The organism is Vibrio minamisatsumaniensis, assembly GCF_050337445.1.
GTDB classification, from domain to species: domain Bacteria; phylum Pseudomonadota; class Gammaproteobacteria; order Enterobacterales; family Vibrionaceae; genus Vibrio; species Vibrio artabrorum.
This window is the reverse complement of sequence record NZ_JAKJSY010000020.1, coordinates 1-57,671: the sequence shown is the minus strand read 5'-3', so window position 1 is coordinate 57,671 and position 57,671 is coordinate 1. Positions and strand designations below refer to the sequence as shown.

Genomic DNA, 57,671 nt, shown 5'->3' with positions numbered 1-57,671 from the left:
TAATCACGTTCAAAGCAACCAGGGATGGTTGCTTTGTGTTTATCTCGCTCTAAATTCAAGCCCTTTCTCGCGGCCATTAACCACTAGTTCGTTAAGCGACGGCCTAACCCACTGACCCGCTCTGTTTTCACCTTAATCCCACGTTTCAACACGTTTGTATCGCTGAATATCATCAGTCGTTTCTTTGCGCGTGTAATACCGGTATAGATAAGCTCTCGCGTTAAAATAGGGCTGAAATCTGGCGGCAAGATCATTAAGGTCAGATCAAATTCACTACCTTGAGATTTGTGTATCGTCATCGCATAAGCCGTTTCATGATCAGGCACTCGGCTTGGTAGTACCGCTTTCACGCTGCCATCTGGCAACTCAAAATAGACCTTCAGTCGAGGCGTGGCATTCGCCTCATTTGACTCTAGATGCGTTGAGTCGGCTTCAAGCATACAAATGCCAATATCACCATTGTACAAACCTAAGCCATGATCATTGCGCGTCACCATGACTGGGCGCCCGTGATACCAAAGCTCATCGTTATGCGGATTCACTAAACGTCTTGCGGCAAGCGCCCTTTCAATTCTATGATTGAGACCTTTAACACCAAAGTCCCCTTCACGAATGGAGCACAACAATCGACACTGACTAAACAGGTCAAGAACCGATTTTGCGCGTGCTTCTTGGGTCTCTAGCTCTTCTAGCGGCACATTCATTCGGTTGAGATACACACCATACTCATTAACCAAGGTACGCAGCATCAAGTTATAGCTGTCACTCGACAGAGGGTGATTCTCGATGTCATCAAATCCTTTACCGAACACTTGATCGACCTGATTCGCAGAGCCGTTATTGATCGCTTTGGCCAGTTGACCAATACCGGAGCGTGCATCGAAACGATAACTCTTCTGCAGCATGCATAAACTGTCTGCAATCGCAGGTGGATTCACCAATCCACCTTTGACTTGCCTCGGTTTGGCTATCGCATCAAAGCCAGTCATCTCTGCAATTAAATTGCCTTGCGCTGTGCTGTACCCTGCAGAGTTGAACGAACAGATATCACCGAGCACAGCACCTGCCTCTACTGAAGCAAGTTGGTCTTTATCACCCAATAAGATGAGCCTTGCGTGCTCAGGAAGTGCATCCACCAGCTTATACATCATCGACAGATCGACCATTGAAGCTTCGTCCACCACCAAGATATCCAGATGAAGTGGATTGCGTCGGTTATGTCTGAATTCCGCTCGATTAGGAATCGCACCGAGTAATCGATGTAAAGTACTGGATTCTGTCGGTATGTTGGCCTTAACTTCAGGCGCTAAAGGCAGCTGCTCAATCGCTTTACCAATCGACTCTGTTAAACGTGCTGCCGCTTTACCCGTCGGAGCCACCAGCTTAATCGTCGGTGTTTTTCCTTGGCTGAGAGATTGCTCAACCATCGCCGACAGTAATTTGGTTACCGTGGTGGTTTTACCGGTACCCGGCCCACCGGAAATCACCGCAAAGCGACGACTCAGCGCTACCGCTGCGGCGACTTTTTGCCAGTTCAAACATGCCGATAACGGAACCAAGCCGTCCAGTACATCTAAGTCTGTCACTTGCTTAACGTGTACAATAGCTTGGTCGATTGCCCCCCAATCTAGAGCCTGTTCATCAACAATATCAAGATGGTCACACACCAACTGTTGGCGTAACACCTGCGAAGTTTGTTGGTTTTCTTCGGCCTTGGTTAAGGCGTTAAACAGAAAATGGTAACGGCGTGTGAACAACTGATTCAACGTTTCTGTCAGCGATTTTTTCTGCTCAGTATTGAACTCTACAGGCTTACTTAAACGGTTTAAGGTCTCAGCCAACACCACTTCGTAATTCCAATAACGTTGCAAGTAGACACGTTGCCCATCGAACATTAGCGGCTTAACACAATCCTTGGTCGTACCCACTAAGTTTGACGATTGCAGAACCGTCGCCCAATCAATACCTAACAATTTCTGGTTCAGTTGCAGTGCCGTCTCACCATACAAACCAAGTAACTGAGCAAGATCTGCCGTTAGTTCAGGGGCCGCCGTATGCTGTTGTATAAGCTGAGTACAAATGTGCCCCTTGCCTAATTCATGGCTTACAACGCCAGCCAGAAAGCCAATCTCTTGAGAATGACTCGTGGCTTGCTGCGCAATAAAACGGGCAAATTGATAATCCAATTGGCGAATCGAACCCTTATCTGCTAGGAAATTAAGTATATCCATAAGCTGATCAGGGATAAGTGAAACAGGCTTTACCGTGTTCGCATTTTGCATAGTCGTTGTCATTATAAAAGCCCCATCTGTCCACTTTCACCGTCATTCAATTGTACTGAGCGTCTGTCTATCACTTTACCTTCAATCAATTGATCCATTTCATCGAGCAAAGCCAATGTGGGTTTCGCCGAAAAAATACCTTGTTGTGATTGACCGTCCATTCCTCTTAAGAACAAGTAATAAACCCCACCAAAATGGAGTTCATAGCTGTAATCTGCAACGCGGCTGCGCAGGAAGCGGTGCAGTGCCAACGCATAAATTTGATATTGAAGATCGTAACGATGGTCGGCCATCGCCGATTTCAATGCTTCACCATGGTAGACGGCAACATCATCACCTAAATGATTCGATTTCCAGTCAAGAACATAGTATTTACCTTGATGTTCAAACACTAAATCGATGAAGCCTTTCAGCATGCCTTGCACGGTTTGGAAGCCTAAGTCGCCGGCTTTTGCTGATAGCGGATCATGATACTGAATGGTTTGATTCAATTCCGATGCGGCTAACACTTCGATCGGCAACAAAAATTCCATCTCGACTAAGCGTTGCGTTGAGTCTTTCTCGCTAAGTTTTAGATTTTTGCCATCCAACGCGGTGTTCAGCACCGTATCGACAAGCTGTTGAAGCACGGGTAACCACTCGAGTTCGTATTGTTCGGACTCTAATAAGTGAGTGATGACTTGCGTATTATGTTCGCTGGTTGCAGGCTCAGTAAATTCAACATCCTCAAATAGGGTGTGTAAGAAAGTGCCCGGACGAGCGCCGCGAGGGAATGTGAATATCGAACGTTCAGGCTCAATCAATTCCGACTCGTCTTGTTCATCCGCCGAGTCAATATCGAAACCAGACACCTCAATAGTCGCATCATGGCTCGCACCGTGACTGCCCTGTTTGACTAACCCTGAGTAACTGGTGATACGCCAAGCTCGGTCAATTGAAGTCTTGAGTTCATTGGCCTGTAAGTCGTCACTCACTTGCTCTGTTTGCACAAAAATTTGTTGGTGAGCGGTAGGTGTTTCAGACAGTAATACACTTGAATTCTTACCCTCAATTGCCGATAGAGCTTGATGCAACTCGGCAATACCTTGCTCTTGTCCGTTTTGAACCAAATAGCCCATAGCACTCAAGTGAACGCCAGTTGGCTCTTTGGTTGAACGCCCTTTACGTAGCGGTGCCATGCCAATGAAACAGCCATATACTGCACGAGTCAGCGCCACGTAAATCAAGCGTAAGTCTTCCGCCAATCGCTCTTTATCGGCTTGTGCTAAGGCACTATCGCTGCCAGTAATATCCAGTACTGTGGTATCTGAATCATGATCGTAGAACTTGCCTTCGCTCGCTTCACGGTAGCTCGCGACAAACGGCAAAAATACGAGGTCATATTCCAAGCCTTTTGATTTGTGAATGGTAACGATTTGAACCAAGTTTCTTTCTGATTCAAGGCGTTGAATGTCATCTTCACTGCCGCCTAAACCATTTTGAGCATCGGAAATCGCTTCTGCCAACCAACGCAACAAACCATAGTCACTGTCGAGCTCTTGCCTGGCTTGCTGTAGCAATTCGCCAATGTGCATCAAATCAGTAAGTGAGCGCTCACCATTTTCTTCTTCCAGTAAGCGTTCCGCGAGATGTCGTTTACTGATCACGCTGCGCAGCATGGGTAACACGCCACGCTGTAGCCACAACTTACGATATTCTCTAAACTCGTTAACGACGTTTTCCCATACCACTTCATCATTGTTGAGTTCGTCCAATGAGGCCGCATCCAGAGCAAACAATTCCGACGCTAAACTTGCGCGTAATGCTCGGTCGTTTTCAGGCGTCAGCACCGCCTGCAACAAACGCTGAATATCTTGTGCGACCAAACTGGTGAATACACTGTCTCGGTTCGACAAATACACACTCGCGATGCCTTGCTCCGATAGCGCGTTCTTGATCAGGCGACCTTCACTACCGGTTCGAACTAAGACAGCAATATCACCCGCATTCACGGCATGTTGTTTTTTGCCGTTATCAAAATAGGCTTGTTGATTTTGAGATGCAGTCAGAATGGTTTGAATTTGACTGGCGGTCGCCTCGGCCATGGCTTTGTGATATTCGCCTTTCGGCAATGGCTTATCTTCTGCATCCTGCAGCCAAAAGGTCAGTGCATGCTGAGTTTGACCATTCATCACCCATTGGCGTTTGTCGGCCGATGGACTGGCTGCGACGGGCAAAAATGGAATGTCTTGGTCGTAGATAAACGGGCTATCCGAATTCATAAACACTTGGTTTACCGCACTGACCATGTCAGCACTCGAACGCCAGTTAGTGCCTAACGTATAGTGAGCACTAACTTGGTTTCTCGCCTTGATATAGGTAAAGATGTCTGCGCCACGGAATCCGTAAATAGCCTGTTTCGGGTCACCGATCATAAACAGACCACACTGCGGATTATCGAGATAGATTCGGCTAAAAATACTGTACTGCAGCGGATCGGTATCTTGGAATTCATCGATCATCGCGACTGGGTATAAGGTGCGGATTCTCTCCACCAGCAGGGATTGCTCATCCACATCAATCGACGCGGATAACTGAGTCAGCAAATCATCAAATGATAACCACTGCTTCTGCTGCTTAGCCTTGGCTAACATAGTTCGACAATGGGTGATCGCATGTGCCAATAACGGGGCTTTCAGGTCTGCAGGAGAGTTTAAGAATTCCTCAATCGCCTCAAACACCGCGTGTTGAGGTGCGGTACCTTTTGGTGTTTTTTCGCTTAGAGTGGCTTGTGAGAACTTCTCTAATTTATCTGGGAACTGGTAATCATGGGTGTCGCTCTGCGCCCATGCTGTTACCGCTTCTAACCAAGTCGGCAAAGACTTCTTGGTGTAGCTGCGCTTATTCACATCCGATCCAGAGATCAAAGCCAAAAAGTCCGCTTCGGATTCGCACCATAACGCTTTAAGTTGCTTCACTTTGTCTAGGTTTTGATTGTGCAGAGTTTGCAGGTCGCCCGACATCGCATCGACTGTCAGCTTGAGCGGAGACCCCGTCAGATAACGATTTACGTCCGCTAATAACGCAGCAGGAGAACCCCAGATATTGCGAACCTCACCTGCCAGTTGAATAGGTAGCGGGTAGAACTGCTTACGCCAGTAATCGGCGACCACTTGCGCTTTCAGATGGCTTTCATCGGTTACAAATTCATTGTCAAAACGGCTTCCAGACTCGAAGGCATTTTGAGTCAACATCCGCTGACAGAAACCGTGAATGGTGTAGACCGCAGCCTCATCCATTTGTCTTTCTGCGTTAAGAAGAGTTTTCGCTGCGCCAGCATGATCATCAATGGCTTGTAACAAAGGCGCAATCACCGGGTCGTCACTCTGCCCACGAGCAAACGCAATCCGAGCATCATGGATTCGAGCGCGGATACGATCTCGCAGCTCTGCGGTTGCCGCTTCAGTAAAGGTCACCACCAGAATTTGGTCTACGGTGAGTGGCTCATGGTGTCGTGTGGCTTCCGTCAGATCACCTTGCGGCGCGGCCGTACCGTGTCCGAGCAGTAAGCGCAAGTACAAGCCAGCAATGGTGAATGTTTTCCCCGTACCGGCCGATGCTTCAATTAAACGCGCGCCATGAAGTGGAAACGTCATGGTATCGAGTGTTTTTGGAGCGATTACCTGAACACTGCTTGTGGTCGTCATGCCTTACTGCCTTCTGATAAATGTGTTGTTACAAATGTGACCTAGCATGGAAAACGTCATTCAATTAACGCCCACACAAATTGGTTAATGGTTAGTGCGATCTCACTCACGGACCCATTCCGATCGACTCGCTACTATGCGCCCACGAGTTCGGAAGCGCTTAAGAGTTTTATACTCATGCGTAACTTTGAACCACAGAATAATGGTCCCTCTGACCTGTGGCCGTACAGCAAACGCCCTACACTAATAATGATTTACTGGCGGCCACTTTATTTCCTGTACCCAGACTTCCTGCAATCCGTTTTCTATCGCTTTTATCGAGTCTACGCCCAACTTCCTCGAATCTTTTGATAAGCGCATCCCTTTACCGATCGTATCGTTGGCGATCTTACGGATCACCATGACTTACTCCTGATCGTCCAGATCGGCAGCGGCCAGTCTGGCCGCTTGCAACACAAGCGTCGAATACAGACGCGACTGAGCAGCCAGTTCATCATCCCACTTAGGCCAGATTCGAGAGATGTAAGTATCTCTGCCCTCCCCCGTAAAGGCGAAGCTGTCATTAAAGGTATCAGCCATTTTCTTGAGTGATTTTTCTTCATCATCGACCCATTGACCACGGCTAAAACCCGCTTCAACCCCAGCTAATGCCGTTTTCGGAAAGTAAGGCAATGGTGTGGTCATACCCTGATAAAACAATCGCACTAGCTCAGCCAGCAAACTCTTTGCCTGCTGCGCATCACCAATCGGTTGTAGCGTTTGATGAACCACACCTTCTTTTCTGTCGTAACCAATAATATGGGTGGTTTTTCCATGCCCCATCACCGTACAACACAAATGGTCAATCCAAGCCGCTAAGTAATCTTGAGCGCGGATTTTTCCGCTACGAAAACGCACTAAACCTGATTGATAGTTTTGAGTTAACCACCCCATCATACGAACAGGCTTACCTTCACCCAATACATCAAATTCGATATTCACTTCAAGATCTTGCTGTGGTGAACCGCTGACAAATCGAATCTCTTTGGCTAAGTCTTCTGCTTGCACACGGTTGGTTTCAAATTCGATATCACCGAAAGCGCCAATCGGTAATCGACCTTGCGCTTTTTGCTCAGAGACAAACTGTCGAACGGCTTCATCTGCACCTTCTGGGTGCTCCAGCAACACTTGTAATAGCGCATCTTTAAGTTGGAAACTCTCTAGGCCATTAAGTACAAACGGTTCATCGTCTTCCATTACAGGAAGTGGCGGTTCAAACACCGCTTTTAGGCGACGATTAAAGAAGTACTGCACCGGTAAACGCCAGAAACGCTGCAACTCAACCAAGTCGAGTTCTAACGGATACGTTGCCCCCAACAAATAATCATCCAATGCACGGTTGAATTCACCACTGCGTTCACCGGAACGGTTAGCCGCTGGAAGCCACTCTTTGGCGTAACTCAGCACATGGCTCGCATCACCTTGAGTAAACGCAGCTGGGCTGAACGGTGTCATGGTGTGTTCAAAGCTGATCGCTTGAGTCAGCTTAATACCTGAGTCATCACTTGGTAAGGCTCGGTCTTCGCTTAAACAGTAGTTCTGCTGGCAGTATTCCATCAACTCAGAAACCAGCACCGACGGCACTCGCTCAGTATTGTCTTGAATCGAACGGCCGACATAGCTGATGTACAGACACTCTTGCGCCGACAGTATCGCTTCTAAGAATAGGTAACGGTCATCATCACGACGAGAACGGTCACCCGGCCGAGAGCATCCGTTGATTAAATCAAAACCCTCAGGAGGCATTGAGCGAGGATAAACGCCATCATTCATACCTAACAAACAGACGGTTTTGAACGGAATGGAACGCATCGGCATCAGAGTGCAAAAGTTAACTTGCCCCGCTAAGAAGCGTTGGCTAATACGCGCACCCGACAGTTTATTATTCAAGTACTGGTAGATAATGCTTGGCGACAGTTCTTGCTCGTACAAGGCATCATCAAGCTGTTCGTTCAGTTGTGAAAGTGCATCACGAATCGACTTAAGTACTACCTCGCCTTCCAGCTCAACCGCAAAGAAATCATCCATCATTGTCAGCAAGGTTTCACGCCACATATCGATCGATTGAGTTTCAGTCAGGCGCTGGCGGTAATGAGCGATACGATCGATAAAGTGCGCTAACTTACCCGCAAGTTCGGCGTTAATGCCTTGAACTTCGTTATAAGCGGCAATCGGAGAGTGTTCGGTTTCAAATAAACCCGCAGAATCGGACATCGCATAGCCCAGTAACATGCGCTGGATACCAAACAACCACGTATTTTGCTCGGTTGCAGGTAGATCAAATTCCGTTGCGGTAGAAGAGTCGACACCCCAACGGATGCCCGCTTCTTCAACCCACTGCTTGGCTTGCTCGAATTGAAACTCATCAATCCCAAAACGCGCCATCATTGCTGGGATTTCTAACAACTCTAACAACTCAGACGCTAAACAACGCGTATTCGGTAGCGCGACCAACTGCATGAAGGCCGTCAGAATTGGGCTTTCTTGGTCGGCGGTTCTATCCGAGATCGAGTAAGGGATATAACGCTCACCTGGGGCATTACCAAATACCGCCTGAATCGCTGGGCTATAAGCATTAATGTCAGACACCATCACGATGATATCGCGTGGTTTCAGGGTCGGGTCGGCATCAAACATCGCCAACAGCTGATCATGAAGAACTTCAACCTCACGCATTGGGCTGTGACAAGCGTGCACGGTCAGCGAGCGGTCACCCAGTTCAACCACCTGTTTATGGTGGCTGGAATCTAAGATGTGGTCGTCTTGATGTTCTTCTAACTGGAGAATATCGGCTTGCAGCTGATGCAGTAGGCTGTCTCTCTCAACATCAATAAAGAATTCGTGCTCTTCGCTGTCTGATTGAGATAGCAAGAACAGGTTATCCCTGCCTAATTTACCCATAGACGCCAACAAGCTATTACCGACAGCTTGGCTGGTATGCAGTTCGTCTTCAATATTGGCTTCAATGCCATCTTTCAATGGTGAGGCTTCGCCTTCAAGCTGAGGTAGACCATCAACCAGAGCAAACTGCTTGCGGCGCTGCGCTTCGACTCTTGCCAAATATTTGCGATCACGGATATCGCCCCAGTAATGCTGACAGGGGTTGGTAAACATCAAATGAACATCAATCTGAGCACCGAGTGCTTTCAACGCGTCCATATAACGAGGCGGCAACGAAGAAATACCAAACACAAACAAGCGTTTAGGAAGGTGCTGCAGTTGACCTTGTTGATTGGCTAGCGCTTCAATAAAGTCGTGATACAAGTTGCCACGGTGGTATTTAGATTGGCCTTGGGACAGCGTTTGCTCATAGAGCGCTTGCCACAATATCGGTTGCCAAGGGTGCTCTTGCTGTCCCTCATCATCGATCAGTTCTGCAACGGGCTCTCCCGCTTCCCACATCGCCATCCATTCAGGTCGATACACTAAGTAGCCATCGAAAATATCGGCAATTTTTTCGGCCAATTGGTACAACTTAGAGCTGTCTTCGTCGTTTTCAAGATAGCGCTGTAGGGGTAAAAAATCAGGGTCGTCAAGCTTAGCGGGTAGCAAACTCATCAGCTTCCACGTCATCGCTTCTTTGTTAAAAGCACTGCGTTTCGGTACATCAGGAAGCACTTGGGTAAACATATCCCAAATGAAAGTCGCAGGAAGAGGAAAATCGATATTTGCTGCTACACCAAACTCTTTAGCGAGTTCCATCTTAAGCCATTGAGACATACCCGGGCTCTGCACCAAGATTTGCTCTTTTTCGAAAGGATTGGCTAAAGGCTCACTTTTGATTAAGTGAACGAGAAGAATTTTTAAAGTATCAACTTTATTGGAATGGTAAACAGTAAACAAAGTGCACTCACGCTAATCTTGCCACAATATAAAGCCAGATTAGCATAAGTGCTGAGTTTGGATTAGCAATATAAGCTGATGAAATACTGAAAACTTAAGGTCCGTTTATCTTTTGAACTAATGCAGATTACAATCTACCGGCTACCACGCTTAGAACACGATGAGGTTTGTAATTCATGTAATAACGAACGGCGACATAACCAACCACCCCAGTAGCAACGATGAGTTCAAGATACGCTAGGCTGAACACTTGGTTGATGTAATGTGCTTCAATCCCTTGCACTTGCATCCATGCTGCCAATTTTAACAAGGCCGTTGCACCAATCACCATGGGGAAGGTAAACGCCGCATAACCTGGGCTAAATGGTAAGCGTAGTAGTTTGAAAAATGCTACATAAATGATGAGCGTCATTAGCACTGCAATACCAAACAATAGACCGATGATAACCGGCGATGGATTCACAGAAACCGTTAGGTAGCCGGCTAAAGATAGACTGGCTGGCGCGGCCATGATCGCAATCGTTGGTTTTGCTCCATCAGGCACTTCGTCAGAGAAGATCAGACGATAAACCATGAGGGGCAACATAACAGCATAAGCCCACAAACCGAACATCAACACAGCATTCGCAACGGGCTCTAAGGTTGGATTACCTGAGAAAGACACATCTGCGACGATAATACCAATCGGAGGGACAAACCAACTTGGCACCATGTGGTGAATCTCAAACTGTTTTGCTCTGTGGTATAAGAAACTCACTAAGAACACGACATGTAAAGCAACCGAAACTAACCACAGCGCTTCTTGCAAGAATGGAGAGATTGGCGCTAACGAAGCCGACACGACCATACACCCCATCGCGAATGTTGGCACAACACTTCCAACAACGGGGTGAGCAAGATCTTCACGTAATAAGTGACCGTGAATCAGAAACTTCACAGCTAAAACAAGAAGTAACACTGCCGCAATAGCGGCACTGAACCACTGCACCAAGCCCGGAGTGGGTAAAATACCTTGTGTAGTTAAAACCCCATCCCAACACCAACCTAAGCTGGCAATGGCAAGAGCTAACCCAGCCATAGGTGTTGGAGCACCGGTTAATCGATATTTAATACGTTGAATCATGTCAGCCTCTCTTAAACTTAATCCACTAAACTTGTGAAATCATCAGCTTGTTGAAGCCATAATAAGCTTGCACTTCGTTAAATAATATCCAATTATATATAACAAGCGTTTAGAAAAACTAAACATAAATTTCTCCCCTCATGTAAAGCTAGGAAGCTGATGGCCAATATTTCAATCAAACAACTCAAAGTATTTGTCACTATTACCCAGCACTCGACATTGACGGCGGCCTCTGAGGCTCTGTTTCTATCTAAGGCCGCTGTCAGCATGGCGCTAAGCGAAATGGAAAAACAACTCGGCCACTCGCTATTTGACCGGGTCAACAACCGATTGATTCTCAACCAAGAGGGACATAAGTTACTCCCTTTAGCGGATGAGATATTACATCGTGCTGCTGGTATTGATGTTTTGTTCCGAGATGATCAACCCTTAAGCGGCAATCTAAAGGTTGGTGCGAGCGACACGATTGGTAATCAGGTTGCGCCGTTTATTTTGTCTGGTTTTCGTGAGCTCACTCAGCATCAAGATCAAAGTTTATTCATTTCAAACAGTGCCTTGATCTGCCAAAAGTTGGTGGATTACGAACTGGATATCGCGTTAATTGAAGGAAAAACGCTCCATCCAGAGCTGCTCTCTAGTCAGTTCAGTAGCGATGAAATGTGTATTATCGTGAGTAATCAACACCCTCTGGTGTCACAGAATAAAGTTTCATTACAAGATTTAGAAGGCAGTCACTGGATTCTGCGTGAATCAGGATCAGGGACTCGAGAGTTTTTCCTGCGTACCGTCGCGCCGCGTATCGAGCACTGGTATGAATCCTTTGAGCTCAACACCACAGAAGCGATTATCAATTCGGTATCTGCTGGGCTTGGGCTTGCCTGTTTATCACGATTAGCCGCACAACGAGCGATTGATTCCGGCCGAGTTAAAGTACTCGATGTCCCACTCGACATGAAACGCCGATTCTGGATACTGGTCCACAAAGACAAATATCAAAGCCCACTGCTGAAATCTTTCATGAGTTATTGTGAAGACTGGGCTACACATCAAGATTGAGGCCGCATAGTTCGGCCATCAACTGGACTTTTCACATCATAAACTGTATAAAAAGCCAGTAAAATTTATCAAACTTAGAGGATTAACCATGGCTGTTATCGTCAAGTACGTGGTGGAACGCAACGGAGAAGAGAAAATGACTTTTACCTCTAAAGCCGAAGCTGACGCATACGACAAAATGCTGGATATGGCTGATGAGCTTTTTGAACTGTTAAGCAAAAGCGATTTAGTTGAAGATGAAGGCAAGCAAGAAGAACTTGCTATGTATCTAGCGAAGAACAAAGAAGAAGTGCTTTACGCATTAGGTGCTAAGCGCAAACCCGCTCCGAAAAAAGCGAAGAAGCTTGAAGCTGTTGAAGATGCAGAAGAAGATGCAGCATAACTAGCTGATACCTTTCTCTAAAAAACGCCAATAACCTCTCCCATCAGAGTCCGTTATTGGCGTTTTTTTATACTTCATTGATATGATGAGCTCATGCTAACGACGACATTTGCGAATCTCAAAGCGCCGAACAACAAGCGGGAAATGCCAGAACCTACCGAAAAAAAACGTTAATCGATCCTAGCGGAAGACCAAAACGCTACGCCTATCACTAAAACCAAAGAGCCCGCCTTATGTTGGCTGTTTTTTATCCACTATTGCTCTACTATCTATGTCTAAAGATGATTTGTCACTAAGATTAAATACACAAGCCATCAGTATTTAACTGAATCTTTTCGAAGGAATAATATGAAAGAGCTCATCATTCATACCATTACCGTGTTCATGGGCTTCTTTGCTATTATGAACCCTGTCGCCAATACACCAATCTTTCTCGGATTAACCGGTGATAATGATAGAGAAACGGTAAAATCGATCGCTTTTCGCTCAGTATTACTCGCCTTTATCATCGTCAGTACTTTTGCCATTTCTGGCAAACTGATCTTCGACCTGTTTGGTATCACACTTTACGCACTTCGCATCACAGGCGGGATCCTAGTGTTCTTGATTGGCTTTCACATGCTGCAAGGTGACTCAACACACTCGAAGGCAAAAGAGAAGGTCAACTCAGACGCTCAACAAGATGCCGCACTCAGTATCGCCGTATCACCACTCGCTATGCCGATACTGGCTGGCCCTGGCACCATTGCTACCGCGATGAATTTTGCGAGTACAGAGGGGATTTACGAAACCGTCATTACCATCGTCGCCTTTGGCCTACTGTGTATCTTAACCTACGTGCTGTTTGTGTTTGGCGAACGCTTCGTGAAAGCTGTCGGCCCAAGTGCATTAAATGTGATAACCCGAATGATGGGGTTGATCCTTGCCGTTATCGGTATGCAGATGTTAATTGAAGGGATAGAGCAGGCTTATAAAGCGCTCTTTATTTAGAGGTGCTAGTCATAAAAGTACCAAGATAAGGAGCCCGTGAGGCGATAGTCGTTCTGTAAGACGATGATCGTGGCTCCGTTCGATAACAAGCGTACCTGTCAGCACTCATTTCGAGAAACTATCTCTTAAAAGACAAGCAATATCATTTTACAGACTTTATCCCAATGCGCCCTTTCATAACGAGGGCGCTCTCTTTATGATGAATGTCATTAAATTAAATGAACTTTGCTAACGGCAACGCTTTTTATTTGAGCCATTGTTATAAATAGCAAAATCAAGACTCAACACATGGAGATTCAACATGGCTTACTTTTCACTAGCCTTCGGTACGGCAACCAAAAATCGCGACAATAAAATCATTGAAGCGTTCTTCCCTAACCCACTTCTCAACCCAAGCGACGCTTTAGTCTCAGCGATTGGTGAAGTTGCAGGTTACACTGAAGGCAACCAAGCTATCGAAATCTCTGCTGCACAAAGCGCAGAACTGGCGAAAGCATTCGCAGCAAACGATGATGCAGCTAATGCATCCTTCGCAGAAAAAGCGGCAGCGTCTGAACAGCCACTTGTGCTGGTTATTCTTGCAACGGACGACAAGCCAGCATCAGTGGCTGAAGGGTTCCTCAAGCTACAACTTATCTCTAACCGCCTAGTACAACCACACGGTACGGTACTGGACGGCATCTTCGGTCTACTGCACAACATCGCATGGACAAACGAAGGCCCTATCGATCTTCCAGAGCTAGCTGAGCGTCAAATCGAAGCTCGCCTTGCGGGTCGCGCTCTGTCTGTAGATTGCGTAGACAAGTTCCCTAAAATGGTCGATTACGTGGTACCAACAGGTATTCGTATTGCTGACACCTCTCGTGTTCGTCTTGGCGCACATGTGGGCGAAGGCACAACAGTCATGCACGAAGGTTTCATCAACTTCAATGCTGGTACAACTGGCGTGAGCATGGTTGAAGGTCGTATCTCTGCAGGTGTTGTTGTCGGTAACGGTTCAGACATCGGCGGCGGCGCTTCGATCATGGGTACTCTGTCTGGTGGCGGTACTATGGTTATCTCTATCGGCGAAAACTGCCTACTAGGTGCAAACGCGGGTCTTGGCTTCCCTATGGGCGACCGTTGCACGGTTGAGTCTGGTCTTTACGTGACTGCGGGGACTAAGGTTCGTATGCTAGATAAAGAAGGCAACGAAGTAGAAATCATCAAAGCTCGCGACCTCGCTGGTGTTTCTGATCTGCTGTTCCGTCGTAACTCTGTGACTGGCCAAATCGAATGTCTTGCAAACAAGTCTGCTATTGAACTGAACAGCGAGCTACACAGCAACAACTAATCTAAGCGCTAAATGCTAGATGCTAGATGCTAGATGCTAGATGCTAGATGCTAGATGCTAGAACATATAGAGCCGTTGGGGTTAAATCCAGCGGCTTTTTTTCATCAGAAAGCCGCCGAAAAAGCAATAGACGATAAAAAAGCGCAGACCTTTCGATCTGCGCTTTTCATTTTTGCATAACCTAGCCTAGATTAATGCGGCTAGTAAGAAAGTGATTAACCCACATTCTTACGTGCGTTTTGGAACATACGCATCCAAGCGCCATTCTCGCCCCAACCTTCTGGAGACCAAGAGTTTGCAACGGTACGGAATACACGCTCTGGGTGCGGCATCATGATAGTCACGCGGCCATCTGTCGTCGTTAAACCCGTGATAGCGTTTGGCGAACCGTTCGGGTTGTTCGGGTATTGCTGCGTTGGGTTACCGTTGTTATCAACGTAACGTAGAGCAACCGTACCTGAGTTTTCTATCGCGTTTAGGTGGTCGTTGTCACGCACTTCTACGCGGCCTTCACCGTGAGAAACGGCGATTGGCATACGAGAGCCTTCCATGCCGTTGAAGAAGACAGAGTCAGACTTCTGAACCTCAACTAGGCTGAAACGCGCTTCGAAACGCTCAGATTCATTGCGAACAAAACGTGGCCAGTACTCTGCACCCGGGATAAGTTCACGCAGGTTTGACAACATCTGACAACCGTTACACACACCGAGAGAGAAGGTATCTTCACGTTTGAAGAAGTTTTCAAACTGGTCACGAGTCGAATCGTTAAACAGAACCGACTTAGCCCAACCTTCACCCGCGCCTAGTACGTCACCGTAAGAGAAACCACCACAAGCCACAAGGCCGTTGTACTCTTCTAGAACCGCTTGACCCGTGAGGATATCGCTCATGTGAATGTCGGTTGCTTCGAAGCCTGCACGGTCAAATGCTGCTGCCATTTCAACGTGAGAGTTAACACCCTGCTCACGTAGAATCGCCATCTTAGGCTTAGCGCCTGTGTTGATGAACGGTGCAGCGATATCTTCGTTTACGTCAAAGCTTAGTTTCACGTTCAGACCTGGATCAGAGTTGTCTTTCTTCGCTTCGTGTTCTTGGTCAGCACATACTGGGTTATCACGTAGACCTTGCATCTTGTGCGTGGTTTCAGCCCAGATAGTACGTAGTTCAGTACGGTTACGTTCAATTACTACAGACTCACCAGACTTAATCACTAGCTCATCAGACGCTTCCCCTTCACCAACAACGCTGCCAATTACGTGTGAACACGTATCTAGGCCATGGGCCGCAAGAGTAGAAAGAACCGCATCTAAATCATCGTTACGCACTTGGATGACTGCACCGAGCTCTTCGTTGAATAGTGCCGCAAGCGTATCTTCGCTATTCTCTGATGCAGATAAAAGCGCCGCAATATCAGCGTTAACACCACAATGACCTGCGAACGCCATTTCTGCTAGCGTTACCAATAGACCACCATCACCTTTATCGTGGTAAGCGACAACTTGGTCGTTCGCTACCAGTGCTTGAACGCCTTCGTAGAAACCTTTTAGTTGCGCTGCGTTGTCTACGTCTGCTGGCTTATCACCAAGCTGCTTGTAAACCTGTGCAAGTGCTGTCGCACCTAGACGGTTTTTGCCGTTACCTAGGTCGATAAGAACCAGTGAAGTGTCACCTTTGTCAGTGCGCAGTTGAGGCGTAATCGTCTTACGAACGTCTTCAACACGTGCGAACGCAGTGATAACAAGAGATAGCGGAGACGTGACTTCTTTCTGCTCGCCATTCTCTTCCCACTTAGTCTTCATCGACATTGAGTCTTTACCCACTGGGATAGTTAGACCCAATGCTGGACATAGCTCTTCACCAACCGCTTTCACCGCTTCGTAAAGACCGGCATCTTCACCCGGGTGACCCGCTGGAGACATCCAGTTCGCCGACAGTTTAATGTGTTTGATATCGCCGATGTTGGTCGCAGCGATGTTAGTAATGGCTTCACCAACCGCTAGACGAGCCGATGCGCCGAAGTCTAGCAGTGCCACTGGCGTACGCTCACCAAGAGACATTGCCTCACCGTGGTAAGAGTCGTAGCTTGCCGCTGTTACTGCGCAGTTTGCTACTGGAACCTGCCATGGACCAACCATTTGATCACGAGCGACAAGGCCTGTTACCGAGCGGTCACCGATGGTGATAAGGAACGTTTTCTCAGCGACGGTTGGCAAGCGAAGAACACGGTCAACCGCTTCGTTCATCTCAATACCAGAACGGTCAATCGCAGGGTTGTTCGCTTTTAGCGTTTTCGCGTCACGGTGCATCTTAGGCGTTTTACCTAATAGGATATCCATTGGCATGTCGATTGGCGTATTGTCGAAGTGTGAATCTTCAAGTTTAAGTTCACGCTCTTCCGTTGCTTTACCCACCACTGCGTATGGTGCACGCTCACGCTTACAAATCGCGTCGAATGTTGCCATGTCTTTATCAGCAACTGCCATTACGTAACGCTCTTGAGATTCGTTACACCAGATCTCAAGTGGGCTCATGCCCGGCTCATCGTTTGGTACATCACGTAGGTTGAAGATACCGCCACGCTCACCATCGTCTACTAGCTCAGGAAGTGCATTCGAGATACCACCCGCGCCCACATCGTGGATGAATGCGATTGGGTTCGCATCACCTAGCTGCCAACAACGGTCGATCACTTCCTGACAACGACGCTCCATTTCTGGGTTTTCACGTTGTACAGAAGCGAAATCAAGATCTTCAGAAGAAGAACCCGAATCCATTGAAGATGCCGCACCGCCGCCAAGGCCGATGTTCATCGCAGGACCGCCAAGAACGATTAGGCTTGCTCCTACTGGGATCTCTTTCTTCTGAACGTGCTCATCACGGATGTTACCAAGACCACCAGCCAGCATGATTGGTTTGTGGTAACCACGCACTTCTTCACCGGCGTGAGAGTTGACTTTCTCTTCGTAAGTACGGAAGTAGCCAAGTAGGTTTGGACGACCAAATTCGTTGTTGAATGCCGCGCCACCAAGAGGACCTTCAAGCATGATATCCAGAGCAGTAACGATACGGCTTGGCTTACCAAAGTCAGTTTCCCAAGGTTGAACGAAGTTCGGGATCTTAAGGTTAGATACAGAGAACGCCACAAGACCCGCTTTTGGCTTACCACCAATACCGGTTGCGCCTTCATCACGGATTTCACCGCCTGAACCTGTTGATGCACCCGGCCATGGAGAAATCGCCGTTGGGTGGTTGTGCGTTTCAACTTTCATCAAGATGTGTGTTTTCTCTTGATGGTAGTTGTACTGGCGAGTTTCTGGATCTGGGAAGAAACGACCCACTTCAGAACCCGTCATGACTGCTGCGTTATCTTTGTAAGCCGACAGTACGTTATCAGGGGTGACTTCAAACGTATTTTTAATCATCTTGAACAATGACTTTTCTTGCTTAACGCCATCGATAGTCCAATCAGCGTTAAAGATTTTATGACGACAGTGTTCAGAGTTCGCTTGTGCAAACATCATCAATTCAATGTCAGTCGGATTACGTTCGAGTTTTTCAGTGAAGCTTTCAAGCAGGTAATCAATCTCATCTTCTGCAAGTGCAAGACCTAGGGTAACGTTTGCTTTTTCAAGCGCTTTACGTCCGCCAGCCAGTAGATCAACTTCGGTATAAGGGGCCGGTTCAGCCACCGTGAACAGCGCCGCCGCTGATTCGAAGTCAGTGAAAACCACTTCCATCATACGATCGTGTAAAATGGCTTTTAGCTCAACAAGTTGAAGTTCAGAAAGTTCAGCAGAGGTTTCAATGCAGAAAGCAGTACCGCGCTCTAGACGTGACACTTTAGCCAGTCCACAGTTGTGTGCGATATCTGTTGATTTTGAAGACCAAGGCGAGATAGTGCCAGGGCGTGGCGTTGCAAGTAGCAGTAAACCTTCTGGTTCATGCTCTTCAATCGTTGGACCGTAAGTCAGTAGCTTTTCTAGCTTCTCAACTTCAGACTCATCTAGGTCTGCCGTTAGATCAGCAAAGTGGGCAAACTCAGCGTAAATACCTGTAACAGGCAAGCTTAATTCACGACAAAGCTCTAAAAGCTTGTTAACACGAAACTCAGATAGAGCTGGGGAGCCACGCAAAATTCTCATGTGCTTAGGTCTCTTATGCAGTTGATTAAGGTAGTATTGGAATAAATTCAGTGGGTTATAGGAACAACCTAACTGTTTTCTTCGAAGCTATTCCCGAAGGTTGCCAAACCTATGCCGATCCCACCTCTTCAATGCGAGCGCATTATAAAGCATTTCTTTTTGTGACGTAACACCAAAAGCAACCGTTTGCGTTATTTTTTTTATCTTTCTGTATAAATGCCACTTTTGCTGCATTTATCCGCACTTTTACCTCTGTTTAATTAAACCTGCTTTGCCAGTCTTGCGGGGTTTGGTATAAAGGGGCTTCCACTTTTTGAGATTTCATTTTGATGCCTAAATTTACGCTCGCCTTTTCGTCTAAATTCCTTCTGCTTGTTATCGCTCTGTTGGGGATAACAGGGTGCCAGATTGAATCTGATCCCAAAAGTGTCCTTGAGCAGATACAAGAACGCGGTGTGCTTCGTGTCGGCACTCTAAACAATCAACTATCCTATTACATTGGTCCTGATGGCCCAGCAGGTTTGGATTACGAGTTGGCTCGTGAGTTTTCACAAGAGCTTGGTGTCAAACTTGAGGTTAGGCCTGCATATCGCCTATCCGATCTATTCCCCGCCTTAAAGAAAGGTGAAATCGATCTCATCGCAACAGGGTTAACACAAAATAGCGACCTGACACGTGTCTATCGCGCCGCGCCCGCTTATTATTATGTCAGCCAACAAGTCGTGTATAAAAAGGGGCATTGGCGACCAAGAAACCTCAAGCAACTGATTAAGTTTGAAAATAAGCGTCAGGCTAAGTTTGCAAAGAAACACGCAGAGTCCGAAGGAGCCATATCGAGTGAAACACTGACCCCCTCTTTGGTTGTGGTCAAAGACTCTCACTTTGAACCGACACTCAAAGAGCTACAGAACACCCATAATGACTTTATCTATGACGCGGTCGAGAACGCAGATATCAATGACCTACTCAAAGAAGTCTCGACCGGTGAGCTCTTATTTACAGTGGCTGATTCTATCGAACTGTCTCTGGCGCAGCGTTTATACCCTGACGTTGCATTAGCGTTTGAGTTAACTGAAGATCAACCGATCTCTTGGTACTTACAGAAGTCTGAAGATGAAAGCCTGTATGCGTTGCTGATTGAGTTTTTCGGCAATCTAAAACAATCGGGTGAGCTAGCCTCACTAGAAGAGAAATACATCGGTCACATTGGTACCTTTGACTACGTTGACACCCGTGCCTTTATTCGAGCACTGGACAGCAAACTGCCAAAATGGTCGCCGCTATTTCAAAAGTACTCGCAAGAATTTGACTGGCGTTTGATTGCCGCTTTGGCCTACCAAGAGTCGCATTGGAACCCTGTCGCGCGCTCTCCAACAGGTGTTCGTGGCATGATGATGTTGACGCTACCGACGGCGAAAAGTGTCGGCGTAACCAATCGTCTTGATCCAAAACAGTCGGTACAAGGTGGCGTCGAATACCTGCGTCGTATTGTCAATCGAGTCCCTGACTCTATTGATCAACATGAAAAAATCTGGTTCGCCCTCGCCTCATATAATGTGGGTTATGGACATATGATGGATGCTCGACGTATAACCAAAGCACAAGGTGGTGACCCGGATGCGTGGGGAGATGTGAAAGACCGACTGCCGTTGTTAAAACAGCGAAAATACTACCGCTACACCCGTTACGGTTACGCTCGTGGTGATGAAGCGAGGAACTACGTAGAAAATATTCGCCGTTATTACCAAAGTATTATTGGTCATGTCAATAAGCGCAATAAAGACCAAGAGGTCAACCTTGAAGGTTTAGTGGTTATTCCACCTTTAGAAACCTCTGGCGCTGAATCGACAATCAGTGCAGCTGAATCCGCAATCAACGACGCTGAGTCTTCCAAATAAATAAAAAAGAGCAATGCCATTTCGCATTGCTCTTTTTTTTTATTCCCGAGAGACTGGTGAGCGTTGAGAGACTCAATAACAGAGTGACCGTTAAATTTGAGGTGTCATATTGCAGTAACCATTCAACGTTATAACAGCACTCCACAAACGAGAGGATGCTTGATTGCATTCAGTATGAGAGCGACTGAGAAAGGCAATATTAAGTTCTCAGCAAAACGCTTAGAACCAATCCGCCAATAATTACAACTGAAGCCATAGTTACAACTGAAGCCATAATTAACAAGCCAAACGACCAAGAGGAAATCGTTGAAATGATGAAGAACAAACTGAAATCGAAACGCCTTGATAAGACCGTTGCCGCCAACCGTCGTAAGCGTATGCTTTCAAATAATAAGAAAAAAATCATTTGGCGCAACCGTGCTTTCATGCAGATGATTGCTGAGTAAATATAATGACCAAGTACGTTTGCTTGGCACTCTTATCATTGAGAGTGCCGAAAGCTCGTTGCTATCTCTTGTTACTGACCTTGTCTGCTTCTAAACGCTGCGCTTCCAACAAACGGTCTTGCTTCCTTTTCTCTTTTATCTCATTTCTACGACGCTTAAAAAAGGCCTGCAACTGTCCTCGGCACTCTTCTTCCAACAAACCATGCTCAACATCAGCATAGTGATATGAGGCTTGGCTTTCGAAGAGATTCAATACCGTCCCCGCCGCCCCAGCTTTTAAATCCGGCGCACCAAATACGATCCGTTTTACGCGGCTATGTAACAAGGCTCCAGCACACATAGGGCAAGGTTCAAGCGTGACGTACAACGTGGTATCAAGTAAGCGATAATTTTCTAAGGTTTGACCTGCTTTACGCAAAGTTTCGATCTCAGCATGTGCCGTGGCATCGTGGCTGCCAATCGAACGGTTCCACCCTTCCGCTATAATGGCTCCATCTTTGACCAACACCGCTCCAACCGGAACCTCTCCCTCTTTCTCTGCTTGCTTGGCGACCTCGATGGCGCGTCGCATGAAGATTTCATCTTGAGGGCTGAATTGATGGTCTGACAAAGGAAACTCCAGAATACAAAGGATAAGAACAAAAATAGGTATGCCATAAAGCATACCTAATCTTCGTAATAATGAACAATAAAGAGATGATGAACAATAACGATGACTTGTTCGTTGAATCGTTAACCAACAGTATCGTCTAAATCACTGACGATAGGGGTCGCTTTAACACTCACAATACGGTTATTTTCAACGGAGATGACCTCAAACTGCCACTGCTGATATTGAACAACTTCACCAGCATCAGGTAAACGTCCTATCAACCAAGTCACAAGGCCATTCAAGGTCTGGAAACTCTCGCTTTCACCTTCAAAATCGGCCAGCTCTAAACGGTTCTTCAGTTCACTGAGAGGGATTAACCCATCCACTAGCAATCCGCCTTCTACTTGCTCCGTCCAAAGATCTTTAGGGTTATTCGATAACTCACCAGCAATCGCTTCAAGAATGTCGTAATGAGTGACCAAGCCTTGTACGTCACCATATTCATCAACGATGAACGCCATCTCAGCCCCTGACTCTTTAAAGTAACTCAGTAAGCGCAGCGCCTTCATCGACTCTGGAACATAGATTGGGGATCTCGACAGCCCCATGATAACTTGAATACTTAAATTGCCCGCTTGATTCAGCAAGGCTTTAGCTGACACCGTACCGACCACTTTATTGAGGTGTTCTTGGCACAATGGGAAGACACTGTGCTTTGATGAACGTAATTTCTTGAATATCTGATCAACAGGTTGCTCGATATCCAAAAAGTCGACTTCTCTTCGCGGGGTCATTAACGAGCTCACAAGACGATCATCCAACTGCAATATATTGCGAATCATCTCTTGCTCACCACGCTCAATTACGCCAGATTCAGAGCCCTCTTTCACGAGTGCATGAATATCATCTTCTGTCACACTGTCTTCTTCACCGCTACGCCCCATCAATTTAAGAATGCCCTCGGTTGAAGCCGACAACGCAAACACAAATGGCGTCGCAATTTTAGATAACCAAAAGATGGGTAGAGCCACTAGCACAGCAATATTTTCGGCTTGAGATTGAGCAAAACGTTTTGGCACGAGCTCACCCACAACAATCGCGAAATAGGTAATCCCCACCACGACAACCGCAGTAGACAAGATATTCGCTTGTGTTGGGTCTAAACCCCAAAGCTCCAGTTGAACTGCCAGTGGAGCCGATAACGTCGCTTCACCTACAATACCGCTGAGTAGACCGATGACCGTAATACCGATTTGAATGGTTGAAAGGAAGCGTGTTGGATTTTCTTTGAGCTCAAGGGCAACCTGAGCCGAGCGATGTTTTTCAGCTAAGCGTTTCAGCCGACTATTTTTTGCTGCTACCAGTGCAATCTCTGACATGGCAAACAGACCATTTAAAACAATTAACCCTACTAAAAGCAGAATTTTCATGTGGATTGGATTTCCTAATTTTACCGGCCAACAATTAGCCGTAAGGCGGAGTATAAGCTGAGTGCCTTTATCTTGGATATAAAAAAAGTAGCAAAAATTTGCGAAAAAAAACCCGCACATTTCAGTGCGGGCTTCGATGGTTTTATCTGACTTACTTTTCAGACTTACTTTGCTTACATCGTGTAAGTGTAAGGAGCTTGGATACCCAGTGGAATACCAAGAGCCCAGTAAGCCAGCAAGAAGAGAGACCAACCGATTAGCATAGCAATCGAGTATGGCATCATCATAGAGGCGAGTGAACCAATGCCTGAACCCTTCACGTAACGCTGCATGTAAACAACCACTAACGGGAAGAAAACCATCATCGGAGAAATGATATTAGACACTGAATCCCCGACACGATACGCCGCTTGAGTCAGCTCAGGAGAAATACCCACAGCCATCAGCATTGGAACCATAATAGGACCAATCAGCGCCCACTTAGCAGAAGCCGAACCGACCAATAAGTTAACAAATGCGGTAAGTAAAATCATACCAACAATCGTCACTTGCCCGGGTAGATTCATCGCTTGCAATAACTGAGCACCCGACAACGCCAGTAATGTACCCAAGTTAGATTGAGAGAAAGCCACCAAGAACTGAGCAATAAAGAAAGCCATTACCATAAAGCTTCCCATAGTAGCCATGGTTGCAGACATCGATTTAATGATGTCGTCGCTCGCTTTAAAAGTCCCAACAATACGGCCGTAAACCACCCCTGGAATGATAAACAGGATGAAGATAAGCGGCACAATAGATTGCATAATTGGCGCATTAAAAGACGTAATTTCCCCCGCTGGAGAACGAAGTGGTGAGCTTTCAGGTACTAAAGCAACAACCAAAGCTGCAATACCAGCAAGCATAGCCCAACCCGCGCGAGAAAAAGCCTTACTTTCAATTTCAGTAAATGACCCCATATCTGGCGCTTCTTCTGCATCTTCATCAATCGCCGTTTTCGCAAGACGTGGTGAAATAATCTTATCCGTGACGTACCAACCAATCGATACAATTAATAGAGAAGATAAACCGGTAAAAAAGATATTGGAAAGAGGGTTTACTATGTAATTTGGGTCAAGAATTTGAGCGGCTTCTTGTGTAAAGCCAGCCAAAAGAGGATCAATACCTGACGGCAAGAAGTTCGCGGCAAAGCCACCGGATACACCCGCAAAGGCCGCAGCAATACCCGCTAGAGGGTGACGCCCCGCAGCATGGAAAATGATACCACCAAGAGGAATAACCAGCACGTAACCGGCATCTGCAGCAGTGTGAGACACAATCGCGACTAAGATAAGCATCGGCGTTAGTAGCTTCGCTGGAGTCACGTTGAGCATCTTTTTCAGTCCGGTATTAATAAAGCCTGAAGCTTCAGCAACACCAACACCTAGCATAGCATAGCAACCAGTACGATTCCAAGAGGTGCAAACCCAGTAAAGTTAGTCACCATATTCGCTAAAAAGCTCGCAAAGGCCTCACCCGTCAATAAGTTCGAAACGACAATGGCTTCGCCAGATACAGGATGAATCAAATCAAAAGTAAAACGTGAAAGTACTGCCGATAATACCCAGACAATAATAAGCCCCAAAAAAAGAGCAGAGCGGGATCTGGAATTTTGTTTCCGGCGCGTTCAATGAAGTTTAGAAAGCGATCCATACCACTGATATTCTCAGTCGATGGGGCTTTTTTTACGGCTTGACTACTCATTGGAACTCCATATGTGATGTTGTTTTAATTTAGGCCGAATATACATTTGGACCATGACCTATTGGCACAGCACATATTCTATTAAAACCACCATTAAAAAGCACAAGAACCCGCACTATTTTCCATAAATGGAGACATATTTTGCAAAAATACAATGCAACCACAACAATATAAAAACACAAAGCACACCATACCCTATACATCCCATTAACCACCTTGCAAACAATGTCCGAGAACAGAGAAATATCAATAAAAAAGGAGGGGGGAGCCTTCGTATCCAGTAAACGTTTGCTTGGTTGCTTAATCAAACTCACTGTATTTAGAGAGCATGGTCTCTAGGCGAATGTTTTGTGCACGGTTCATGCGATCTTGCCATGTCATGGTGACCGTAATATTTTTTAAAGCTCCCGATAAAGCATCATCAGCATCGGTCACTTCACATGTCATCGCATAATCTGAGCCGGATAACCCTGACAAGGGCGCTGAATTTGTCGAATTGAGACAATAACGGGCTTGGTTGAGATCGGAAAAAGGGATTAACCCAACCGCCCCACTCATCTCCGATACTCGAGTTCGATAAAATTCCATCTGCCTTTCAGCAAAGTGCAGTGCTTCGATGCTTTGAATCGCAAACTCTGACTTTTGCTCGACATAAACCTGCAATTTAACCAGCCCAAGTGACGCCACTCCGATGAGCAGAAAAGAGATCAGCACCTCTATCAAACTAAAGCCTCGCTGATTAAAAATCATTCCATGATCCTCGCTTCCATTGATAACTCGAAGGTGGGTCACTTGGATTAGACTCAGCACGAAAATCCAAATCCATGTCACCCACAATGGTCGTTACCCCCTGTGGCGAATCAAAGATAAGGCCACCGGAAGGTAAACCAGAAGCAAATTGAATCCCGACACTTTTTTTAACCACACTGGCGTCGTCGATGTCTTTGATAAAAGGCGCGAATACGTTCGGAGCAGCAAGGGTCTTCCAGAAGTTATCGATACGAGTTTTAACATGGCTCTTTTGATAATCGACCAAATGATAAATCACACCGTTGTATGTCATCGCCCCCCTCAACGCGAGCACACCATCTTGAATCACCAACAGCTGTGATTGATTGTTTGTCGCGACAACCGCGGTATCAACATAGCAATTACCTTCAATCCACAGACCTTGGGTTTGTCCCAAAGTAAAGTGATCCATAATTTCCGTTGCGCAGTCTGTCGCGTTAGTCAATATGGTGTGTTTAAAGAGTTCAGTATCTTGAGAAAGGTCCACAATATTTTGATCCGTCTTAGCCATACCAAAGAAGGTATAAAACGGGTTCATATTCGGATCAGGATTAAAGTCTTTTTTGAACGGCGGCGGATTGGTTCCTTGATAGGAATCAGGAGCATAGATTGAATAACGACTTCCCGAACTGGCTTTAGGGATCGCTGTTTTATAGTCGCTATCACACACACCATCAAAACCAGAGAACGGACCATTCGCACTTGGATCAAGGACTTCTAATCCTAACGATTGCCCTGAATCACCATGTACAGAATCGTATTGATAAGTTAAAAGGTCAGCAAAAGTAACACTCACGCATTCATATTCATTACCTCTGATCGGTTCTTCCTTTACTGTAGGTTTCAGACTCAAAGTGCCAATGAGTTCAATAGGGCCTGTCGACTGGATAGCCCCACGGCCTAGCTGAGAGGTTTCTTTTATTGTCTTATAGAGTGATTGTGTCCTCTTCGACGATCTCACGATATAAGCCTTAGCCGTCACACTATCAGAGATGGTGATTTGGGGTTGATTATCATAAGGGGAGCACCAATCTGAAAAGTGGGCTGGGCGTGTACTGGCCTCTTTGATCTCTAAAATGGTTTTATCGAGTTCCCGTAAATAGGAATAAGTACACTCTAAACCACCTTCAGCTAACCAATGAGCTTTACGCCCTTCCACCTCATTTTGAGCCACTTTAATTTGATGAAAAACACTACGGTACGTGCCTAACGTCACCACTAAAGCCGCCATTAAAAGCACCGACGTAATCAATAACGTCACTACACCATACTGTTTTGTGAAGGTCATCATTGCCAGTTCCTTTGTTTAACCGTCACTGAAATCGATTTGGAGACACCTGCGGTTGGAATTGAAGCCGTAATACTGATCTCTGTGAGTGTTGTTTTAATCGCATTTTTCTCTAATACCTGCGAGTGGATATCGAGTTCATCCACTTCGATGAGACTGTCATCAAACAACGAATAACACCCGGTGACTTCATTGAAAGAAGGAAGACCAGCTGAAACCGGTGTGCCTTTTTCACATATTTGCAGCTTAGTGCCCTTTTTTTGATAAACGATATTCCGGTAATTTTTATTGCTGCTAGAACCTTCACGGTAATAGACAAAACCTACCGCACTACCGCCACTCACTTGGATGGTATGACTTGCACCGGATAACTTGATTGAATGACCGTTTGAACCATCATAGCCCGATCGTTGGATATCTTCCTTCATGACCTGCATGGTACTGGTGAGGTTTTGCAGCAGTAATAATTCAATCCCCTTATCTTTGGCTATTCTCTGCCCAGTGATGAACACACTGCCAATGATCGAAATGGCGAACACGCCAATCACAGCAGCCACCATCAATTCAATCAATGATGCACCTTGTTGTTTGCTAGGCGCGACCGCTATCGCCTTAACACGCATCATAGCCATACTGCGCACTCGATTCGCCGCAAACCTTAATTCGCCCCGGAGGGCTAGATAACTTGATCAAAAGTCGATCGTTTGATGCGCCATTCGGAAAGAGATAAATCGTCCCTCTGCTTGGCCTTCCTCTAACACTCTCAAAAGAGATGCGCTCTCCGGTGTAGTTGTGAGAAAAAGAAACATCACGAAACGGCTTACCCGACAACACCAATAAAGTTTCACCAGAAAGATCCTCGGTAGGCTTTAACCAAACCGTCCACTCTCCGGTTGATTGCACCGTGTTCTTTTCCATAGAGAAATGCACCCACAGATCTTGATTCCTGTTGACCGATTCAGACTTGGCCTGAATAAGAAAACCATTCAACTCACCCGCGAGTCGCTGCATCTTGACGGTTTCAGTTACCGAACTAAAACTCGGGGCAGCCGCAACGATCAGTATCGATAACACCAATACCGTGATTAACAGCTCTAATAAAGTAAACCCGCGAGTCATTTCCCAAATTCCTATGTAATCCAATGCGTAACCGTATTTAGTCTTGCTCTGATGCTATCACCAGAGAAAAATAGACAGAGTGATGAAAGGAAACTACTCGCGATGATTCGAATAAAGAAATGCAACAACAACAACTTAAGTATGAAAGGAATGACATTGATCGAATTATTGATCGCCGTCATCATCGTAGGGATACTCGGTGCCATTGCGTATCCAAGCTATACCAGCCATGTTATCAAGGCACACCGAGTTACCGCGTTAGCTGACATGACAAAAATTCAATTAGAGATAGAAACCTTATATTCGGGAAGTTACGCATCGGCAGCAGCGAATATAATTTCAGGCGGGACATGCTTGTTTTGCGCGACTGATACTCGCCGATACACACTTGCTATCTCGGCGAGTAGCACCACCTATTCGATTCAGGCTGAACCACTTTCACCACAAACCAAAGATAACTGCTTAGATTCAAACACCGATATTTTGGAATTACACCACTCAGGTATGTCACAACCAGAAGCGTGTTGGAGGTAACGAGCCAAACCATCAAAAAGACGTGAGATCTTATCTACAATAATCTCCGTTCTTTATGCTTTAAACCCCTTTTTCTCTCGTCATCTTGTTCTCTAATCTTGTTGTTCTCTAATCTATAGACACAAAAAAGCCTGCTACATGAGCAGGCTTTCTAATGTTATCAATAACTCTAAGAGTTAGCTTAACGAGTTACCAAGTACTGAATTGATTACTTAGTTAGGTCATCGAAGAAGTTTTTAACACCGCTGAAGAAGCCTTCAGACTTTGGCTTATGCTTGCTTGCCGCTTCACCACCACAGGTATCTTCAAATTCACGCAGTAGCTCTTTTTGACGAGAGCTTAGCTTAACCGGTGTTTCAACCACTAGCTTCACGATTAAGTCACCCACACCGCCGCCACGAACACCTTTCACGCCTTTGCCACGCATACGGAACATACGGCCCGTTTGTGTCTCTTCTGGCACTTTAAGGTTCACGCGACCATCCAGGGTTGGAACTTCCACTTCACCGCCCAAAGCTGCCATAGAGAAGCTGACAGGCACTTCACAGTAAAGGTTGTTACCGTCACGTTCAAAGATGTTGTGCTCTTTTACATGTACTTGTACGTATAGGTCGCCTGCTGGTGCGCCATGTTCACCGGCTTCGCCTTCGCCAGATAGACGAATGCGATCACCAGTATCAACACCTGCTGGGATCTTAACGTTAAGTGTTTTGGTTTTCTGTTTACGACCTTGACCGTGACAAGAGTTACATGGGTCCTTGATGATCTTGCCTTTACCGTTACAAGTAGGACAAGTCTGTTGAACCGCGAAGAAACCTTGACGCATTTGTACTTGACCATGGCCATGACAAGTGCCACAAGTTTGCGCAGAAGAACCTTTCTTCGCGCCGCTACCATCACAAATATCACACTCAACCAGTGTTGGTACTTCGATCTCTTTAGAAACACCACGAACCGCTTCTTCTAGCGTCAGTTCCATGTTGTAACGTAAATCGGAACCACGTTGTGCACGCGCTTGACCACCACCTCGACGACCGCCGCCGAAGATGTCACCAAATACGTCACCGAAAATATCACCAAAATCACCTTGGCCACCGCCGCCAAAACCACCGCCGCCCATACCGCCTTGTTCAAAAGCAGCGTGACCGTACTGGTCATAAGCAGCTTTCTTTTGAGGATCGGTTAAGGTCTCGTACGCTACTTTTACTTCTTTAAACTTATCGGCTGAGGTAGCGTCACCTTGGTTACGATCTGGGTGAAACTTCATCGCTAAGCGTTTGTACGCTTTTTTAATATCGCGCTCTGATGCATCGCGGCTTACGCCTAATACTTCGTAAAAATCACGTTTTGACATGTTCTAGGTCACCAAAATAATTGCTACTACCGAAAAATAACTTCAGTAGTCTGTGTATCAATCTAGATAAAAGTTCTGCCGGCTGAATCACCGAATAAAGCTATTATCTAGATCGACAAGTCTAAATACAAATTTACGGGCGTGAGAGTTACCTCTGACGCCCGTATTAATAAGTCTTCGAGACAAATTTCTAAGCAGATAGCTTGAGTTCTAGGAGGAAGCGCGCAGCCTACACTAGTAGGTGAGCACTTCCGACAACGAAATTAGGCTACTCTGCGACGAAATTATTTTTTGTCTTCTTTAACTTCTTCAAACTCTGCGTCTACCACATCGTCGTCTTGCTTAGGTTGCTCACCCGCTTCAGCGCCAGCTTGCTGTGCTTGAGCTTGTTGTTGAGCAATTTCCATTAGCTTTTGAGCGGCTTGCATCAGTTCTTGAACTTTTGCGTCGATAGCTTCTTTATCGTTACCAGACTTAACTTCTTCTAGTGCCGTAATAGCCGCTTCGATCTTCTCTTTCTCGTCTGCAGGTAGCGCTTCACCAGCTTCTTCTACTTGCTTCTTAGTGCCGTGAATCATTTGGTCAGCTTGGTTACGAGCAACAACTAACTCTTCGAACTTTTTGTCCGCTTCTTTGTTAGCTTCTGCCTCTTGTACCATTGCTTCGATCTCTTCCTCAGACAGGCCGCCTGATGCTTGGATAGTGATCTTCTGCTCTTTACCTGTCGCTTTATCTTTAGCCGATACGTTCAGGATACCATCAGCATCTAGGTCGAATGTCACTTCGATTTGTGGCATGCCACGTGGTGCTGGTTGGATACCTTCTAGGTTGAACTGACCAAGAGACTTGTTGTAAGTCGCTTGCTTACGCTCACCTTGAAGAACGTGGATAGTTACTGCGTTTTGGTTGTCTTCAGCTGTAGAGAACACTTGATCCGCTTTAGTCGGGATAGTTGTGTTTTTCTCGATAAGCTTAGTCATCACGCCGCCCATCGTTTCGATACCGAAAGACAGAGGAGTAACGTCTAGTAGAAGTACGTCTTTAACGTCACCCGCTAGTACACCACCTTGAACAGCCGCACCCATAGCAACCGCTTCGTCAGGGTTCACGTCTTTACGTGGCTCTTTACCGAAGAATTCCGTTACTTTCGCTTGAACCATAGGCATACGAGTTTGACCACCAACTAGAATAACGTCAGTGATATCACCTACAGATAGGTCTGCATCTGCTAGAGCAACTTTTAGTGGCTCAAGAGAACGTTGAACTAGGTCTTCAACTAGAGACTCAAGTTTCGCACGAGTCACTTTGATGTTCATGTGCTTAGGACCAGTCGCATCAGCAGTAACGTAAGGTAGGTTTACGTCAGTTTGAGTAGTAGAAGAAAGCTCGATTTTCGCTTTTTCTGCTGCTTCTTTAACACGCTGCATTGCTAGTGGATCAGATTTAAGGTTGATACCTTGCTCTTTCTTGAACTCATCGACTAGGTAGTTGATCATGCGGTTATCGAAATCTTCACCACCAAGGTGAGTGTCACCGTTCGTTGAAAGAACTTCGAAAGTCTTCTCGCCTTCTACTTCATCGATTTCGATGATAGAGATATCGAATGTACCACCACCAAGGTCGTATACAGCGATAGTACGATCACCACCTTGCTTGTCTAGGCCGTAAGCTAGAGCAGCAGCAGTTGGTTCGTTGATGATACGTTTAACATCTAGACCAGCGATACGGCCAGCATCTTTCGTTGCTTGACGTTGAGCATCGTTGAAGTAAGCAGGAACAGTAACAACTGCGCCAGTTACTTCTTCGCCTAGGAAGTCTTCAGCTGTTTTCTTCATTTTCTTAAGAACTTCAGCAGATACTTGAGGAGCAGCCATTTTTTGGCCTTGCGCTTCAACCCATGCATCACCGTTATCAGCTTTAACAATGTTAAAAGGCATGATTTCGATATCGCGTTGAACTTCTTCATCTTCAAAACGACGACCGATTAGACGCTTAATTGCGTATAGCGTGTTTTGAGGGTTAGTAACAGCTTGACGTTTTGCAGGTTGACCAACTAGCGTCTCGCCTTCTGTGTATGCGATTACCGATGCTGTTGTACGTTCGCCTTCAGCATTTTCAATTACGCGTGGTTTGTCGCCGTCAAGAACAGCAACACAAGAGTTAGTAGTACCTAAATCAATACCAATGATTTTACCCATCAGGCCATCTCCGAAATATATTCTATTAAGTTTTTGCTATACCCACATATGTGGGGGTGGTAATCAGGGAATCAACCCTAATACACAAAATTAAAGTGCAAATATAATTTGCTTTCGTATGCACCATAGATAAGGGCGGCAAATGGCTTTTCAAGGGAAAGATTGAAAAAAAATGAAAAAAGATTGTCGGGAAATGCGACTAAATTCCACCTAGGTGCATTTCAACCTCACTCTCGAAGTTATCTGTCATCCTCAAGAGCGAGGCACGAACGAGTTGGGGATCTCAAACAGCAATATAGATAACTTTTAGAGATTCCCTACTCGTTCATTCTTCGCTCTATGGAATGACCTATAAGTCGTTTAAAACAAAAAGCGAACCCTTGGGCTCGCTTTTAGCTTTGGATAGTTTGAAGATTAAGCTTCTACTGGCTTCGCTTCTACTTCCACTTCTTCTTTACCAATTTCGCCTTCCGTTTTCGCAACGATAGTGTTAACCGCAGTATCACCAACAACGTTGGAAGAAGTACAGAACATGTCACAAATACGGTCAACAGCCGCCACAATCGCTAGACCTTCTGGTGGCAAGCCTAGTTGGTGCAATAGAACCCCGACCATAACAACACCACCGCCAGGAACACCACCAGCACCGATAGACAGTAATAAGATAGTTAGACCTAGAGTGAAGATGTCAGCAGTATTAATTGGCTGACCAAAGGCGTTAGCTACGAACATCGTTGCTAATGCGATATAGATAGAGACACCAGACATGTTCATGGTTGCACCAAGTGGCACCCCGAAACCTGCCACTGACTTCGATACGTTCAATTTGTCAGTTAACGTACGCATGGTTACTGGAATGGTCGCATTCGAACTTGCCGTCGATAGTGAAAATAGAACCTGCTCACGAGTTGCACGTAAGAACTGCTTTGGAGAAATGCGAGTGAATGCCCCTACCATCATTGGGTAGAAGAAGAAAATCCAGAACACAAGCATGGTAACCACAAGCGCCACATAGCCAGCAACTGACATTAGCGTGTCTGCATCCAGTGTTGCACCCAGTTGAATCATCAGCGCGAATACACCGTAAGGCGCAAGGCTCATTACCAAACCGATAAGCTTCATCATGATTTCATTAGCCATCTTAAAGGTCTTAATCGCTGGGCCACCACGAGAATCAAGCGCTTGAATCGCAAGACCGGTCAAAATTGCCATAAAGATGATTTGCAGCATGTCACCGCTGGCGAACGCTTCTACAGGGTTACTCGGAACGATATTCACAACCAGAGAGAAGATATCCGGTGTTTCTGTTGTAGTCAGCGCAACGGTTTCAGAAACCGTGCCCGCCAGATTCGCACCCGCACCCGGTTGAAAAATGAGACCAATCGTTAGCGCGGCTGAAATCGCAATGATGGTATTAATAATGTAAAGACCAAAGGTTTTACCACCAAGACGACCAAATGAACGAATATCTTTGAGCTCAACGATACCGCAAACAATAGATACGTATACCAGAGGTACTACGAGCAGCTTAATCAGTGATACGAACATACCACCAGCCCCTTCAGCAGTGCCGAGTAAGTAGGTATCAAAAATAGCAATGCCGCTGAATAGGTACTGAATAGCAGTACCAATAAGTAGGCCGGTAAACAAGCCTACAAAAATCTTACTTGAGAGCGATTTGTCCATCGTTCTTCTCCAGTCTGTTGTGTTTGAAATTTGTACTTTTATAGTTATATGTGCGACTAATATCGCCATACCGCAGTGGATTTTACATACAAAGGTAACAATTAAAAGCACTTATTTACAAAAACACTACAAAAGCAACACTAAAACACCTCACCATTAACAACCAATTTCATAATATAAAGCTCTAAATTATTGATCTGGATAAAATAAAAATAATGACATTCTCAATGCGATTTTGAYGCTTATTTACATAGACTCTCAAGCTATAGGCACAAAAAAAGAGAGGCCGATGCCTCTCTTTTTATTTTACGTAAACCCGTGATTTATTTTGTCGTAGCAACTTACTCAGTCAATGCGCCAATCAATCACTTGGCAACGTAATACGTAATTATTTAGCAACCATAACCATTGCAGGACGAACGACACGACCATTTAGCTCGTAGCCTTTTTGCATCACGAACATCACCGTGTTTGATTCGTGATCAGGGCTTTCTTGAATCGACATTGCTTGGTGGAATTCAGGGTTGAACGCCTCACCTTCAGGATTGATCTCTTTAAGACCAAACTTAGCAACCGTGTCTACGAACGTTTTATGCGTAAGTTCAACACCTTCGTATAATGGCTTAACCACTTCATTCTCAGCGTCTGCTGCTTGCATAGCGCGCTCAAGGTTATCGATAACAGGAAGTAGGCCTTCAGCAAACTTGTTCAAAGCGAATTTACGCGCTTTGTCAATTTCTTGCTCGCTGCGACGACGCATATTTTCAACTTCAGCTTTTGCGCGAAGAACAGAATCTTGTTGTTCTTTCACTTTAGATTCGCTAGAAAGCAATGCTGCTTCTAGTTGAGCAATTTTTGCTTCTTGCTCATCAACAGACTCTTCATTCAGTTCAGCTTCTTCAACTTTCTCTGCTTCTGCAATGATTTGATCTAGCTCAGCTTCAGTGACTTTGTTTTCTTCGTTGCTCATGATCTCTCCAGAATTCGTTTTCAATGCCAGTGACAGGTGTGTTTACACCCCAAATTGATATAAAACACTCGCATAGACGTTCAACTTGCCTTTATTATGGGGATGAAGAATTTTGATTCAAGCCTAATTCGTTTGGAAACGTTATGAAAAAGCCATTTGAAGTCATCGCTATTATTGGTAAACCTCGAGATCAGCAAGCAATTCAGACTCACCGAGAGCTTTATCAGTGGTTAAGTTCCGAGGGTTATCAAGTATTTGTGGACGACCGGCTCTCCGCTATTTTGAATGATATCCCACAAGAACATTTTTCCAGCCTAGTTGAATTAGGTAAACGGGCTGATCTCGCGATTGTGGTGGGTGGCGATGGAAATATGCTCGGTGCCGCGAGAATCTTGTCACGTTTCGATATTTCAGTGATTGGTGTTAACCGAGGCAACCTTGGTTTCCTAACCGATCTTAACCCTGAAAACTTCCAGCGCGCGCTAACCGACGTGCTTAAGGGAGAATTCGTCGAAGAAGAGCGATTCCTACTCGAAACAGAGATACATCGTCACGGCCAAATAAAAAGCCATAATGCCGCTCTCAATGAAGCCGTGCTCCACCCAGGTCAAGTCGCGCGCATGATCGAGTTTGAAGTGTATATCGATGACAGCTTCGCCTTCTCACAACGGTCAGATGGCCTGATCGTATCAACCCCAACAGGTTCAACCGCCTATTCACTTTCTGGCGGCGGCCCTATTCTGTCATCAAGCCTGAATGCTATCTCTTTAGTGCCAATGTTCCCGCACACCCTTTCAAGCCGACCACTTGTGGTGGATGGTAAGCGTCACATCAAGCTAATTGTATCGCCGGACAACCGCGGAACTCAGGAAGTCAGTTGTGATGGTCAAATTTCATTGCCAGTTTCTCCCGGCGATGAGATTCACATCTACCAAAGCCCAAATGTACTCAAACTGATCCACCCTAAAGACTACAGCTACTATCACGTCTTACGTAACAAACTCGGTTGGTCGAGTAAGCTGTTTTAAACTCCGAATAACAAATGACAGAACAAGATAGATTGTTCTGTCATTCCTGAGATGGAGGCACGACAGAGTCAGGAATCTCTCAAAAGTGATCGTATAAATCACTCCAGCTACGATTCGTTTCCGCAATTAAATTCTCTTTCCATTCTCGCTTCCACTTTTTCAGTTGCTTCTCTCTTTTGATGGCGTCTGTGATATCGAGATAAAGCTCAAAGTAGACCAAACGGTCAATGTTATACCGCTTACTAAATCCATCGACACTGCCATTTTTGTGCTGCCATATTCGCGCTTTTAAATTACTCGTCACGCCAATATATAAGCAGCTCCCCGACGGGTTAGCCAGTATGTATATCGCTGGTTGTTTCACATCCATTCCTTCCATCTCAACATAGGCAATACCAATGATAGATGGGTGTCTGACGAATAAGTTTGAAAAAAGAACTAAGATGCCAAGCCTTTGGAGATTCCCTACTCACTCCTTTGTCGCTCTCGGGAATGACACTCAGAAACCCACTCCTCGTCCCGTAAGGTTTAGATCCTCTTCACAAAAATTTTCACCTGTCGACTTTACTGTATAAAGAAACAGTATATACTGAGCTTATATACAGTATTGTTCAGTTATACAGGTAAATAAAAAATGCTGGCTCATTTAAGTGTTAATAATTTCGCTATTGTTAAGTCTTTACAGCTAGAACTCTCTAAAGGCATGACAACAATCACCGGTGAAACGGGGGCGGGTAAATCTATCGCTATCGATGCATTAGGTTTATGTCTTGGAGGAAGATCCGATGCAGGAATGGTTCGACAAGGTGAACAAAAAACCGAAGTCAGTGCCGCTTTTTTACTTGAGAACAATCTGCATGCTACCCGCTGGTTAGAGGATAATGAACTGCTGGATGGCGGTGAATGCATATTACGCAGAACCATCTCTAAAGAAGGTCGTTCTCGCGCATTCATCAACGGCAGTCCTGTCCCTCTTTCACAATTGAAGTCTCTGGGTCAGCTGTTGATCAACATTCATGGTCAACACGCGCACCATCAATTAATGAAAAGTGATTATCAAATGGCGATGCTTGACCAATACGCAGGCCACTTGAACCTATTAAAATCGACTCGTCATGCCTACCAAGCATGGCGACAAGCGGATAACCACTTAAAAGAGTTACGTGAAAATAGCCAGCAAAACCAAGCTCAAAAACAACTACTTGAGTACCAAATCAAAGAGTTAAATGAGCTATCTATTGGGGAGGAAGAATATGAAGACCTCGAACAAGAGCATAAGCGCCTCTCCAATAGCGGAGAGCTGGCCACAACCTGCCAACAAGCTATCGAGCTTATTTATGAAGGTGAAGAAGTTAATGCGCTTGGTATTTTGCAATCGGCCAATAACGCCTTAATTCAGTTAGCGGATCTTGATGAAAGACTGGCTGAACTGCCAAATCTGCTCTCTGAAGCCATCATTCAGATTGAAGAGACCAATAACGAATTAAGATCTTACCTAGACAGCATCGATGTCGATCCTGGCCGTATGGCTTACGTTGAAGAGCGCTTTTCAAAAGTGATGTCAATGTCTCGCAAGCATCATGTGTTGCCAGAAGAGTTATATAAGCACCATCAAGACTTATTGCAACAAGTTGAAGCACTGGATTGCTCAGATGAAAAGCTAGAAGAATTAGCCAACGATGTTGAGCACCAATACCAATCGTTCGTTGCTAAATCAGAGAAACTGCACAAGTCTCGCGTTCGTTACGCCAAAGAGCTCAACAAACTGATCACACAAAGCATGCACGAACTCAGCATGGAAAAAGCGCAGTTTGCAATAGAAGTGAACAACACCAACACCCACCCATCGCCATTGGGTATGGATAACGTGACCTTCATTGTTTCGACCAACCCAGGCCAACCAATGCAGCCAATTGCCAAAGTAGCTTCTGGTGGTGAGTTATCACGAATCTCACTGGCGATTCAGGTGATCACGGCACAAAAAGTCGATACACCAAGCTTGATTTTCGATGAAGTCGATGTGGGTATCAGCGGGCCAACCGCTGCGGTTGTTGGGAAAATGCTGCGCACACTGGGTGAATCGACCCAAGTGATGTGTGTGACCCACCTACCTCAAGTGGCCGGTTGTGGGCATCAACAACTGTTCGTTGCTAAGAACACGAAATCAGGCAAAACAGAGACCCAAATGCACACCTTGGATGAGCAACAACGCATTTCAGAACTTGCTCGTCTGCTTGGTGGCAGCCAGATCACTGAGTCGACACTCGCCAATGCAAAAGAGTTACTCATCGCCGCTTAGGTTACATCTTCAGCAACTTTCTGATAATTTACCGAAAAATATTGGCAATTTTGCAACTTAATTCAAAATTGCCAGTCATAACAAGCTCAAAGCGCAAGGAGCTTTTTACTTCTTGCTGGAGCTTGTTTATTATCAGGCAGTATTTTAGCGAAGAAAGATCTCAGACTATGCGAATTAAAAAGTGGTTAGTTGCAGTTCCACTTGCACTAACAATGTTGACCGGTTGCTCTGTACTAGAGAAGTTGGTTTATCGAATTGACATCAATCAGGGTAACTACGTTGAACAAGAAGCGGTCGATCAGCTCAAGTTTGGCATGACAAAAACCCAAGTTCGTTACGTTATGGGCTCACCTATGCTTATCGAAAATGGCTACCCAGATACGTGGTACTACATTTATCACCACACCAAAGGCCATGAAGACCCTATTCAGAAAAACCTCGTCGTTAAGTTTAGTGCTGCGGGTACCTTAGTCACGATCAATGGCGATTTTAAAGCCAGTGATGAGTTCTTCGAAAGCCTTCGCTAGCTTGAGTAAACAAAGCCCTCAAGCAAGAATCGCAAAAGCCTGTTCACATTGAACAGGCTTTTTCATATCAGCATACACGTTAATCTTTATCGCCTAAGCACAAAAAAGCTCGCCGATGTCGCGAGCTCTCTTGTTACTCAAATTTGTTTGGTATCACGATTTAGCTGCGGCCGCTTTGGCTTGTTCAGCCCGCTTACGGCGAATCTCTTTAGGATCAGCCAATAGTGCGCGATAAATTTCGATACGATCTTTATCACGAACCGTCGCATCTAGCTTAACATTGCGGCTAAATACGCCAACCTTGTTTTTCGTTAAGTCGATCTCTGGATACAACTCTAAGACACCAGACTGCGCAATAATCTCTTCAACGGTTGCGTTCTTGTTCACCACTAAGGTAAATACACGCTGCTCATGGGGAAGCGCAAACACCACCTCTACGTGGATCATATCCGATTCAATCGTCATGGTTTAATAAACCTGTTTTGCTCGTTGAGTAAAAGCACTGACCATATTGCTTGTCAGCTCATTAAAAATCTTACCAAATGCCATTTCAATCATACGGCTAGAGAATTCAAACTCCAACTTAAGTTCAACCTTACACGCTTGCTCGTCGAGTGGAGTAAAATACCACCCCCCCTGCAACTTTTTAAACGGGCCGTCCACCAGCTCCATTAAAATCTCGGCGCCATCCGCCATGCGATTCGACGTGGTGAATGTTTTGCTGATCCCCGCTTTAGAGACATCAACCGAAGCCACCATCGCGGAATCTGAAGATTCGATCACACGAGAACCAGAACACCCTGGCAAAAACTCAGGATAACGAGCAACATCATTGACCAAGCTGAACATCTGGTCGGCACTAAAAGACACTAATGCTGAACGAGTAACCTTTGGCATATAGACTCCTGTTAAAGACAGCGTTACATTAACACAAACTGCAATTTTAATTGTATTGGGCTAGAGCGCAAATAAAAAGGATTCCCCAATTAGGGTGCAATCCGTATAATGGGGCCATTATGGCAAAGAATAAATCAAAATCAAAAGCCGGTAGCAATACCATTGCGCTTAATAAGAAAGCTCGCCACGAATATTTCATCGATGATGAGATAGAAGCGGGGCTTGAGCTACAAGGCTGGGAAGTCAAATCCCTACGTGAAGGCAAAACCAACATCGCAGAAAGCTACGTCTACATCCGAGATGGTGAAGCTTTCATTAGTGGTATGACGATCACTCCGCTGACTCAAGCGAGTACTCATATCGTGGCGAACCCAACACGTATCCGTAAATTACTGATGTCGAGAAAAGAACTCGATAACCTGATCGGTCGTATTAACCGTGAAGGCATGACACTTGTCGCAACCGCACTATACTGGTCTCGCTCTTGGGCTAAGATTAAAGTTGGCGTAGCGAAAGGTAAAAAGCTGCACGATAAACGTACTGATATGAAAGAAAAAGATTGGGCGAGAGATAAAGCACGAATTATGAAGAGTAATTTGCGCTAATTTTAAGCACTTAAACGCACAGTGCTAGACAGGCAATGCTTTTCTGGTACTATGCAAATAACACTTGGGGCTGATTTAGGATTCGACAGGAATTTTGAAGTCTGAGGTGCATGCCGTGGGGCGGTTGGCCACGTTAAAAGCCGCAAAAAAATAGTCGCAAACGACGAAAACTACGCACTAGCAGCTTAATAACCTGCTCAGAGCTCTCTTACCCTAGCTTCCGCTCGTAAGACGGGGACCAATAAGAGATCAAACCCAAACTAGCTAGCGCGGATTCTCCCACCTGAGAGGAAAAGCGCGAATTATAATTCAGGTTAGCCTTTAACTAGCGTGTCGGTTCGCAGGTTGCTGGTGAAATTAAAGATCGACTAAGCATGTAGTACCAATGATGAATGATTTTTGGACGCGGGTTCAACTCCCGCCAGCTCCACCAATTCATAGTTTAAAGACGTCCTAGGGCGTCTTTTTTCTTGCCTGTAACAACCAAAAATCAATAACTTAGCATCCATTAGCATCCAAGGACGTCTCACTACTTCTTTGATCTTTGGGTACACAACAGGGTACACTGGTTTTAATGAGTTAATCTGGTGTACCCAACATGGCAAAAATAACTACTCGTCTAACAGACAAAGATATCAAATCAGCGAAGCCCAAGGATAAAGAATACAACTTGTTTGATGGTGATGGCCTTCGATTACGTATCAAGCCTAACGGTTCAAAACAGTGGATCTTTAACTACTACAAACCCATTACAGGAAAACGAGCAAACCTTAGCCTAGGTAGATATCCAGATTTATCTCTTGCCAATGCTCGTAAAAATGCAATGGCAGCCAGAGAGCTACTAGCTCAGGGGATTGATCCTCAAGAAGAACGAAAACGCCAAGAACTCGTTCACAAAGAAATCTACGAACATACCTTTGCTAAAGTCTCTGAAGATTGGTTCAACCTCAAAAAGCATGAAGTCACTCCAGACTATGCTGTCGATATCTGGCGCTCACTAGAACTTCATGTATTTCCGCAAATAGCGAATACGCCAGTAAAAGATATCGATGCCCCACTCGTTATTGATCTACTTAGACCTATCGAAGCAAAAGGCAGCCTAGAGACGGTTAAACGCTTATCTCAACGCTTAAACGAAATAATGAACTACGCGGCAAACTGTGGTCTTGTAAAAGCTAATCCATTAACAGGTATTCGAGCCGCTTTCAAAAAGCCCAAAAAAGAAAACATGGCAGCACTAGCACCAAATGAGTTACCAGAGCTCATGGGAGCTATCGCCAATGCCAGTATAAAGCGTACTACTCGTTGTTTAATCGAGTGGCAACTACACACTATGACTCGTCCTTCTGAAGCCGCAGGCGCTAGATGGGATGAGATTGAGTGGGAAGAAAAAATATGGACCATTCCAGCCGAAAGAATGAAAAAAAGAAGAGAGCACCGCATCCCGCTCACAGAGCAGATGCTGGCGCTATTAGAAGTAATTAAGCCGATAAGCGGCCACCGTGAATACATATTTCCTTCAGATCGCGATCCGAAGAAACCATGTAACAGCCAAACGGCAAATATGGCTCTGAAACGTATGGGTTTTGCGGGAAGATTGGTTAGCCACGGTCTGCGGTCTCTCGCAAGTACTACACTCAATGAACAAGGTTTTGACCGTGACTTGATCGAAGCGTCACTGGCACACGTTGATGATAACCAAGTGCGTAGCGCCTATAACCGTACTGACTACCTTGAACGCCGCCGCCCTATGATGAGCTGGTGGAGCGGGCATATAGAAGAGGCCTCTAAAGGTAGTCTTTCGGTCACAGGAACAAAACAGTTGAAAGTAATTAGCTAAATATATGAATTTCTTACCAACTCAATCTATAGGTGCCCTTCTGCACAAAACCAATCACTATTTGCCAAAGCCTGTGAAGCAACAACCTGCCAATGGTTTATGAAAAAAGAGGGGTTACTATAAGATAAAAGAAATTCTTTAAACTCTTCTGCCGTAGTACCATTCATAAATGTACGTCGCATATGAACTACAGTAGCTATAAGATTCGTAGCCTGAATACTGTAACGTTTAGATAAATCGAAATCTTTAAAATGCTGGGTAGCTCTAAGTTTGTCATTGGCTTCCCACTCTTCTGGAGTAGATACATAAAAATCTAACGTACACGGCGCACCTGGTAATACTTTTGCGAAAACCCACTGTTCCTGAAAAAAACACTGTTTGTCTAAGTAAGGGTGAATTATCTGCTCATGATAAACAGTCGCATAATGCTCACCCTTACCATCCATATTACAGTCCCTACAAGAAGGGAGGAGATTTAAAGGTAAGATAGAAAACTGAGGAAAATGAGCTTTGGGTAAATAATGGTCGAGATTCTTCGGCCTACCGAGGCCACCACAAAAAGGACAACATTCATTGGCAGAGAGCATTAGTGCATCATAAATCTCCCTTCCAGGTTTATTAGCATTCCTGAAATAATACTCATATAGATTTACAAATTCCCTCTTTGAAATACCAGAATTAACAACCGACTCTTCATCATCTCCAATAGGGTCAATTTTAAAAAGCTCTCCAACTTCAGCTTTAACAGAATAGTCTGCCGCAGATTCACGTATTATGCCGCTTCCTTGATTAATTCTGTCCCTCAAGTTCTCCTTTGAGATCCCATCCGAGCATAATTGAATAGCATCACTTATGCTGTGTTTTGGTGGTGAGAGTCTAATCATTTAATATCGGCCTTCTCTTTATGCAAAAGAAGCGCTTTCAAGATAGCTCTTGCCTCAAAACCAAGCTGATTATTGTACTGATTTAGAATCTCGTCATAAGTAAAGCCATCATCAACAGATTCAGATAAAAGCTTGTGAAAACCAGATTTCGTTACCTCCAGGCCAAAAACTTCTCTTGTCAAAATGCCTACATTTTCTCCAAAAGTTTCGATCTCAGGGCGAAGTACTTTTGTAACATCTCCAGATTTCAGCACCTTCCATACACACGATTTCGGAACTTCTTGCAATACCACAGGAGAATGGGTTGCGATGACCGCCACTCCATTTCTATCATGAAGTAGCTCGCTCAAAGCTCGAATAAATGCAGATAATAACGGCGGGTGTAAGTGACTTTCTGGTTCGTCTATTAGAACTAACGTCTTTTCTTCGACAGATGCAACTAAACGCGTCAAGGTTTGCAAAACCACAGCATGACCAGAACTCATAGATGTCATAGCTTCCCAAATACCTTTTTTGGCGATCGAAGTTGGTTCTAACTCGAATCGACGGATGTTCATTTCAGCAAAGTTCTCATCTGACTCCAGAGTTTTTATTGCCTTGAAAAGTCGAACCTTTTTTTCTTTCTCACCTAGACATAAAGCAAATGACCGATTGAAATCAACGTCCATCTCAGTCCGGGTTTTAAGCCTGTTATCACCTTGCTTCTGACTTTTTAAGCCAACATAGTAATACCGAATCCCTTTACTTGGGTCTTGCTGTTCTTCTGGTGGAGTAAATGTATCAAACGCGCTAAACGACACTGACACTATACAAGAGAAGTAATTTTGCTCGAAAGCTTCCCCAGTGCTTGGGTCAATAAAAAAGCCGAGTTCATTATTGATTCCTAGTCCACCTTGAACCATTCCATTCAACAATGTCGTTTTTCCGACACCATTTCTTCCAATAACAGCATGAATATTTGTACTAGGCACAGAACTGGCTTTAACCTCAAACCCCAGATCAATTGCGGAGAAAAGACCATCAGTTGAACGAATAAAACTGAAACTGTAATCTGTAAGAAGCACGCCCCCCTTAAGAACTCGAGAAAACTGCCCCTTAATGCTGGACAAACTTACACTAGCCAAAAAGTCAGTTTTAAAAACAGTTTCTTTCTGAGCTAATTCTAAATGCTCTGATGAATACACAACATCATTGAGGTTTTTCAATATACTAAAACGAAGCGAACTAGGTAACTGCGCTAGCTTCGAGTAATATTCAACATCTATACCTAATGAAAAATAGTCATTAGGTAATCTTTCAAAACAAGGTGAGAGACTCTCTGAGAGCTTCTCTTTGACGAATTGATTTACAACACCGATTTTTACAAGGCCAAGTTCTCTATACAACCCTTTGTCATCGTGAAGGCTTACATTAAACAATGTATCAAAAGAAGACATTTCATTTTTGATAGGTGTTAGATAAACCGAGCTAACACCACTATGTGGAACAGTCTCTTGTCCAAATAAGATGTAATAATTCATCAATAGTGCTCTTCGATATAACCATACGCCTTAGCGAACAGCTCTTTGTCTTTTCCTAATCCAAACTGTGCAAGTGTCAGTAGCAGTGCCTTTTGAATCTCTCTTGGGCCACTGTTCGAGCTCTGCCAGCCTTTAAAGCGTTTGGCTTTTACAATCTTGTCTATCTGCTCTACTACATCGCCGATTAGCTTAGGGGTGCTTTCGGGGCGAGTTTCTAAAAACAGTTTGGTCAATGCTTGTTTGTTATCTTCTTGGGTTACTGGTGAATCGCCCGTTTCACGTTCCGCTTGTACCGTATCTTTGGCAGTATCAAGCAACCCTTTCAGCCAGTCGATAGCTTTGATTACGCCAGCTTCATAATCCTGACGAAGCTTTTCTAGTCTCTCACCAAGTGCTACGAACTGTGGATTTCCGCTCTCGCGTAAACGACCCATTAAATCGATTTCTAATTGACTTGCTCGCTTCTCTTGCTCTTTTTCGGTAAGCGTAAATATAGCGTGTTCATCCATGACTAACTCATCAATGTCATCTCGAATGCGGTTGATGTCTGTGTGCTCATGGATCATCTTGATTGTTTCTGGACCTAATGCAGCCCAAACGAGAGAGCCTGTCTGCCCTACTGGACGAACTGATTCATAGATTTGTACCAACCACTTATAATCAGCTCGGTAAGGCATTAAGAAAGCATCTGGGTTAATCGCAGACCAGAGCTTAGCTAATACACCAAAAGACGCGGCAAACTCGTCGCGCTTTTCATTAGTCGGTAAACAAGCTTGAGCAGCCATGATGCCTTCAAAGCCTTCTAAAGCTCTATCGACGTTAGGGAAGAAGCTTAAGCACTTGTCTAGTTGAGTTGGCAGTAGCTCTTTAAAAGCCTCGATACCTTCTACAACACCGTCGATCTCTTCAGGGTCGTATGCGAGTGCGGTACGTAGGTTCTCGAACACACCTAGGTAATCAATGATGAGGCCCATTTGCTTACTAACATTATCCGCCTCGTACAAACGGTTAGTACGACACATTGCTTGCAACAAGGTATGGTCACGTAATGGCTTATCTAAGTACATGCAGTAACAAATAGGCGCATCAAAGCCAGTCAACAGTTTTGCGGTCACAATCAGCAATTGAAGTGGTTGTTTTGGATCTTTGTAATCCTCAATCAGGCTCTTCTGCTTTTGGTCATTACCATCAATCTCTTGCCAACGTTCAAAGTCCGACTCGATGATAGGAAGCTCAAGATCTTGCTTCCATTTACGCCAGTCTTTATTGACCTTCCCTTTCTTACTCTCATCTTCATCTTTGATTGGTGCTTGGTCGACGTTCATGACCACTTCTACCGCATCAAAGCCTAGTTTCTTACCAAGTAAGTAATACATCTGAACACAGGCATCTCGGTCATAGACCACTACCATGCCTTTCATCTGCTTTGGCTTTACATGGCTTACAAAGTGATTTGCAATATCTTCACTTACCGCCGCCATGCGTTTTGGCGCCTTCAGCATAATCGCTAAGCGGCCAGCACGTTTAGATAATGCCATTTTCTCATCATCGTCTAGGTCGTTATCTTTGACCATTTGTTCAAAGGCTTCATCAATCGCTGCACGATCTACACGAAGCTCAGCCAAACGAGGCTCAAACTTCACTGCATTGGTCGCCTTATCTCGTATGGATTGCTTATAGCTGTAGCGGTTCATATAACGCCCTTCATCCTCTTCAGCACCAAAGAGTTTGAAAGTATTGCGGTCAATACCAGAAATCGGCGTACCTGTTAAGCCATAGAAGTGAGCATGAGGTAGCGCCCAGCGCATTTTGTCGCCAAGAGAACCCTCTTGAGTGCGGTGCGCTTCATCCACCAGCACGATAATGTTGTCACGACTGTTTAGGCCATTTTCATTTTTTTCATCAATTTCGACATCTTTAAACTTGAAGACTGTGGTGATCAAAATGCCGCGACTATCTTGTTCTATGTGCTCACCAAGCTTTCTACAGCTTTGTACTTTGATGAGGTTTTTAACATCTGCCCCACCGAAGGTTTCATTGATTTGGCTATCGAGATCTCGACGATCAACCACAATCAAAACCGTCGGGTTTTTCAATTTGTTATCAGCCCGGAGCATGCGAGCGGCATAGAGCATAAGCAAAGACTTACCTGAGCCTTGGAAGTGCCAGATAAGTCCTTTTTTCGGATAACCTTTTTTTACACGTTCAACAATTTGTTTTGCGGCTTCAAATTGAGGGTAACGCGGTAAAATTTTAATACGTTTAGGTGGTGTGTCTTTACCTGTCTTCACCGTTGAAAACAGTGCGAAAGACTCTAGCATTTGCAGCAAGGTTTCTGGGTTCAACAAGCCTTCACAACTATCAAGCACTGTGGCTAAGCTAGCTGGAATCTCATCTCGCCGTTCGGTTTTATGCCATGGGCCCCAATCTTTAACTCGCGCATTGATTGCACCATAGGCAAAGGTGCGACCTTCAGAAGCAAAGCATAGAAGATTTGGCACGAAGAAAGGCTCAACATTTTTCCAATAGTGCTTTTGGCCGCCCATAAAATCAGCAGCGCCATCTTGCCAAGTCACACTTGGACGAGTAGCGGATTTTACTTCCCCCACCACCAGCGGGATACCGTTCACGTAAAGAACGATATCGAAGAACACCTCTGTCGCTGCAATGAAGTGAACCTGTTGAGAAACAACAAAGTGGTTGTTTTCAGGGGTATCAAAGTCAATTAGCTTGATAGTAATATGGTCGCCGTTCTCGCCAAACGGTAGGCTTTTCTCTGCCATCAACCATTCATGAAAATTCTCGTTCGCTTTCACCAAGCCCGTGTGCTTGGCTTCCAACATCAAGCCACGAAGTTTGTATATCACTTCATCGGCATAATCGGGGGTTTTAGTGATTTCAGGGTTTAACGAACAAAGCGCGTCTTTAAGCCAACTATCGACGAAAACATCGTGAGTTTGCTTAGGTAAGCTTTCACCATGGCAATAATTCCACTTTACTCCGTTTAAGCCTTTTAAACGGTCAATGATTCCATTTTCTGTGACAGTTTGTTCGTTAAACATTTACTACTCCCCTAGTAGATGATCTGAGTATGTTGACATTAAATTATTTATTGCAGCTTTTTTTAAAAGTGCTAATTCAACTTGCTCTTCTATCCGTAATAAACACCTTTCTATTTCGATGCGCTCATTTTCTGGTGGGATAGGAACCATCAAACTGTCAAATATGTAAGCAGGAATCCTTTGTCTACCAGTGGAGCCTTCCATTCTAGCTATTGCATATTCTCTGATTCTTGCTGTTCGACATAAGCTATATAAGTAAAATGGACTTACCATTTTAGGTGATAGGACTATAAACTCCGTAGACCCTTTCCCTACCTCATCATCATCTAGAAAATCAACTATCGTCATTTTACCATTTTCAGCACATGGTGTTATGCGAGCAAATAGTAGATCGCCGTTTTTATATCGAGCCCCTCCCCCCCTAGAAGAACGACTATCTAAATCTCCAGAAATAAATCTGGAATCAGTTGCGACCTGTGACATTTCACAAAACTTCACAATTTCAGATGACACTTTGTAAGCAGGATTTATTTCTACCACTTTAGTGAAAGGCAAAAATTTCCATCCGTTTGGAATAGCTCCCCAATGACTTTTAATCAAATTATTACCTTCTCGACCATTGTACAAAAGCTTAGCTCTTGTACTTTGTCGCAATTCGACAGCCGACAGATAAGCGTCATCAGAAAATTGCATCATTTCAAGAATCTTATTAAAAGTTGTGCAAATACTTTTAATGTCCTGAACATTCGGCAACTCTAACTCAAGTTCAGCAATAGACTTAAACTTAGTTCTAGGGGACAGTGAGCCAGAAGAATTCTTGATGGCCCAGTTCCAAAATTTATTTGATGTCAATATCAAATTTAATATATCAGAATGGCTATCTGAGATTGGCTCCATAACTATAATGTCACCTGAACAAATTCCATCAAACTCAGCAATAGCCGCCTTTTTGAGATAAGGACGACGTTTACCAAACAAGAGCTGACCTTTTTTAAACACACGCGTAAAGCTAGGTGAATCTTCTGCTATCATTCCCCAACGCTTTACCTTTAGCGAACCAGAATCTAAGTGTTCAAGACCAATGTAACGCTCATAGCCGTCACCAATAGGATCTTTTGTCGTCAGCTTTACTTCTTTACAGATGTCACCGAATTTTATAGTTTGCTTATCAGTCATCGCTCTTTACCTCGTAACCTAACTTCGCGAGGCTATTAAATAGTTTATTGGTTTGCTTCTTAAGTTGTACTCGGCTCATTTTCCATGACTCAATAGCATGTTCGATATCATGTACTTCCCCACTACTCTTGGCCTTCACATAAAGCGGAATAGATAAGTTGTATTGGTTTTCACTGATAGTGTCTAAATCAACCAGCGCAGTAATATCGCATTGGTTATCTGGTTGGAAATAAGCTTCGCAAAGCACATCTAAATCAGCATCCGATAAACGACTGTGGGCTCGCTCGCGGGTTACATGCTCTACACCATTGATAAACAGAATCTTATTTTTGCGCTCAACTGGTTTATTGCAATTAAGTACGACCACGCACGATTCCATAGGCGAGTTGTAGAACAAATTTGGGCCAAGCCCTATCACCGCTTCAATGATGTCAGATTCAATCACTTGTTTACGGATCGCTTGCTCTGAGTCACGGAACAGAACACCGTGAGGCCAAAGCATAGCCGCACGGCCAGTATCCAATTTTAAGCTTTTGATGATATGGGTATAGAAACCGTAATCAGCACAACCTTGCGGCGGCACGCCGTACATATTGCGTCCATACGGGTCAGCAGCAAACTTTTCACGGTTCCACTTTTTGATGGAATACGGAGGGTTAGCAAAGATAACATCGAACTGTTTAAGTTGATCGTTCTCGATAAACTTAGGATCACCTAAGGTATCACCCCGCATAACATCGAACTCTTCAATGTCGTGCAGGAACATGTTCATACGTGCTATAGCAGACGTTAGCAGGTTTACTTCTTGTCCATACAAATGAACACCACGCCACTCTTGTCTTTGCGAGCGTAAATCCATCACCGCATTGAGCAACATACCGCCCGTACCACAGGTGGGATCATACGCAGTTTCCCCCGGTTTAAGCTTCATGATTCGGGTCATTAAATGCACAACAGTACGATTGGTATAGAACTCGGCAGCGGTATGCCCTGAGTCATCCGCAAACTTTTTGATCAAGTACTCGTACGCCTCACCCAAGTCATCTTGAGCAACAGACTTAATGCCTAGTGGAATTTTACTGAAATGCTGAATTAGGTCTGACAGCAAGTGATCTGGTAAACGCTCTTTGTTGGTCCACTGCGCATCACCAAATACACCGTGCAAGCGCTCGTTCTTTGCTTCAATCAAACGCAGAGCATTTTGAATCGCTTCACCAATGTCTTTGCTCGTGTTGCGAACTCTCTCCCAACTCGCTTCTTCTGGAATATCGAAACGGTGGTACATCGACATCGCAGCGTACTCAGCATCACCTTCATGCAGTTTTAGCGCTTCGTTATATTCTTCTAGATATACATCTGATAGGCGCTTAAAAAACAACAGTGGGAATACGTACTGTTTGTAATCAGACGCATCAATTTGGCCACGCAGGAACTCGGCAGCGCCCCACAGTAGGTCTTCTAATTTGTTTTTGTTCATAGCTCGAAGCCCTCTTTGATTAACAAGGCTTCTAACTCTTGTTCAGCAGCCTCTAAGGCTGCTAATTTTTGCTGGAAATCTTTCAATGCTTCTTCTACGGTAATGGTTTCTTCTTCTAGCGGCTTTTGTACATAACGAGCAATGTTCAAATTGAAGTCGTTCTCTTCAATCTCGCTATGTGGCACCCAACGTGCGACACCTTCAATGTCGTCTGTTTTTGGCCCTTTGGTGCGCATGTTCTGATAGATGTCATAAATCTCATCGGCTTGAAGTTCTGACAAGGTGTTTTGTGCGCGACCTTTGGTAAAGATTTCTTCCGCATTCACAATCAGCACATGGCCTTTATGCTCTTCTGGTCTTGCTTTACGCAAAACTAGAATACAAGCAGGGATGCCTGTACCGTAGAACAGGTTTGAAGCCACACCGATTACCGCCACGATACGATTCTCTTTTAATAACTTGGTCCTAATTTTACCTTCTGCTCCACCGCGGAAAAGCACACCATGCGGCAGCACTACCGCCATGCGTCCTTCATCATTCAATGAAGCAAACATATGCTGCACCCAGGCGAAATCACCGTTGGTTTTTGGTGCTAAACCAAAGCTTGCACGGCCATATGGATCACTTGTCCAATAGTCATAACCCCACTCTTTTAAACTAAATGGTGGGTTTGCGATTACACAGTCAAAGTTTTCTAGTTGGTCATTTTTCAGAAACTTAGGATCACGAAGTGTATCACCACGAACAATTTCAAAGTCTTCTTGTCCGTGTAAGAACAAGTTCATTCGAGCAATCGCTTCGGTAGTCAGGTTCTTCTCTTGGCCTTTGATCTTTAGTAGACGTGGATCACCACCGTTATCTTTAACATGGTGAATGGTTTCAAGCAGCATACCGCCTGTACCACAAGCCGGGTCATAAACACTTTCATTCGCTTGTGGATCTAGAATATTGACCATAAGACGAACAATAGTACGTGGCGTGTAGAACTCACCCGCTTTCTTGTTTGCTTTGTCGGCAAAACGCTTAATTAGGTATTCGTAAGCACGGCCCATATCATCATTACGTACACTTGATACACCAAGGTTAACCTTGTTGAAGTGGTTGAGTAGTGTCGATAACAATTCGTCTGAGAGCCGCTCTTTGTTGGTCCAGCTTGCATCACCAAAAATGCCATGTAGCTGTGGGTTTTCTAGCTCAATACCACGGAATGAGTCTTTAAGGGCTTGACCGATATCCTTGGTTTCTGAAAACACATCTTTCCAATGGCAATTAGCTGGAATTTGGATGCGGTGAAACATATCGCCTTTCGCAAGCTCTTCATCACCCACTTGCTCCATAGCATCTACGAACTCTTCATCGTAAACATCACAAATGCGCTTAAAGAACAAGATTGGGAAGATATAAGTTTTGTAGTCTGAAGCGTCAATTGGACCCGTAATGATGTGGGCCGCATGCCAAAGGTGCGCTTCTAAGTCTTTGAGATTTATTAATGTCATTACTTGCTCTTATTCTCTTCTATCCACGCCTCAAGGTCTTCACGTTTGAAGCGCCAAGAACCGCCGACTTTGAAACCAGGAAGCTTTCCTTCGCTTGCTAATCTATATGCTGTTTTTTCGGCCAACTTTAGGTAAGCGGCCACCTCTTTCAAGGTTAAAATTTGGTCTACCATTCAGAGTGTTATCTCATGTTGGTTTTATTCATCAGAATTAATGGTGAGAGGATATGGGAAAATTGGGGAATCGACAATGATGAACATCGCATCTATCACTCATTCGAGCGATTGATATACAATTAAGTGAATTTGACTTTAGAAGATTGCTATTTATAGCTTAGGCTTGCACTTCTTCTTCATTAGTAGCAAAGGATCTACATCTATCTTTGCCAGTGAGATCTGGTAATCAAGAGCGACTAGTGTTTTGAGCGCATTTTTCAACGTTACTTTGGAAAAAAATGGAAGTTCATCAGGAATGTTTTTTGTTGTCGCAATAGCATAGACCACATGATAGTTGCTAGGATCAGGTCTATCTTTTGGCGCTTGAAGCTTGATTGATGCTGGTAACTTAGGATTCAACCTTTCGCGATACCATTCGTCTTTGATAAACGCCTCTGCCGCAACAAAACCTTGAGAAAAAAGATGACTCAATGTGCTAGAGCTTCGATACAACTTCACATGAATAAACTCGTTACCATTTCGAATAAGATCACAATGTTCTAATTTGTCGTAAATACCTCCAATCTTGATATTTTTCTTGTCCATAAGACAGAAACTAGAATCATTGGCAGCCACATACTGGTTGTAATCCTCCTCCCTATCATGATTATAAATAGGGAACTGGTAAGGATGAACATTCAAACTCGCAAGGTAATCATCTACCCTAGTAACGAAATCTTGATTAACCTTGTACCAAATGCCGTTTCGCAAAATGTACTGGTCTGAACCGTAGCTAATTTCTGCGTATAAGCAACGATATACAGGCCAACTCTTCACAGACTTATATTCACTATTGTTAACATGAACAACATGGTGTTTCATTGCTTCTACGCTGGGTACAGCGCCTTCCAAGTAAGCAAGGTAATCGTTTAAAGATAGCACTACATGGCGAACAGCCCTTTGGGAGATATGGAAGGAGTAACCAATTTGAAACTCCCAATCAACCACTTCAGGTTCACCTAGCCAAAACCCATCGTATTGCCCCAACTCAAAGTGATTATCGAATTCCATATCGAGAACCTCTACCTCGTCGAGATCTCGAACTCTGTTTATGTCTTCAACCCAACTAAACTTAGCCGGTAGTTTTGCTCGATAACGCTGCACAGACTCCAACAGTATTTTAGGAAGATTGGCTAAATCGGTTTCGACTGCAATGGTCAAGGCATCACGACCAGTTACATGACTACCAAATAGCTCAACTTGAGAAGTTCCAGTAATGGCGTACAGCATCTCGCTTTCTGAATCGAGGTGAAGATTAAATATATCCACATCTCTAGTACTCTGAGTTCTAGAGTTTAAAGGGTTATGGTCATAACTTGCTTTGTCCAGGCTTCTGAGCTTGTCTGGATCGACTGAGTTCAAGGTCACCTTCAGCCCAAAATCTCGTTCAATAGCCTCTTGTTTAATTAGGTGAAACCCCATACCAAATGACAATACGAAAGTTGAACCGGCCACTATCACCACGAGTACAGCTCCGACGTTTGAAGATGTACCAAATTCTTCAGATTCAACTTGCTTGCTATCAGTAAAGATTTTTGTCCAAGGTGGCACTGTTTTAGGAGGCTGGGTTTTAATGTAAAGCTCTGCCAACTCTGTATCTGGTAAATCTAGCTGAATTGGCCTTTTCACATTATCTAATCGGCTCTTCTCCGCTTAGGTGAGCTTGATATTTGGGTAAAAAGTTGAGTGTGTATCGGGAACCGATGTTTGTCTGATCTTCAATTTGAAATAGTCTGTATCTCTCACCCCTCTTGCCCTTCGTCTGAGTAAGCCAATCGAGACATTACCTGCTTCTACCCGAGCGTTAGTCAGTTTGTATTTTCCGTAGTTACAAATACCCACTTTTCTTTCCAATAAAGCATCGGCAAAATTAATTAAGGAAAGTATTCTGGTCGATTTGGCAAGACGACACCAAGCTTCTAGAGCTGCCACCATTGTTTCGTAATCGGGTTCATCCCATATGGCTTGTAGCTGCTCTTTGAGCATGTAAACAACGCACAAAGTCTTGTTGCTCTCAAGTAAGTCATCAAGTCTGTCAGACTGTCTATCATCCAATTTGTGAGCGTTTTTCAGTAGGAGGAAGAGCGTTCCTTTCAACATTTTTTTTCGTCGTGAGAGCCATTTCTAAAAGCTTTTGCTCTCTCTTTTTTGATTAAGATGCAGTAGTTCTGCATGACATGAAATCGGTCAAAAACAATATCAGCATTGGGAAGCATTTTCCTGACCGCCGACTGGTAAGACTGGCCCATATCCATTGATACTGCTTTGATTCCTGATTTGGTTTCTTCTGATAGTTGCTCAAAGAAGGAGATCAGAACTTCTGCTTTTCGGCCATGTTCAACCCAAATTAAATGCCCAGAGACGAGGTCATAAACAACCGTCATATAATCGTGTCTCTTGGCTCTGGCAACTTCATCGACGCCAATATGAACCAAGTTATTCAGTTTCTCGGGGTCTAATGCTGGTAAGCTTGAACGCAAGTATTCCCTATCGATATTTTTTACTGTTTCCCATCGGATTCCTAAATGTTGAGAGACGGCATGTATGCTCATATGGCGACATAACCCACTGATGAACTTGCAAAAGCGAGCGGTATAACGACCACCTTTAGCCACATATTCAGTCTCTTCGATCAACCGTCGTCCTTCTTTGTCTCTAGTTTTAGCCAGCTCAACCTCAATCGTACAAGGTCGCCCACTCACAGGTAAATCTTGAAGACGTCTTTTAACGTAGTGATCGACGGTGCAGGAAGTCCCTGATATTGGCTCTTTGACTTTATACCTACGATCTCGACGACAGCGAACGAGTACGCCTTGGGACATTTCTTCTATTGAACAAGATTCAACACACTGGCCTTTAAAGCTAAATAACGAGGAAGACAAAGACGACAAAATAGACTACTGACTTATTTTTAAAATAAGCATTATAAATCATGTAATTATGACGAATGAGCCTGTGCATACAGACTCATGAAAGCGGAGAAGAGCCTCTAATCTAATGAGCTCTGATATCGGTTTATGGCTATCTCGTGCGAGATAAATTGATAGCTTTTCCTTGCGAATTTTTGTGATTCGAGCCATATCCCTAAAGCCTTATCATTAATTAGTTTTAGAACATAAAAACAATAGAGTTCAAAGGCAGTATGAAATCAAGCTCCTAAATCACAGTATTGAAACTTAAGCATTGGATTTTCTCTCACCCATCGACTCAGTAAAGGATTTATCTTTTCCTCAACATGTGTAAACAACCAATTTGGTCTCATGGTATTAGGCTCTAACGTTAAAAAATAATATGCATAATTGAGCTTATACTTCTCCTGAGTTCAATCCAAAAATCTTCAGGCATATGTCATCAATGTGAAACCCCATCATTGATTCCGACAGGAGGAGCCTGAAATGAATACCAAAACTTCCGATTACCAAAAGCAGCAACGCTATCAGGAAAATGAAATCCTAGAGCATGCCGCTGAGATACTGGCAACACGCTACGTGCGTGGTGATGCCCTAACTAACCCTGATGCCACCAAAGAGTATGTCCGCTATAAGCTAGGTAGCCATGAGCGTGAAGTGTTTGCCTTATTGTTGCTGGATAACCAAAACCGACTGATTGAGTTTAAAGAGCTGTTTCAAGGAACGGTGGATGCGGCCAGCGTCTACCCACGAGAAGTGGTGAAAGCAGTGCTGGAAGTGAATGCCGCAGCGGTGATATTTGCCCATAACCATCCATCCGGTGACTCAACGCCGTCTCAAGCCGATAGACGCATAACAGAAAGACTCAAAGATGCTTTAGCGCTGGTAGATGTTCGCGTACTTGACCATATCGTGACAGGTGATACCTGCACCTCGTTTGCCGAAAGGGGGTGGTTATGATTGAACAACATTATGGCGAGCTGTGCATTGATGATGCGTTACATTCGTCACTGGAAGCACTTCTGAATAGATACAACATCTCGGACAACGCAGAGCGACTCGTACTGAACTGCCGCCAAATGAGTTACTACCGACATAGACAAGGTTTGCATCCCATTGAAGTGCAGCTTAAACGTGAGTCAGCCTCAAGCCCTTGGCTGGTGGTGTTCTTTGCCAGCTTCTCTTATCCCGATAACAACAGCACAACCGTTGAGCCTGAGTTGTACTTTCACCTAGCTAATCGCTGGTGCTATCAACCCGATGTGGGGAGCACGGATTTATCCCACCCAGAGGTACAAGAGCTACTCTCGGTATGGATGAAAGCTTTTGCTCGTCATCTCTCCAGAAACGTCTTTGATGACGTGCAACTGACGATGGTCGGCACGTTCAACTAAATCCACTCTCTCTTTTCTTATTTGAATCCTGAAACAAGGAGGACTCACTATGTCCAAATTAAACTTCACAGCATCATTATTACCTGTGTCAAAGAAACTGCAAAAGCTGCTAAGTGAGCAACTCACCGCTCATTTGCTAAGTAATGAAGCACTGACCACCAGCCGTTATCTGGTGTTTAACTTTCGCGATAAAAGTTACAGCGCGGAAGAAGGCGGCTTTCATCCGGTTGAAATGGCGATTTGCCAAACCTCAACAGGGGAATGGAGCATTGAGTACATCACCGACTTTGCTTATATGGGAAACTACTATCCAGAGTTAGAGCGCAATTTGGATTTTGATTTTCGAGTTGGGCAGTTCTTTGTGGCTTATCGCGGCTGGCTACCAATGCAAGGTAGCCATGATGCCAAAGAGCTGTATCGCCTATGGGAGAATAACTTTCTTGCCTATGTTGATATGGACTCCTACAACGAGATAGCCCTCACCCCGCAATAACTCATGACTTCCCTTCTTTTACAAATCATCAAACTTGCCACTGCCCTCATCACGCTGTTTTCACTTTCCCCGTTCTTCGGTGCTATTGGAGCCCTATCCACTTTAGGGTTTCTGGTGGTACTGTTGATTGGGTTATTGGCAGCCATTGCAGAGCTCAGTGATAAGCATAAGCCTCGTTAATGTTAATCGGCTCACGCTTTAGTGATGCTGATTGATGCTGTTTTCACCGTTGGACATTATGTGTCTGACCCACCTCTATTCTCCCGACATTAAATGTCCGACTCCGGTGTGGAGCTTTGATGTATTGAGAGCGTAGTCATGAGCAATAAAACCAGCATTGAAGGGTTATCCGCTTTGCTGCACACGCTGATGCTTATTCCTCAACATCGATGGATCACCGTTAGGGAGTTGCAGCAGCAGTTAGCCCTACTCGATATCCACCGCACCACGCGCAGCATTAAACGCTACCTCGATGACATCATTGTGGACGTGTTTAACGTGGAGTGTGATTCGATGAGCATGCCCCATGTTTATCGCAAAACCTCAGAGCAATTACTGAAACTCAACAAGCAGGAAATGCTCTATTGGCAACTGACCAACAAGTACTTACTACCGCTGGTTCCTGATGCACTGAATTATGGGCAAGGTTGCTCCTCGGAGAGAGACAAACCCTTATCCCGTATAGCTTCAGCACATTCAAAAGAGCAAGTATGGTTAGCCAAAGTACATGTGGCATTGCCCACCATTCGCGAGTGGAGTGACGAGCAACGGCAAGTATTGAATGCGGTACACACGGCATTACTGCACAACCGTATGCTCAAGATATCGAGCCAAATATTGCAGCAAGAGAAGGCGCTCATTGAGCCACTGGGACTCTCGGTTCAGTGTGACGCGCTCTTGCTGCTCTTTCGATTATCCGGCCAACACAC

At 44.8% G+C, this 57,671-nt stretch carries 44 protein-coding genes, 1 other RNA gene and 2 pseudogenes (1 of these 47 running past the window's edge); 19 read left to right on the top strand and 28 right to left on the bottom strand.

The window, feature by feature from the left end:
• Positions 1-3: the final stretch of a hypothetical protein gene (locus L4B77_RS06235; RefSeq protein WP_004735192.1), read on the top strand. It extends 189 nt beyond the left edge of the window; 3 of the gene's 192 nt are visible here — the last part of the coding sequence; the start codon falls outside the window, past its left edge; the stop codon is at positions 1-3.
• 80 nt (positions 4-83) lie between these two features.
• On the opposite strand, the gene recD is transcribed toward L4B77_RS06235, so the two are convergent.
• The 4 genes from recD to L4B77_RS06215 all read right to left on the bottom strand — a co-directional run bounded on the left by recD (position 84) and on the right by L4B77_RS06215 (position 10,973).
• The gene (gene recD / locus L4B77_RS06230) at positions 84-2,294 is read right to left on the bottom strand and encodes an exodeoxyribonuclease V subunit alpha (RefSeq protein WP_429749205.1); all 2,211 of its coding nucleotides are present in this window, start codon (positions 2,292-2,294) and stop codon (positions 84-86) included.
• On the bottom strand, positions 2,294-5,968 hold the full coding sequence (gene recB, locus L4B77_RS06225; RefSeq protein ID WP_429749203.1) for an exodeoxyribonuclease V subunit beta: 3,675 nt from the start codon (positions 5,966-5,968) through the stop codon (positions 2,294-2,296). The genes recD and recB overlap by 1 nt, the downstream gene beginning before the upstream one ends.
• A 405-nt stretch (positions 5,969-6,373) precedes the next feature.
• Positions 6,374-9,850 carry an exodeoxyribonuclease V subunit gamma gene (gene recC, locus L4B77_RS06220; RefSeq protein ID WP_429749201.1) on the bottom strand — a complete coding sequence of 1,159 codons (3,477 nt, stop codon included), beginning with the start codon at positions 9,848-9,850 and terminating at the stop codon, positions 6,374-6,376.
• A 127-nt stretch (positions 9,851-9,977) separates the two neighbouring features.
• The gene (locus L4B77_RS06215) at positions 9,978-10,973 is read right to left on the bottom strand and encodes a TDT family transporter (protein WP_489686495.1); all 996 of its coding nucleotides are present in this window, start codon (positions 10,971-10,973) and stop codon (positions 9,978-9,980) included.
• A 159-nt stretch (positions 10,974-11,132) separates the two neighbouring features.
• Between L4B77_RS06215 and L4B77_RS06210 the strand changes: the two genes are divergently transcribed.
• The 4 genes from L4B77_RS06210 to dapD all read left to right on the top strand — a co-directional run bounded on the left by L4B77_RS06210 (position 11,133) and on the right by dapD (position 14,734).
• The gene (locus tag L4B77_RS06210) at positions 11,133-12,029 is read left to right on the top strand and encodes a LysR family transcriptional regulator (protein WP_261839049.1); all 897 of its coding nucleotides are present in this window, start codon (positions 11,133-11,135) and stop codon (positions 12,027-12,029) included.
• A gap of 88 nt (positions 12,030-12,117) precedes the next feature.
• Complete coding sequence (locus tag L4B77_RS06205; RefSeq protein WP_046224544.1) at positions 12,118-12,411, top strand: YebG family protein; 294 nt, start codon at positions 12,118-12,120, stop codon at positions 12,409-12,411.
• A 348-nt stretch (positions 12,412-12,759) separates the two neighbouring features.
• Positions 12,760-13,401, top strand: a complete 642-nt coding sequence (locus L4B77_RS06200; RefSeq protein ID WP_429749198.1) for a MarC family protein — start codon at positions 12,760-12,762, stop codon at positions 13,399-13,401.
• Between the two features lie 301 nt (positions 13,402-13,702).
• A complete protein-coding gene (gene dapD / locus L4B77_RS06195; protein WP_372039738.1) occupies positions 13,703-14,734 on the top strand; it encodes a 2,3,4,5-tetrahydropyridine-2,6-dicarboxylate N-succinyltransferase in 1,032 nt (343 codons plus the stop codon).
• A gap of 215 nt (positions 14,735-14,949) precedes the next feature.
• On the opposite strand, the gene purL is transcribed toward dapD, so the two are convergent.
• Positions 14,950-18,876 (bottom strand): phosphoribosylformylglycinamidine synthase, encoded by a 3,927-nt coding sequence (purL, locus tag L4B77_RS06190; RefSeq protein WP_429749196.1) that lies wholly within the window; start codon positions 18,874-18,876, stop codon positions 14,950-14,952.
• A gap of 329 nt (positions 18,877-19,205) precedes the next feature.
• On the opposite strand from purL, the gene mltF reads away from it, so the two are divergent.
• Together mltF and L4B77_RS06180 are read left to right on the top strand one after the other, a co-directional pair.
• Positions 19,206-20,774, top strand: coding sequence for a membrane-bound lytic murein transglycosylase MltF (mltF, locus tag L4B77_RS06185; RefSeq protein ID WP_429749194.1), 1,569 nt, complete (start codon positions 19,206-19,208; stop codon positions 20,772-20,774).
• A gap of 311 nt (positions 20,775-21,085) precedes the next feature.
• Entirely contained in the window at positions 21,086-21,220 is a 135-nt protein-coding gene (locus L4B77_RS06180; RefSeq protein ID WP_010438952.1) for a hypothetical protein, read from the top strand.
• A gap of 61 nt (positions 21,221-21,281) precedes the next feature.
• Here L4B77_RS06180 and tadA read toward each other — a convergent pair whose 3' ends face one another.
• From tadA to L4B77_RS06145, 7 genes and pseudogenes are all read right to left on the bottom strand, one after another.
• Positions 21,282-21,884, bottom strand: a complete 603-nt coding sequence (gene tadA, locus L4B77_RS06175) for a tRNA adenosine(34) deaminase TadA (RefSeq protein ID WP_261839044.1) — start codon at positions 21,882-21,884, stop codon at positions 21,282-21,284.
• A gap of 68 nt (positions 21,885-21,952) precedes the next feature.
• Entirely contained in the window at positions 21,953-23,242 is a 1,290-nt protein-coding gene (locus tag L4B77_RS06170; protein ID WP_261839043.1) for a hemolysin family protein, read from the bottom strand.
• A gap of 173 nt (positions 23,243-23,415) precedes the next feature.
• Positions 23,416-24,982: pseudogene (locus tag L4B77_RS06165) on the bottom strand (AbgT family transporter).
• A gap of 300 nt (positions 24,983-25,282) precedes the next feature.
• On the bottom strand, positions 25,283-25,732 hold the full coding sequence (locus L4B77_RS06160) for a prepilin-type N-terminal cleavage/methylation domain-containing protein (protein ID WP_372092818.1): 450 nt from the start codon (positions 25,730-25,732) through the stop codon (positions 25,283-25,285).
• On the bottom strand, positions 25,722-27,062 hold the full coding sequence (locus tag L4B77_RS06155) for a hypothetical protein (RefSeq protein WP_429749191.1): 1,341 nt from the start codon (positions 27,060-27,062) through the stop codon (positions 25,722-25,724). Before L4B77_RS06155 ends, L4B77_RS06160 begins: the two co-directional genes overlap by 11 nt.
• Positions 27,059-27,691, bottom strand: a complete 633-nt coding sequence (locus tag L4B77_RS06150; protein ID WP_429749189.1) for a PilW family protein — start codon at positions 27,689-27,691, stop codon at positions 27,059-27,061. Before L4B77_RS06150 ends, L4B77_RS06155 begins: the two co-directional genes overlap by 4 nt.
• Positions 27,672-28,178, bottom strand: a complete 507-nt coding sequence (locus tag L4B77_RS06145) for a GspH/FimT family pseudopilin (RefSeq protein ID WP_261839038.1) — start codon at positions 28,176-28,178, stop codon at positions 27,672-27,674. Before L4B77_RS06145 ends, L4B77_RS06150 begins: the two co-directional genes overlap by 20 nt.
• A 102-nt stretch (positions 28,179-28,280) precedes the next feature.
• Here L4B77_RS06145 and L4B77_RS06140 point away from each other — a divergent pair, with 102 nt between their 5' ends.
• A complete protein-coding gene (locus tag L4B77_RS06140; RefSeq protein WP_290334690.1) occupies positions 28,281-28,712 on the top strand; it encodes a type IV pilin protein in 432 nt (143 codons plus the stop codon).
• A gap of 208 nt (positions 28,713-28,920) precedes the next feature.
• On the opposite strand, the gene dnaJ is transcribed toward L4B77_RS06140, so the two are convergent.
• From dnaJ to grpE, 4 genes are all read right to left on the bottom strand, one after another.
• The gene (gene dnaJ, locus L4B77_RS06135; RefSeq protein ID WP_429749186.1) at positions 28,921-30,066 is read right to left on the bottom strand and encodes a molecular chaperone DnaJ; all 1,146 of its coding nucleotides are present in this window, start codon (positions 30,064-30,066) and stop codon (positions 28,921-28,923) included.
• 284 nt (positions 30,067-30,350) lie between these two features.
• The gene (dnaK, locus tag L4B77_RS06130) at positions 30,351-32,264 is read right to left on the bottom strand and encodes a molecular chaperone DnaK (RefSeq protein ID WP_429749184.1); all 1,914 of its coding nucleotides are present in this window, start codon (positions 32,262-32,264) and stop codon (positions 30,351-30,353) included.
• A 414-nt stretch (positions 32,265-32,678) separates the two neighbouring features.
• Positions 32,679-33,950 (bottom strand): dicarboxylate/amino acid:cation symporter, encoded by a 1,272-nt coding sequence (locus tag L4B77_RS06125; protein WP_261839035.1) that lies wholly within the window; start codon positions 33,948-33,950, stop codon positions 32,679-32,681.
• A 388-nt stretch (positions 33,951-34,338) separates the two neighbouring features.
• Positions 34,339-34,920, bottom strand: a complete 582-nt coding sequence (grpE, locus tag L4B77_RS06120; protein WP_261839034.1) for a nucleotide exchange factor GrpE — start codon at positions 34,918-34,920, stop codon at positions 34,339-34,341.
• Between the two features lie 143 nt (positions 34,921-35,063).
• On the opposite strand from grpE, the gene nadK reads away from it, so the two are divergent.
• Positions 35,064-35,948, top strand: a complete 885-nt coding sequence (gene nadK, locus L4B77_RS06115) for an NAD(+) kinase (RefSeq protein WP_261839033.1) — start codon at positions 35,064-35,066, stop codon at positions 35,946-35,948.
• A gap of 79 nt (positions 35,949-36,027) precedes the next feature.
• Here nadK and L4B77_RS06110 read toward each other — a convergent pair whose 3' ends face one another.
• Positions 36,028-36,318: a GIY-YIG nuclease family protein gene (locus tag L4B77_RS06110; RefSeq protein WP_261839032.1), complete on the bottom strand. Its 291-nt coding sequence runs from the start codon at positions 36,316-36,318 to the stop codon at positions 36,028-36,030.
• A gap of 264 nt (positions 36,319-36,582) precedes the next feature.
• On the opposite strand from L4B77_RS06110, the gene recN reads away from it, so the two are divergent.
• Positions 36,583-38,247, top strand: coding sequence for a DNA repair protein RecN (recN, locus tag L4B77_RS06105; protein ID WP_261839031.1), 1,665 nt, complete (start codon positions 36,583-36,585; stop codon positions 38,245-38,247).
• Between the two features lie 167 nt (positions 38,248-38,414).
• Positions 38,415-38,774, top strand: coding sequence for an outer membrane protein assembly factor BamE (bamE, locus tag L4B77_RS06100; RefSeq protein ID WP_261839030.1), 360 nt, complete (start codon positions 38,415-38,417; stop codon positions 38,772-38,774).
• Positions 38,775-38,927: 153 nt separating this feature from the next.
• Here the strand turns inward: bamE and L4B77_RS06095 are convergent, their stop codons facing one another.
• Positions 38,928-39,239: an RnfH family protein gene (locus L4B77_RS06095; protein ID WP_102312307.1), complete on the bottom strand. Its 312-nt coding sequence runs from the start codon at positions 39,237-39,239 to the stop codon at positions 38,928-38,930.
• A 3-nt stretch (positions 39,240-39,242) separates the two neighbouring features.
• Complete coding sequence (locus L4B77_RS06090; RefSeq protein WP_017062793.1) at positions 39,243-39,671, bottom strand: SRPBCC family protein; 429 nt, start codon at positions 39,669-39,671, stop codon at positions 39,243-39,245.
• A gap of 119 nt (positions 39,672-39,790) precedes the next feature.
• Between L4B77_RS06090 and smpB the strand changes: the two genes are divergently transcribed.
• From smpB to L4B77_RS06075, 3 genes are all read left to right on the top strand, one after another.
• Positions 39,791-40,276, top strand: a complete 486-nt coding sequence (smpB, locus tag L4B77_RS06085) for an SsrA-binding protein SmpB (RefSeq protein ID WP_004735156.1) — start codon at positions 39,791-39,793, stop codon at positions 40,274-40,276.
• A 66-nt stretch (positions 40,277-40,342) separates the two neighbouring features.
• Positions 40,343-40,709, top strand: a transfer-messenger RNA (tmRNA) gene (gene ssrA, locus L4B77_RS06080).
• A gap of 165 nt (positions 40,710-40,874) precedes the next feature.
• On the top strand, positions 40,875-42,116 hold the full coding sequence (locus L4B77_RS06075; protein ID WP_429749176.1) for an integrase domain-containing protein: 1,242 nt from the start codon (positions 40,875-40,877) through the stop codon (positions 42,114-42,116).
• A 26-nt stretch (positions 42,117-42,142) separates the two neighbouring features.
• Here the strand turns inward: L4B77_RS06075 and L4B77_RS06070 are convergent, their stop codons facing one another.
• From L4B77_RS06070 to L4B77_RS06030, 9 genes and pseudogenes are all read right to left on the bottom strand, one after another.
• Positions 42,143-43,000: an HNH endonuclease gene (locus tag L4B77_RS06070; protein WP_429749174.1), complete on the bottom strand. Its 858-nt coding sequence runs from the start codon at positions 42,998-43,000 to the stop codon at positions 42,143-42,145.
• Positions 42,997-44,520, bottom strand: a complete 1,524-nt coding sequence (locus tag L4B77_RS06065) for an AAA family ATPase (protein WP_429749172.1) — start codon at positions 44,518-44,520, stop codon at positions 42,997-42,999. Before L4B77_RS06065 ends, L4B77_RS06070 begins: the two co-directional genes overlap by 4 nt.
• Positions 44,520-47,582 (bottom strand): type I restriction endonuclease subunit R, encoded by a 3,063-nt coding sequence (locus tag L4B77_RS06060; RefSeq protein ID WP_429749170.1) that lies wholly within the window; start codon positions 47,580-47,582, stop codon positions 44,520-44,522. Before L4B77_RS06060 ends, L4B77_RS06065 begins: the two co-directional genes overlap by 1 nt.
• A gap of 3 nt (positions 47,583-47,585) precedes the next feature.
• Positions 47,586-48,758, bottom strand: a complete 1,173-nt coding sequence (locus L4B77_RS06055) for a restriction endonuclease subunit S (RefSeq protein ID WP_429749168.1) — start codon at positions 48,756-48,758, stop codon at positions 47,586-47,588.
• A complete protein-coding gene (locus L4B77_RS06050; RefSeq protein WP_429749166.1) occupies positions 48,751-50,235 on the bottom strand; it encodes a type I restriction-modification system subunit M in 1,485 nt (494 codons plus the stop codon). The genes L4B77_RS06055 and L4B77_RS06050 overlap by 8 nt, the downstream gene beginning before the upstream one ends.
• Positions 50,232-51,731, bottom strand: coding sequence for a type I restriction-modification system subunit M (locus L4B77_RS06045; RefSeq protein WP_429749164.1), 1,500 nt, complete (start codon positions 51,729-51,731; stop codon positions 50,232-50,234). The genes L4B77_RS06050 and L4B77_RS06045 overlap by 4 nt, the downstream gene beginning before the upstream one ends.
• The gene (gene mads1, locus L4B77_RS06040) at positions 51,731-51,904 is read right to left on the bottom strand and encodes a methylation-associated defense system helix-turn-helix domain-containing protein MAD1 (RefSeq protein ID WP_102416605.1); all 174 of its coding nucleotides are present in this window, start codon (positions 51,902-51,904) and stop codon (positions 51,731-51,733) included. Before mads1 ends, L4B77_RS06045 begins: the two co-directional genes overlap by 1 nt.
• A gap of 153 nt (positions 51,905-52,057) precedes the next feature.
• Entirely contained in the window at positions 52,058-53,575 is a 1,518-nt protein-coding gene (locus L4B77_RS06035) for a TIGR04141 family sporadically distributed protein (RefSeq protein WP_429749161.1), read from the bottom strand.
• Positions 53,576-53,599: 24 nt separating this feature from the next.
• Positions 53,600-54,837 (bottom strand): annotated as a pseudogene (locus L4B77_RS06030) (ISL3-like element ISVa10 family transposase).
• A 504-nt stretch (positions 54,838-55,341) separates the two neighbouring features.
• On the opposite strand from L4B77_RS06030, the gene radC reads away from it, so the two are divergent.
• The 5 genes from radC to L4B77_RS06005 form a co-directional block, all read left to right on the top strand.
• On the top strand, positions 55,342-55,815 hold the full coding sequence (gene radC, locus L4B77_RS06025) for a RadC family protein (RefSeq protein ID WP_429749159.1): 474 nt from the start codon (positions 55,342-55,344) through the stop codon (positions 55,813-55,815).
• Complete coding sequence (locus L4B77_RS06020) at positions 55,812-56,249, top strand: DUF2787 domain-containing protein (protein WP_429749157.1); 438 nt, start codon at positions 55,812-55,814, stop codon at positions 56,247-56,249. The genes radC and L4B77_RS06020 overlap by 4 nt, the downstream gene beginning before the upstream one ends.
• A 49-nt stretch (positions 56,250-56,298) precedes the next feature.
• Entirely contained in the window at positions 56,299-56,742 is a 444-nt protein-coding gene (locus L4B77_RS06015; RefSeq protein ID WP_429749155.1) for a DUF2787 domain-containing protein, read from the top strand.
• A gap of 3 nt (positions 56,743-56,745) precedes the next feature.
• A complete protein-coding gene (locus tag L4B77_RS06010; RefSeq protein ID WP_158104895.1) occupies positions 56,746-56,922 on the top strand; it encodes a hypothetical protein in 177 nt (58 codons plus the stop codon).
• Between the two features lie 138 nt (positions 56,923-57,060).
• Positions 57,061-57,671 (top strand): transcriptional regulator (locus tag L4B77_RS06005; protein ID WP_429749153.1); only part of this gene is annotated, 611 nt, incomplete at its 3' end.

Coding starts and splice junctions, on each gene's coding strand:
- recD (WP_429749205.1), bottom strand. CDS start 2,294: ATGACAACGACTATGCAAAATGCGAACACGGTAAAGCCTGTTTCACTT.
- recB (WP_429749203.1), bottom strand. CDS start 5,968: ATGACGACCACAAGCAGTGTTCAGGTAATCGCTCCAAAAACACTCGAT.
- L4B77_RS06215 (WP_489686495.1), bottom strand. CDS start 10,973: ATGATTCAACGTATTAAATATCGATTAACCGGTGCTCCAACACCTATG.
- L4B77_RS06210 (WP_261839049.1), top strand. CDS start 11,133: ATGGCCAATATTTCAATCAAACAACTCAAAGTATTTGTCACTATTACC.
- L4B77_RS06205 (WP_046224544.1), top strand. CDS start 12,118: ATGGCTGTTATCGTCAAGTACGTGGTGGAACGCAACGGAGAAGAGAAA.
- L4B77_RS06200 (WP_429749198.1), top strand. CDS start 12,760: ATGAAAGAGCTCATCATTCATACCATTACCGTGTTCATGGGCTTCTTT.
- dapD (WP_372039738.1), top strand. CDS start 13,703: ATGGCTTACTTTTCACTAGCCTTCGGTACGGCAACCAAAAATCGCGAC.
- purL (WP_429749196.1), bottom strand. CDS start 18,876: ATGAGAATTTTGCGTGGCTCCCCAGCTCTATCTGAGTTTCGTGTTAAC.
- mltF (WP_429749194.1), top strand. CDS start 19,206: ATGCCTAAATTTACGCTCGCCTTTTCGTCTAAATTCCTTCTGCTTGTT.
- L4B77_RS06180 (WP_010438952.1), top strand. CDS start 21,086: ATGATGAAGAACAAACTGAAATCGAAACGCCTTGATAAGACCGTTGCC.
- tadA (WP_261839044.1), bottom strand. CDS start 21,884: ATGCTTTATGGCATACCTATTTTTGTTCTTATCCTTTGTATTCTGGAG.
- L4B77_RS06170 (WP_261839043.1), bottom strand. CDS start 23,242: ATGAAAATTCTGCTTTTAGTAGGGTTAATTGTTTTAAATGGTCTGTTT.
- L4B77_RS06160 (WP_372092818.1), bottom strand. CDS start 25,732: ATGATTTTTAATCAGCGAGGCTTTAGTTTGATAGAGGTGCTGATCTCT.
- L4B77_RS06155 (WP_429749191.1), bottom strand. CDS start 27,062: ATGATGACCTTCACAAAACAGTATGGTGTAGTGACGTTATTGATTACG.
- L4B77_RS06150 (WP_429749189.1), bottom strand. CDS start 27,691: ATGGCTATGATGCGTGTTAAGGCGATAGCGGTCGCGCCTAGCAAACAA.
- L4B77_RS06145 (WP_261839038.1), bottom strand. CDS start 28,178: ATGACTCGCGGGTTTACTTTATTAGAGCTGTTAATCACGGTATTGGTG.
- L4B77_RS06140 (WP_290334690.1), top strand. CDS start 28,281: ATGATTCGAATAAAGAAATGCAACAACAACAACTTAAGTATGAAAGGA.
- dnaJ (WP_429749186.1), bottom strand. CDS start 30,066: ATGTCAAAACGTGATTTTTACGAAGTATTAGGCGTAAGCCGCGATGCA.
- dnaK (WP_429749184.1), bottom strand. CDS start 32,264: ATGGGTAAAATCATTGGTATTGATTTAGGTACTACTAACTCTTGTGTT.
- L4B77_RS06125 (WP_261839035.1), bottom strand. CDS start 33,950: ATGGACAAATCGCTCTCAAGTAAGATTTTTGTAGGCTTGTTTACCGGC.
- grpE (WP_261839034.1), bottom strand. CDS start 34,920: ATGAGCAACGAAGAAAACAAAGTCACTGAAGCTGAGCTAGATCAAATC.
- nadK (WP_261839033.1), top strand. CDS start 35,064: ATGAAAAAGCCATTTGAAGTCATCGCTATTATTGGTAAACCTCGAGAT.
- L4B77_RS06110 (WP_261839032.1), bottom strand. CDS start 36,318: ATGGATGTGAAACAACCAGCGATATACATACTGGCTAACCCGTCGGGG.
- recN (WP_261839031.1), top strand. CDS start 36,583: ATGCTGGCTCATTTAAGTGTTAATAATTTCGCTATTGTTAAGTCTTTA.
- bamE (WP_261839030.1), top strand. CDS start 38,415: ATGCGAATTAAAAAGTGGTTAGTTGCAGTTCCACTTGCACTAACAATG.
- L4B77_RS06095 (WP_102312307.1), bottom strand. CDS start 39,239: ATGACGATTGAATCGGATATGATCCACGTAGAGGTGGTGTTTGCGCTT.
- L4B77_RS06090 (WP_017062793.1), bottom strand. CDS start 39,671: ATGCCAAAGGTTACTCGTTCAGCATTAGTGTCTTTTAGTGCCGACCAG.
- smpB (WP_004735156.1), top strand. CDS start 39,791: ATGGCAAAGAATAAATCAAAATCAAAAGCCGGTAGCAATACCATTGCG.
- L4B77_RS06075 (WP_429749176.1), top strand. CDS start 40,875: ATGGCAAAAATAACTACTCGTCTAACAGACAAAGATATCAAATCAGCG.
- L4B77_RS06070 (WP_429749174.1), bottom strand. CDS start 43,000: ATGATTAGACTCTCACCACCAAAACACAGCATAAGTGATGCTATTCAA.
- L4B77_RS06065 (WP_429749172.1), bottom strand. CDS start 44,520: ATGAATTATTACATCTTATTTGGACAAGAGACTGTTCCACATAGTGGT.
- L4B77_RS06060 (WP_429749170.1), bottom strand. CDS start 47,582: ATGTTTAACGAACAAACTGTCACAGAAAATGGAATCATTGACCGTTTA.
- L4B77_RS06055 (WP_429749168.1), bottom strand. CDS start 48,758: ATGACTGATAAGCAAACTATAAAATTCGGTGACATCTGTAAAGAAGTA.
- L4B77_RS06050 (WP_429749166.1), bottom strand. CDS start 50,235: ATGAACAAAAACAAATTAGAAGACCTACTGTGGGGCGCTGCCGAGTTC.
- L4B77_RS06045 (WP_429749164.1), bottom strand. CDS start 51,731: ATGACATTAATAAATCTCAAAGACTTAGAAGCGCACCTTTGGCATGCG.
- mads1 (WP_102416605.1), bottom strand. CDS start 51,904: ATGGTAGACCAAATTTTAACCTTGAAAGAGGTGGCCGCTTACCTAAAG.
- radC (WP_429749159.1), top strand. CDS start 55,342: ATGAATACCAAAACTTCCGATTACCAAAAGCAGCAACGCTATCAGGAA.
- L4B77_RS06020 (WP_429749157.1), top strand. CDS start 55,812: ATGATTGAACAACATTATGGCGAGCTGTGCATTGATGATGCGTTACAT.
- L4B77_RS06015 (WP_429749155.1), top strand. CDS start 56,299: ATGTCCAAATTAAACTTCACAGCATCATTATTACCTGTGTCAAAGAAA.
- L4B77_RS06010 (WP_158104895.1), top strand. CDS start 56,746: ATGACTTCCCTTCTTTTACAAATCATCAAACTTGCCACTGCCCTCATC.